Origin of the sequence: Ruegeria sp. Ofav3-42 (assembly GCF_022347725.1) — a bacterium.
GTDB lineage: Bacteria > Pseudomonadota > Alphaproteobacteria > Rhodobacterales > Rhodobacteraceae > Ruegeria.
In genome coordinates this window covers 223,228-267,174 of record NZ_JAKRGB010000006.1, presented here as the reverse complement: position 1 = coordinate 267,174, position 43,947 = coordinate 223,228, and the positions used below count along the sequence as shown (strand labels likewise).

Here is a 43,947-nt window from a genome sequence, read left to right as displayed (position 1 = left end):
TTCTCACGACACTGCTTATGCTCCCCCATGATCCCCAACGGATACTGAACAGGCATCTCCCACCCAGCAAAATCAACCAACTTACCGCCCAACTCAACGTGTAAATCGTAAAGAGGCGTGCGTTTCAGTGCGGTCATTTTCTCAACCTTTCAATCAGCGGGATTGGTCACGAACGACCATGACGGTGCAATGCGCGTTGCGCACGACGCGGGCGAGGTTCGGGCCAATCTCGTAGTTCGGGAAATCGCCTTTGGTCGACGCCATGACGATAAGATCAAAGCCGTCCTTATAGGCCAGCTTCAGGATTTCGCGATAAACGCTGCCTTCTTCGACATGCACCGGCACGTCAGAGGCGTTGGCATGATCCAGAATCGCCTGAACCGCATTGCGCACGTGGTCTTTAGCGCCAGCGCCATAGTTGGCGGGCAGGTTCGGCAGCTGGATGATCTCGGGGATGACGGCAACCGCATGCAGTTCAGCACCGTAGTATTTTGCCTGTTCCAATGCGGTCGGAAGGGCCAGTTTCCACGAGCGTTCGTCGGTGTGGTCAATTGGCAGCAGGATTTTCGTGGCCATCACGTCTCTCCTCGAGATATGGAATTCTGTTTCAAAGGCGGGGGGCCGGGCTGGCCCCCCGTTTTTTCGGGGCCGGATTACTCGGCAGGTGAGCCGCCCGGCTCTTCGGACTTGCCGCCCGAGGCGAAGAACTCTTTCGTCAGTTTGAAGACGATCGGGCTCAACAATGCCAGAGCGATCAGGTTCGGGATGGCCATCATGGCGTTCAGCGTATCCGCCAGCAGCCAGATGAAGCCCAGATCCGCGGTCGCACCGAAGTAGATCGCAACGATCCACAGAACGCGGTAGGGGAGCAGTGATTTGACACCCAGCAGGAACTCGACGCATTTCTCGCCATAGAACGACCAGCCCAGAATGGTGGTGAAGGCAAAGATCGACAGTGCGATTGCGATCAGGTGACCGCCGCCCGGCAGCGATGAGGCAAATGCCAGCGAGGTCAAAGCGGCACCCGATTCACCAGATGTCCATGCGCCAGAAGAGATGATCGCCAGACCGGTGATCGAGCAGACGATGATGGTGTCGATGAACGTGCCCAGCATCGCGATCAGGCCCTGGTTGACCGGACCTTTGGTCTCGGCTGCGGCATGTGCGATCGGAGCGGACCCCAGGCCGGCTTCGTTCGAGAAGACACCACGTGCCACACCAAAGCGGATGGCTGCCCAGACGGCTGCGCCCGCGAAACCACCTTCGGCGGCCGACGGCGTGAAGGCGTAGGTGAAGACCAGCGACAGTGCGTTGCCGATTTCGCCGATGTTGATAATCAGAACCAGAAGACCAGCGACAATGTACGCGATTGCCATGGCCGGAACCAGTTTACCGGCAACCGCACCGATGCGGGTGATGCCGCCCAGAATAACGGCAGCAGTCAGCACCATCAGGACAACACCGGTGACCGAGGTGTTCACGCCGAAGTTCGCTTCCAGAACCTGAGCAACACCGTTGGCCTGTACGCCGTTGCCGATGCCGAAGGCCGCGATTGCGCCGAACAGGGCAAAAGCAACGCCCAGCCAGGCCCATTTCGCGCCGAGGCCGTTCTTGATGTAATACATCGGGCCGCCGACATAGTTGCCCAGCTCGTCCTTTTCACGATATTTCACCGCGCAGACAGCTTCGGCATACTTGGTGGCCATGCCCACCAGGGCGGTCATCCACATCCAGAACAAGGCGCCCGGACCGCCCAGGAAGACAGCAGTGGCCACACCGGCGATGTTACCCGTACCGATGGTCGCCGACAGCGAGGTCATCAGCGCGTTGAACGGGCTGATTTGCCCTTCGCCCTGACCTTCACGGCCTTTGAACAGCAGGCTGAAGCCTGTGCCAATGCGCAGGATCGGCATGAATTTCAGGCCGACCTGCAGGAAGAAGCCGACGCCCAGAATGAGAACCAGCATCAGCGGCCCCCACACGACGCCATTTATGGCCCCTACGATTGAATTTAACGCTTCCATGGTATCCCTCCCATTTGCGTTAGGTTATGCCCCGGTCGCGAGAGCCCGCTGACGGGCCTGCTTGAGGGCGGCAAAGTCTTCGTCCGCGTGGAACGAGGAACGGGTCAGCGGCGTAGCCGACACGTGCAAAAAGCCCTTGGAACGTGCGATCTGCTCCAGTTGGGCGAACTCCTCCGGTGTCCAGAAACGATCAATCGGGTGATGTTTCGGGGTTGGCTGCAGGTACTGGCCCACGGTCAGGAAATCGACCTGTGCCGCGCGCAGGTCATCCATCACCTGACGCACATCGTTCAGGCTTTCGCCCAAACCAACCATCAGGCCGGATTTGGTGAAAATCTCGGGGCTGGCGCGTTTTGCGTCGTCCAGCAGCCGCAGTGATGTGTAATACCGCGCGCCGGGCCGCACGCTTGGATAGAGATGCGGAACGGTTTCCAGATTGTGATTGAACACATCCGGAGCGGCATCGAAAACCACATCCGCAGCATTACCTTTGCCCAGAAAATCAGGGGTCAGAACCTCGACCGTGGTGCCGGGGTTCTGGTGCCGCACGGCGCGGATTGTCTGGGCGATATGTTCCGCCCCGCCATCGGCCAGATCATCGCGGTCGACCGAGGTGATGACCACATGGCGCAGGCCCAGCTTTTTAACCGCTGCAGCAACGCGGCCAGGTTCGAAAACGTCCAGCTCGTCCGGACGGCCCGTCGCTACGTTGCAGAAGGAACAGCCCCGTGTGCAGACCTCGCCCATGATCATCATGGTTGCGTGACGCTTGGACCAGCATTCACCGATGTTCGGACATGCAGCCTCTTCGCAGACCGTCGCCAGATTGTGGTCGCGCATCAGGCGGCGGGTCTCGTAATACTCAGGCCCTTCGACCTTTTTCTTTCTGATCCATTTCGGTTTGCGCGGGATGACACTGTCGGCCTTTTTGGCCTTTTCCGGGTGTCGTGGTCGAAGCTGGATCGTCATCTGGCTGTCCTCACTTAGGCGTGGATTGCGCGGCCCATGGCATCGAGGCAGGCTTCTTTGACCGCCTCGCCCATCGCCGGGTGCGCATGACAGGTTGCGGCGACCTCGGCGACGGTTGCGCCTTTGGTCATGGCCAGAACCAGCTCGGCGATCAGGTCGCCGCCATGGGCACCACAAATATGTGCCCCTAAAATTTGGCCGTCGGTTCCCGCCAGCACTTTGACTGCGCCGTCGGTTTCACCGGTCGAACGGGCGCGCGAGTTGGCCATAAATGCAAATTTGCCAACAGTATACTCGGTTCCGGCCTCTTTCAGAGTCTCTTCTGTCAGACCGACCGAGGCGACCTCAGGGTCGGTATAAACAACACCCGGTACGGTGTTGTAATCGACGTGCCCCGTTTGGTCTGCCAGCATTTCGACACAGGCGACGCCGTCTTCTTCGGCCTTGTGCGCCAGCATCGGGCCGGGCACGCAATCGCCAATCGCATAAACGCCGGGAACGGACGTACAGAAGGTCTCGTCTACCTGAATAAATCCGCGCGGGTCCAGGGCTATCCCCAGATCTTCCAGCCCCAGCCCGCGCGTTACGGGCCGACGGCCGACGGCGATCAGGACCTTGTCGGCCTCAAGCACCTCTTCCTTGTCTTTGCCGACCCGATCCAATGTCAGAGTCAATCCGGCGTCAGTTTTGACCACCGATTTCAACGCGCGTCCCAGCTGGAACTTCAGCCCGCGCTTGGACAGGGCGCGCTGTGCGAGTTTCGCGATTTCGCCATCGATCCCGGGCAGAACACGGTCCAGATACTCAACAACTGTGACCTTTGCGCCCAAACGGGACCAAACCTGCCCAAGCTCCAGCCCGATCACCCCGGCACCAACGACAACCAGATGCTCGGGAACCGTGTCCAGCGCGATCGCGCCGGTCGAACTGAGGATGTCCTGTTCGTCGATTTCGATCCCGTTCAGCGGGGTCGGCTCAGAGCCGGTTGCTATAAGGATGTTCTTTGCCTCATGAACATCGTCACCGACCTTGACCTGACCGGCTGCAGGGATGCTGGCCCAGCCTTCGATCAGATCGACACCGTTCTTCTTGAAGAGGAAGGCAATCCCTTTGGTCAGATCGCCAACGATCTTGTCCTTGCGTCCCATCATTGCGCTGACATCGATGCTGGCCCCCTCGACGGCAATGCCATGGGAGGAGAGATGTGCAAGCTCGGCATATTTGGCCGAGGAGGTCAGCAACGCTTTGGAGGGAATGCACCCCACATTCAGGCAGGTTCCGCCGAGCGAACCGCGTCCCTCGACGCAGGCCACTTTCATGCCCAGCTGGGCTGCGCGGATTGCAGCGACGTATCCGCCGGGGCCACCCCCGATGACGATGAGGTCATAGATGCTCATGGGTATTCTTTCAGTAGATCGGATGGCTGGCGCAAAGCGCACGGACTTTTTCACGGGTTTCAGCTTCGACAGTCGCGTCGCCTTCAGGCGCCTGGGCCAGAGCGTCCAACACATCACCGATCAGGTGACCGATCTGCTTGAATTCTTCCGGTCCAAACCCACGGCTACAGCCTGCTGCGGTTCCCAGTCGGACACCGCTGGTCACGGTTGGTTTTTCCGGGTCGCCCGGCACGCTGTTCTTGTTGCAGGTGAACCCGGCGCGTTCCAGCGCGGCTTCGGCGTCTTTGCCGGTCACGCCCAGCGGGCGCAGATCGACCAGCATCAGGTGGTTTTCGGTGCCACCCGAGACGATGTCGCAACCGCGCGCCATCATCACGTTTGCCAGAGCGGATGCGCTGTCCACAACCCGCTGCATGTATTCCTTGAACTCGGGCTTTAGCGCCTCACCGAACGCGACAGCCTTACCCGCGATCACATGCATCAGCGGGCCGCCCTGAAGACCGGGGAACACGGCGGAATTGATCTTTTTAGCCAGCGCCTCGTCATTGGTCAGGATGATCCCACCACGCGGACCGCGCAGAGTCTTGTGGGTCGTCGAGGTGACCACGTGCGCGTGGCCGACGGGCGAGGGGTGCAGGCCAGTTGCGACCAGACCGGCGATATGGGCCATGTCGGCCAGCAGCCATGCGCCAACCTCATCAGCAATGGCGCGGAAGCGCGCAAAGTCGATCTTTTGCGAATAGGCCGACGCGCCTGCGATGATCAATTGCGGCTTTTCGGCTTTTGCCAGCGCTTCAACCTGATCGTAGTCGATCAGGCCCGCATCGGTCAGTCCGTATTGGACCGGGCGGAACCACTTACCGGATTGGGCGGGTTTTGCACCATGGGTCAGGTGTCCGCCAGCATCCAGCGACATGCCCAAGATCGTGTCACCGGGGCTGAGCAGCGCCAGCTTGACCGCTCCGTTGGCCTGTGCGCCGGAATGCGGCTGAACGTTTGCGTATTCGCAACCGAACAGCTTTTTCAGCCGGTCGATGGCCTCAGATTCAACCTCATCCACGTATTCGCAGCCGCCATAGTAACGGCGACCGGGGTAACCTTCGGCGTATTTGTTGGTCAGGACAGAACCCTGCGCGTCAATCACTGCCTGCGAGACAATGTTTTCGGACGCGATCAATTCGATCTGTTCAGCCTGACGTTTGCCTTCCCGCGCAATTGACGCAGCGACAACCGGATCAGCTTCGATAAGCGACGTTTTGAACATGATTTCCTCCTCCAGCACCGAATCCTCAGCGCGAAACTTTGTTTCCTATAGTGGAAATTGTACAGTTAAGGCAACATATTTCTCACATTTGTGAAGTTGTGTGGGCTAGGGGAAATCTGTAACCTTTGATAAAACAGGGAGATTTTTATGGGAGACGAAACCCGAGGAGATGTTTCCGCACCGGAAGAACTGGATGAGGGCGCGGCGTTGGGCCGATCCATCCGCGATGCGCGCCGTGCAAAAGGCTGGACTTTAGAGGAGGCCGGGCGTGCTGCAGGAATCGGGCGGTCCACCCTTTCCAAGATCGAGAACAACCAGACACGGCCAAGCTTCGACATCGTTCGCCGCCTGACGCAGGCGCTGGATATGAGCACGCCCCAACTGTTCCTGCAGTCCGGTCAGTCGGGGATTTCAGGCCGACGGGACTTTACCCCCAAAGGCGAGGGCGAAATCAAAAACACGCCGACCTATATGCATGAATTGCTGTGTTCGGAACTGACCAGCAAGCGGATGCTGCCCTATATCGCGACGATCAAAGCCCGCGACTTGTCGGAATTCGAGACATGGATCCGGCACAGCGGCGAAGAGTTTATGTATGTCATCAGCGGTGAACTGATTTTCGTGTCAGAGCATTACCGGCCCTTGCCGATGAAGGCCGGTGACTCGCTCTATTATGACAGCGGCATGGGGCACGGCTGTATCTCGACCAGCGAAGAAGACGCTAAAGTACTGTGGGTGTCGCTCGAGTAATTTCACAGCACGGAAGACATACAAAAGCGGCCTGACCGGCCGCTTTTTTATCAGACGAGGCGGTACCTTGTTCAGGTGTGCCCCAGAACCTTACGGGCAACCCGGAAACACTCCAGCGCCTGAGGAACGCCGCAGTAGATACCGATCACGTGGATGATGGCGCGGATTTCTTCGGGTGTGACACCGTTGTTGATCGCGCCTTTGCAGTGAATTTCCCATTCATGCATTTTCCCCAACGCACCGATCATGGACAGGTTCATCATCGATCGTGTTTTGGCATCGATCACGTCATCGCCCCAGCCAAACCCCCAGCACCATGCGGTCATCGCCTCTTGAAATGGGCGGGTAAAGTCATCTGCCGCCGCCAGGTTCTTTTCCACATATTCCGCGCCCAGCGTGTTTTTGCGCTGCTCAAGACCTTTCAGGAACAGGTCTTCGTCAAAAATGTCTGCCATGTCTTCTCTCCGGTGTATCAGCCCGTCAGGCGATGTTTGTACAGGTGGTCGTAGTGGGGTTTCATCCGGCGGTACACCTGTTTGACCCGATCCGGCGCGTCCGAGATCGAGATATGTTTGCGGGGCTGCGGAGCCAACCCCGTCGAATTGGCCAGGTTGCCGTGGAAGGACCCGCCATCCCACCACGAATGCGCCGACGGATCGCCGCCGGGTTCCCATGTCAGCGCTTCTTCCAGAAACGGGATGCCGACCGCTTCGCAAAAGCGTTCGGTCATGACGTGCGGGTTTTCCAGCAGGTCATCGCTGTCGATAACGGGCGGGGGCGTGCCGTTCAGGGCAGTCAGCAGATCGAACAGGGCGCGCTGTTCGGGAAAGCCGACCTCGCCTTCGGCAAAGTCGGGCCATTGCTTGTACATCGAGGTGACTGTTTTCGCCGGATCGCGGATCAGGAAGGCGTGGTTGAAATTCGACAGAAATTCGGCGTCCCACATGTGATTGATGTAATGCGGGAAGTCCTTGATGAAGACAGGCCCCTTCTGCGCGCGGGTCTGAATGTCGGCCCAGACAGTGTCCAGCGTCAGGCCCGGCGTCGTCACGGCCCCCGGTTTGAACCTGTGCCACAGCGGGTCTTCCCCCTGATACCAAGCCTCGCCAAAGGGTTCGTGCAGACAATCCAGATCTCCGCGCTGTCGCATCATCCATTCAAAAGCAGTGGACGTAGAGCGGGGCACCGCCCAAAGCGCGAGGATTTTGTTCATGTCGATGATCCTTTGAAGTGAAGTTTATAGCCGCCCCAGAAGTTGCCCGCGGGGTGATTCCGGCGCGAGGTTGAGGGATTTGAAGATACGCCAGTACAGCGCGATGTCGTGGCCGATCACCGGTTTGCCGAGCGCAGCCTCCAGCGTATCCGCCAGATGCATAGGGCGCTGTGGCAGGCCATTCGGTCCGGTGCGGAAATTGCACATACCGTTGATCAGGATCGCATCGGCCTGTGGGGCCTGTTCGGCCACGTATTCGAAGCTTTTCATCGCGAGATCACCGTCAAACACCCAGCGGTATGAATTGACCTCTTCCTGATTGTCGAACCATCCCTGATCGTGGAAATTTCCGGCGTAGAGCACGTCAAATCCGGCTTCTTTCAGAAATCCGACCGTGCCTTGCCACCATTCGGGCCAGTGATAGGCGGCGTTCAGCGCAACCTTTTCGACATTCATCTCGCGCAGCGCTTCGACCATAGCGTATCCGGCCATGTGGAACTGCGTGCCGTACTTGTCCGACAGATCCGCGCAATGCTGCCGGACCCCCTCGACGCCCAGCCCACAGGCGTGGACCCAATTCGAACCGACCTGACCGCAGACGTCGACGCCGTTGCGGGACATGCAATGGACGAAATCCTCGAGCATGCCAAAGTTCTGTTTTCGCTGGTCCAACCCGTGCACGTAATTGGGCACATGCAGCATCCAACCATGTACGCCGACCGTTTTGGGGCACATGCGCAGAAAGTCCGACGGCGCTGCGTCAAAATCAAAGGGCGGGCTGGTAAATCCGACCTGATAGGGGAACAGTTTGTGCTCGGGGCGCCAGTCTTCTGGCATCAGCATAGGGGTTACTCCTTGTCTGTATCGGCAGGGTCTGGCTGACAGGATTGATGTCTGGCAATGTCATCCAAAAACTGCAGCCATACACCGCGCTGCCGATGGCCATATGGCCGTAAGGAACACGGATTTAGCAGCGCCGCGCCCGCACTGGCTTGATAAACTCACCATAGCCCAGAGCCGGTCGGCTTCCATTTTCGGTTCCGTGAATCAGCCCCTTTTGGACCACTCCACAGAACATTTTCTATGATTTCTCCAGACAAGTAATACTGCTGTCCTGCGATAAGGTTGTTGTCGGTCGAACAGGACCCCTTTGACTTGGCTGCCGTGACGGTTTGCCCCCGAGTGGAGCCGCTGATGGGTTCTATCACTTCGACTTCAATGCCGACATGAAAGCACCGATGCTCTTTGGGAAAGCAAACCAAGTCATCGGTCACTTTGACGATCTCTATGAGTGCAACAAACTCAGAGTGTTTTGTTTCCTCGGTGAGTTCGTGCAGGAATGTTCGTTCGCCTTTTGAAGCCACACAGGCAGCAGAGTGGTTTGCAGATGCAAACATGGCTGTCAGAGCAGCGAGCCAAATCCTTGTTTCAGCCATCCACACCCTCCCGCATCCATTGCTGTAAACGGGCGATCGAATGTTCGGACATCACGCCGCAGCCGGGGTCCAGCACCAGAGGGCCGGGTCGGTAACCGCGGGATTTTAGACCGCGGTGCACGGATTCGACGAGGTGTATGTCTTCCTCGACCGTGGTTTCACGGTCCTGCACGGCAAGTTGCCGGATCACAGCGCTTTCCGAGCCGCCCTCAGTATACCAGCCGCGCCAGACGTTGCAGTGATCGGCATCAACCGCGCGCCAGTGATAGGTGTTCAGCACATTGCCCGGGTAGCACTGAAACGAGAACATCGGCCACAGGAACCAGGATTGGTAATCGCCCGCATGCGGTACCGACAGGTCAATGGGATAGGTCATCTTGTCGAGGCTCTGGCACTCGGTCATATGCCGCAGAACGTAGCCACCGCCTGCGTCCGGCTGAATGTCATAGGTCTCGGGCTTGACCACGCCTTCGGCAAAGGTCGGGTGATTGGTCGGGCAGTGGTAGCATTCGGAGTAGTTCTCGATGCTGACCTTCCAGTTGCAATTCTCAGGAATCTCAACCCATTCCAGCGGTTCCAGATCGTCGATATGCGGCACAAAGGCGCGGATTTCCTCGCGCACGCCGGGGTACCATTCATCCATGGGTGCGGCGTCATCGTCGAGATTGACGAAGATGAAACCATTAAACACCTCGGTCCGGACCGAAGTCAGGCAGATCGCGCTGCGGTCAAATCCGGGGACGGATTTGATGTTCGGCCCGGCGCGTAGTTGGCCGGACAGTTCGTAGGTCCAGGCGTGATAGGGGCACACGACAACCCGGGTGTTACCCGCGCCGGTCACCATCTCATGCGCGCGGTGCTGGCAGACATTGTAGAAGGTGCGAATTTCCCCGTCCCGGCCGCGAATGCAGAACAGGCTCTGGCCGGCGATTTCGAAGGCGAAGTAATCCCCGGGTTCCCGGACCTGCGCGACATGGCCTGCGAATTGCCACGTTCGGGCCAGAAGGCCCTGCATCTCCCGCGCGAATATCGCAGGGTCGGTGTAATAGCGCGCGTCCAGAGAGTGGGTCAGGGGTGCGTTCATTCGGGCTCCTCCGCGTAGAGGCCAAGTTGGTGTCTGCGTTGGTGAAACCGCTCCACTCGCTCGACGATCTCATCGCTGGAAACCGCGATCACGAAGGACAGCAGCGTTTCCAACAAAGCGATGGTCGAAACGGATGACGGGAAGAATTGCGGCGTGTCGGCGGCGACGACAAAACCGTGATGGGCGTTCAGGATCACCGGGCTGGCCGGGCTGTCGGAAATCCCGACAACGGTCAGGCCCTGCTGCCGCGCCAGCTTGATTGCGTCGATCACCTCAGTCCGGTACGGGTGGCAGGTGATGGCGATCAGCACGTCCTGTTCATCGGCCCAGGCCAGATCATCCACAGGGGTCGAGCCGGGGCGGGGGATTGCGTGGAACTGCTTCATTCCGGTTGACGCAAGATAGGTGAAGTTGCGTGCGTTGGAATTGTTGACACCTACGCCCAGCGTGAAAATCTGACGGCAATTCCAGATGTCCTCGGCTGCGGACTTAAGGCTTGCAGCATCGATCCCGGCAAAGGTCTCTTCGATATTGCGGATCGCCGCGCCGATCATATCCGCATAAAGCCCGCCCAGGTCCCCGGACTTGCCAATGTCCTGCAACCAGCGGGCGCGGTCGGGAAACGACACGCTGCCGCGCCGAATCGCGTCGCGGAAGGGCGCGCGGAAATCCTCATAACCCTCGAACCCCACCTGTCGGGCCATCCGTACGAAAGTGTTGGGCTTTACCTTCGCGGCCTCAGCGATTTCGCGCACTGTTGAAACCCCAACATCCGTTGGGTTTTCCAGTACATAGCGCGCCGCTTTTTGCGCCTCGGGGGTGAGGGCATCCCATTCCTCGGTGAGGCGGTCGAGAACGATTGATGATACATCTGTGTCATTCATGATTGACGATGGTACATTTGTGGAATTAGCCTGTCGAGCAGAAACGCGACTCGGGAAGAGGAAAAATCATGTCCGGGAAGGAACTGCCGTCACATGCCCGCGTGGTCATCGTGGGCGGAGGTGTCATGGGGGTCGGTCTGGCCTATCACTTGGCGCATGAAGGGTGGGGCGACGATACTGTCCTGCTGGAAAAGGCTGAACTGACCAGCGGCAGCACATGGCACGCGGCGGGGCAGATCACCCATTCGACGTCCAGCTTTGGGCTAGGCAAATGCGTGGATTACAACATCGGCCTGTATTCCGGTGGGTTGGAGGCCGAGACAGGGCAGGCGGTGACTTGGCACGGCTGCGGGTCGTTCCGGTTGGCCTATGATGAGGATGAGATGGACTGGCTGCGCCACACGCTGTCGGTGGGGCGGTCTCTGGGCTTCAACATTGAACTGGTCGGGCCAGAGCGCATTGCCGAACTGCACCCATTCTACAACCTTGATGGCGTTCTGGGCGCGCTGCATACCCCCGATGACGGGCACGTGGACCCCAGCAACGTAACCATGGCCATGGCCGCCGGTGCGCGTCAACTGGGTGCAAGGATCATCCGTCATTGCCGGGCGACCAACATCACGCAGGCCGAAAACGGCGAGTGGGTGGTCGAGACCGAAAAAGGCACCATTCGCTGCGAGCATGTGGTGAATGCGGGCGGCACCTATGCGCGGCAGATGGGCGAGTGGTCGGGGCTGCAACTACCCATGACCTCGATGACGCATCACTATTTTGTCACCGATCCTGTGCCGGAGTTTCAGGATCTGGACAAGGAACTGCCGGTGATCCGCGACGATCCCAAGGTTTCTGGCTACATCCGCATGGAGCAGAAGCGCGGGCTGATCGGGATTTACGAGAAGGAAAACCCGAACTCGGTCTGGCACGATTATTGCCCATGGGAATACGAGAACTGGTTGTTTGACGCGGATTACGACCGGGTGATGCCGTGGCTTGAGGAAAGCCTGAACCGGATGCCGATCTTTTCCGATCTCGGCATTTCCCGTGTCGTGCATGGCGCCATCTCGCATCCACCGGACGGCAACCCTCTGATTGGGCCTGCGCCGGGTGTTCGCAACTACTGGTGCTGCTGTGGGACGCAGATCGGCATCGGTTGGGGGCCGGGCCTGACTCGCGAACTGGCGCGCTGGATGGTGCATGGGGCCGCCGATATCTCGATGCGCGAGTATGATCCGCGCCGCTTCGGCAGCTATGCCACGAAAGACTGGCAGGTGACCAAGGCCGAAGAAGATTACTGCCTGCGTCACGAAATCCCGTTCCCGCATTTCAATCGTCTGGCGGGACGCCCGATCAAACCGTCCCCTCTATACGATCTGCTGAAATCCAAGGGCGCTGTGCACGAAGAAGTCTATGGGTTTGAACGTCCCCGCTGGTTCGCGCGGGATGGCGTAGAGCAACGAGATTACTATTCCTTCCGCCGTACGCCCGCTGACGACATGGTCGCGGCCGAGGTCAAAGCAGTGCGTGAAAGCGTCGGGATCATGGATGTCACGGCCTTCACCAAGGTCGAGGTCTCTGGGCCGGGCGCCCACGCCCTGCTGGACCGACTGACCGCAAACCGGATGCCACAGAAAGTCGGCTCGATCACTTTGACCCATATGCTGAACCGCCGTGGTCGGATCGAGTTGGAGACAACGATCGTCCGCATGGCCGAAGACCGCTTCTATCTGGTTTGTGCAGCCTTCTTCGAACAGCGCTTGCTGGATCATTTGGCGCAACAACGCGCGGATGAGGATGTGCAGATCACAGCTCTGTCCGCCGATTGGTCGGCTCTGTCGCTGAATGGCCCAAGGTCGCGCGACGTGCTGGGGCAGTGCACTGATGCTGACCTGACCAATGCCGGGTTCCGCTGGTTGTCCGCCCAGGAAATCACAATTGCCGGGCATAATGTCTGGGCCTTCCGCATGTCCTATGCCGGTGAATTGGGATGGGAATTGCACATGCCCAACGCCGCTTGCCTTGACGTCTACAAAGCGCTTTGGGCCGCTGGTGAGCCGCACGGCATCACCGACTATGGCAGCTTCGCTATGAACGTTATGCGGATGGAGAAGGGGTTCAAAGGCGCAGGCGAGTTGACCAACGAGGTTACCTTGGCCGAGGCCGATGTGCTGCGCTTTGCCCGCACCGACAAGGAGTATCTGGGCAAGGACAAGACCCTGAACGCTGATCTGCCGTGGGTCTGCGCTTACCTCGAAATCGAGCCGGATGGTGAGATTGACGGGCACGGCGGCGAAGCTGTCATGTTGAACGGCAAGGTCGTGGGCTCGACCGCCTCGGTGGCCTATGGCCATACCGTCGGCAAGATCCTCGCCTTTGCTTACATCAAACCCGAGGCGGCCACTGCCGGAACCGATTTGCTAGTCGTGATCCACGGCAAGCCCCGCGCAGCCCGTGTTCTGGGCGAACCAGCCTATGATCCCGAAAGCCTGCTGCCGCGTACCGACGCCATTCTGGAGACTGCATTATGAACTTGCCCGACAAAATGAAAGCGATGGTCACGATGGGCCATGGCGGTTTGGAGCAGATGGTGCTGCACGAAGACTGGCCGCGCCCCGAACCCGCTGCCGGAGAGGTGCTGATCAAGGTCGCGGCGTGCGGTCTGAACAACACCGATGTGAACACGCGGTCGGGCTGGTATTCCAAAACGGTCACCGACGCGACCACCGGCGGAGCGTTCGAAGAGGTTGGCGAAGAGGACCCCACATGGGGGGGCAATCCCATCACCTTCCCTCGCATTCAGGGCGCTGACATCTGCGGTCACATCGTGGCCGTTGGCGAAGGCGTCGACCCCAGGCTGATTGGCGAACGAGTTATCACCGATGGATGGCTGCGGGACCCGGCCGACCCGGGCAACATGGATAAGACTGGGTATTTCGGTTCGGAACGGGACGGCGGGTTTGCCGAATACGCCACGACTCTGGCGGTTAATGCGGTGCCGATCCAGTCCGACCTGTCGGATGCTGAACTGGCGACCTTCTCCTGCTCCTATTCGACGGCCGAGGGCATGCTGGCCCGCGCCAATGTAACCGACACTGACACCGTTCTGGTGCCCGGAGCCTCGGGAGGAGTTGGCGGTGCCTTAGTGCAGCTGGCCAAACGCCGGGGCGCTCGAGTGATCGCGTTGGCGTCGGAGGCGAAGCACGCAGATGTGGCAGAACTTGGTCCGGACATGATCCTGCCGCGTGCGCCACAAAACCTGCGCGCCGCGCTGGGCAATGAGAAGATCACGGTCGTTGCTGATGTTGTGGGCGGTCCCTATTGGCCAAACCTGATCGACATTCTGGAACGCGGTGGCCGGTATACGTGCTCGGGTGCGATTGCCGGACCGATGGTCGAGTTCGACTTGCGCACGTTCTATTTGCGCGACCTGACTTTCACCGGCTCGACCGTGATTGATCCGCAGGTCATGCGGAACCTCGTGAAATACATCGAGGCCGGAGAGATCAAACCTGCGCTGGCAGCTACTTATCCTTTGGAAGAACTGCGCGAGGCTCAGGCCGCGTTCATCGCCAAGCAACACACCGGCAACATCGTGGTGACCCCATGACGATGGATGACGTTCTCGAGGCTGCCCGGCAGCTGCACCAATCACATCCAGAGCTATCAGCTTTTGGTGACTGGCCTGATGATCTTATGGCAACGGGACTGGAGCCACACCGAATTCCGGCAGTGGAACTGATCCAGCAAACCGAATTCCCGACCGAAGGTGCGACGCGATCCCTGACCGACGCGATCAAGGCAACCGCGCATCTGGCTCAATGGAAGCATACCTATACCGAGGAAGAGGTCGGAGCCGACTTCCTCAATCGCTATGGCTACTACGAGCTTTTTGGACCAACCGGGCATTTCCACTCGACCCAATTGCGCGGCTATGTCGCCTATTGGGGGGCGGGTTTGCATTATGATTGGCACAGCCATCAAGCTGAGGAGCTTTACCTGATCGTAGGCGGCGGAGCGACGTTTCGGGTGGACGGGAACGAAGCCTATGTTGGCCCGAACCAGACGCGCCATCACGAAAGCTGGCAAAGCCATGCGATGACCACAACCCAAGAGTCGATCCTGACCTTCGTTCTCTGGCGCGGTGAGGGAATGGGCGATTTGCCAAAAATGGATGCCGCATGAAAATCACCCGTATTCGCGTCTATCAGGCAGGCCTTCCTTATGTTGGCGGGGCCTACGTCTGGGGTGCGGGCAACGCGATTGAAACGGCCATTGCCTCAGTTGTCGTCATCGATACGGATGCCGGTCTGCAGGGCTGCGGAGAATTCACGCCCTGTGGTGAGAACTACATGATTGCGCACTCCGAGGGCGTGGCGGCGCTGGCCCGGTTGGTTGCGCCTTCGTTGTTGGGCGAAGACCCACGACAGGTGGGGCGGATCGAACAGCTTATGGACCATCTGGTGCAGGGGCACGGATACGCCAAGGCTCCGTTCGATGCGGCGTGTTGGGACATTCTGGGGAAGGATTGTGATCAGCCCGTCTGGATGCTGCTGGGTGGAAAGCTGACGGACGGAGCGCCGATGTATCGGGTCGCGCCTCAGAAAGCGGTGGATGAGACGGTCGCAGAAATGGACCGATACCGCGCGCAAGGGTATCGGCAGTTTCAGGTCAAAGTCGGAGGCGACTGGGCCACGGACATTGACCGCATTCGCACAACGGTACCTCTGCTCAATCCGGGCGAGAAGGCAATGGCCGATGCAAATCAGGGCTGGCGCGTCGACAACGCGATCCGGGTGGCGCGGGCAACGCGGGATCTGGATTACATTCTGGAACAGCCGTGCCAGACCTATGAGGAATGCCAGCAGGTGCGCCGTGTCGCCGAGCAACCGATGAAGCTGGATGAATGCCTGACCGGCATGCATATGGCGCAGCGCATCGTCGCGGATCGCGGGGCCGAGATCTGCTGTCTCAAGATTTCGAACCTTGGCGGGCTCAGCAAGGCGCGGCGGGTGCGGGATTATCTGGTTGAAAACCGCATTCCGGTGGTCAGCGAAGACACATGGGGCGGGGAAATCGCCACCTCGGCTGTCGCCCATTTTGCGGCCTCGACACCGCCCGAATACCTGCAAAACACTACCGACCTGATGAACTACAACACGCGATCTACCGGAATCGGCAGACCAATGTCGCGGAATGGCAAGCTCTATGCCTCGGATGCACCAGGAATGGGCGTAGTGCCCGATTTCGAAAGCCTCGGTGCGCCGATTGAGGAGTTCAGCCTGTGAGACCGCAAGCCGTTGCAACCCAGATGATCGATGACGCCCGCGTTCGCGTGACGCGATTTGACTTTGCGCCTGATGCCGAAACGGGATGGCACCGTCACGCAATGGATTACGTCATCACGGCCATCACCGATTGCCATATGCGGCTGGAATTGCCCGACGGCTCTGTCAACGACGTGACGGTTCCTGCGGGAACCGCCTATCGCCGTGACGAGGGCGTCGAACACAATGTCATCAATGCCGGGGACATGCCAATGTCCTTTGTTGAAGTGGAACTGAAATGAAAATTACCCGAATCTCGGTCTATCATGTCGATCTGCCTCTTGAGCATCCGTATTGGCTGTCAGGTGGCCGGCTGAAGTTCGAAGTACTAGACGCAACATTGGTCAAGGTCGAAACGGATAGCGGCCTGACCGGCTGGGGCGAAGGTACGCCTTGGGGGCATACCTATGTGCCCGCGCATGGCCCGGGCATTCGCGCGGGGATCGAGACGATGGCGCCGTTCATTCTGGGCCTTGATCCGCGTCGGGTGTTGGAGGTCGAACGGGCGATGGATACCGCTCTGCCCGGCCATCTTTATGCCAAAAGCCCCATCGACATGGCCTGCTGGGACATTGCCGGGCAGGCCGCTGGTCTGCCGATTGCCGATCTGATGGGCGGTGGGTCACGAACACCGCGCCCGATTGCCTCTTCGGTCGGGGCCAAGACGGTGGATGAAACCCGCGAGGTCATGGAGCGCTATCGCAGCCGGGGCTATGTCGCCCATTCGGTGAAGATCGGTGGTGATGTGGAGCGCGACATTGCTCGTGTGCGCGATGTGGAAAGCATCCGGCGACCGGGTGAGATCGTCCTCTATGACGTCAACCGTGGCTGGACTCGGCAACAGGCTTTGCGGGTGATGAGCGCCTGCGAGGACTTGAACGTCACATTCGAACAACCCGGCGAGTCTCTGGACGATATCGCGGCCATTTCCGGCCGCCATGCCTCGCCTGTATCGGTCGATGAGAGCCTGGTGACCCTGCAGGACGCCGCGCGGATTGCCCGCGACGGGCTGGCCGAAGTGTTCGGGATCAAGCTGAACCGCGTCGGCGGTCTGACCAAGGCCGCCCGGATGCGGGATATCGCGCTGGCGCACGGTATCGACATGTTCGTGATGGCCACAGGCGGATCGGTTCTGGCCGATACCGAGGCACTGCATCTGGCGGCCACCATCCCGGATGAGAATTGCCACGCCGTCTGGGCCTGCCAGGATATGATCACCGTCGATATCGCTGGCGGTCGTGGTCCGCGCAACATCGACGGCCACTTGCATCTGCCGGAAACGCCGGGCCTTGGCGTACACCCGGACGAGGATGCGCTGGGCGATCCGGTTGGGATCTACCAATGAGGATCAACAAGATAACGCTCTGGTCCGTGGATCTGACCAGTCACGAAACTTATCACATGGCCGAAGGCAAAACCTGTGCCACAGTCAAAAGCCACATCCTGTGCCTTGATACCGATACCGGTCTGAAGGGCTGGGGTGAGGTCTGCCCGATTCCCCATTACCTGCCCGCCTACGCCGATGGCGTTCCGGCAGCCGTGGCCGAGATGGGGCCGGAAATCCTTGGCATGTCGCCCTTCGGCGTCGACGCACCGATGCGCAAGTTGGACGGGTTTTTGCTTGGGCACCGCTATGCCAAGTCCATGGTGGATATCGCCCTTTGGGACCTGTTCGGGCAGGCCTCGGGCCAACCGGTGTATGCGTTGCTGGGGGGGCGGACGCGCAAGGACATGCCGCTTTATCATTCGATCACCTGTATCGCGCCGGATGACATGGCGCGGATCGCCAAGACGGCGTATCAGACCGGCGTTCGTCAGTTTCAGGTCAAGCTGGGGGTCGAAGGCGATTGGCAGGTTGATGCGGAACGGCTGATCAAAGTGCGCGAGGCCGTGGGGCCGGGTCCTCTGGTTTACGGGGATTGGAATTGCGGTGCCTCGCGGCTGCAGGCGACGCGGACGGGCAGGGCGGTGGCACATCTGGATGTGATGCTGGAACAGCCCTGCAAAACGCTTGAGGACTGTGCCGCCGTACGGCAGGCCACCGGCTTGCCAATGAAGATCGACGAAAACGCGCATGATCTGGCCTCGCTGCTGCGGGCGCATGAACTGGGCTGCATGGATGCTGTCGCCTTGAAACTCTCGAAATTCGGTGGGCTGTCAGCCATGCGCCGCGCGCGGGATCTGACTGTGCATCTGGGGGCAGAGATATGTGCCGAATGCACCTGGGGGTCGGACATAGTTACAGCCGCATCGCTGCACTTTGCGGCCTCGACCCCGCATGGGTCGCTGATGAACACCTGCGACTTGTCCTCTTATGTGTCCCCGCGCGTCTGCCCGGATGCACCAAACCGTGACAACGGCCGGATTGCTCCGCCCGAAGGTCCGGGGTTAGGTGTTGTGCCAGACCCCGAAGTCCTTGGCCCGCCAATATTGGAGATCGTTTGACATGCTGAAAATCAACACCCAATCCGAATGGATTGCCCGCGCAAACGAAGTTCTGCCCGCCGGAGGGTTCGGCAATTTCGACCCGGGCATCATCATCGCCCGCGGCGAAGGCAGCAGAGTCTGGGATGAGGATGGCAATGAATTTATCGACTACCTGATCGGGTCCGGCCCGATGCTGCTCGGTCATGGCCACCCCGAGGTGATGGAAGCCGTGCTGGAACAACTGCCCAAAGGTATGACCTTCTTTGCCAACAACGCCAAGGGCATCGAACTGGCCGAGGCCATTGTCGACGCGGTGCCGTGCTGCGAACAGGTGCGGTTTGTCGCCTCGGGCGGTGAGGCGGACATGTACGCAATCCGATTGGCGCGGGCCTACACGGGGCGCAACAAGATTCTGAAATTCGAAGGCGGCTATCACGGGATGAGCGCCGAGGCACAGATGAGCCTTGCCCCAAGCCGTAACGTCAATTTCCCTCAGGCGGTTCCGGACAGCGCCGGCATCCCCGAAGGCGTGGCCGAGCAGATGCTGATCGCTCCGTTCAACGATCTGGAAGCCGTTGCCAATCTGCTGGACGAACACGACGACATTGCCGCGATCATGGTCGAGCCGTTGCAGCGTATCATCCCTCCGGCACCCGGATACCTTCAGGGGTTGCGGGATCTTTGCGACAAACACAATATCCTGCTCATTTTCGATGAAATCGTCACAGGATTCCGCCTCGCCTATGGTGGTGCGCAAGAGAAGTATGGCGTGACGCCGGACATCTGCACGTTAGGCAAAATTACAGGCGGCGGGTTTCCTTTGGCCGCGACGGGCGCAAGTGCCGAGATCATGAAGCATTTCGACAAGGCACAGGTTGGCGAGGAAGGCTGGCTGATGCAGCTGGGCACTTTGTCCGGCAATCCTGTGGCCTCGGTCGCCGGATTGAAGACAATGGAGATCCTGCAACGCGATGGTGTTTATGATCGCCTGCGCGGCATCGGATCGCAGTTGCAGCAGATGCAGGTGGACGCGCTGACCAAGGCAGGTATTCCACATCATATTTGCGGCGATGAGACCCTGTTCGACGTCTATTTCACGGACAGAGACTGTCGTGATTATCGCAGCGCCAAACATGACGATCCTCAGCGCAATGCTGTCTACAATAGTGCACTTCGCGCGAACGGGATCTTCAAGGCGCCGGGTAAACTCTATCCCTCGCTGGCCGTCACAGAATCCGATCTGGAACAAACGCGCATGGCCGTTGAAAAAGCGGTTCTGGCGATCAGCGAAGGATAAGATTGTCCGGGTGCAAAACTAGGCGGGCCGCCGTCAAAACTGACAGCGGCCCTAACTGATTGGATTTCAGGGCAGGTCTCGCCCCCTCGAATACCACTTACAAAAAAGAACGGACTAAAAAACCTTCGACATTTTCGAGACCTCCCGACTTCACAATCGGTATGACTACTTTATCGTTCAATCATGGCGCGACTTCAGTGAAGTAGTTCACTTTGAGTAAATTTTTTTCAATTTCTCCAGTCGAAGAAACCCGGACCGGCCTTTTGCAGCAGGGATTCTGCCATCGCGCGTCCCATTTCGGCACCATCAGCAACGGTGCCAGTGACGTCTTCGGAAATCGCCTCGGACCCGTCGGGGCGCAACACTTCGCCGCGCAGGCGCATTTGACCGCCCGATATCTCGGCCAACCCGGCGATCGGCGTTTCACAGGATCCGTCCAATGCTGCCAGCAAAGCTCGTTCGGCAGCCAACCGTTGACCCGTCTCAGCGTGGTGAATCGCCGCAAGCAGCCCGGCGGCGCGGGAATCGTCGCTGCGGCGCTCGATTCCGATTGTGCCCTGGGCAATGGCGGGCAGCATATCCTCGGGGGCGATGGCCGTTGCAGGGACGTCATCCATGTTCAGGCGCCGGATGCCAGCCATGGCCAGGAATGTGCAATCGGCCACACCGTCTGCCAGTTTCTTCAGGCGCGTTTGCACGTTGCCGCGGAACTCAACCACCTTCAGGTCAGGCCGCCGGTTCAGCAATTGCGCCCGGCGGCGCAGCGATGACGTTCCAACCACAGCGCCTTGCGCAAGGTCATGGATCGACTTCAGGCTGGGTGAGATGAAGGCATCGCGCACATCCTCGCGCGGCAGGAAGGTATCCAGAACCAGGCCTTCGGGCTGTTCGACCGGCATGTCCTTGGTGGAATGCACCGCGATGTCGATATCGCCGCGCAGCATCGCCTCTTCGATTTCCTTCGTGAACAGACCCTTGTTGCCGATCTCTTTCAGCGGTCGGTCCGCGTCGATCATGGCGCGGTTATCGCCGGTGGTCTTGATTACCACAATCTCGAACGCCTCTTCGGGCAGATCAAAGGCTTTGCCCAGCCGTTCACGGGTTTCATAAGCTTGCGCCAGCGCCAGCGGTGAACCACGAGTGCCGATCTTGAGCGGTGATGCGGGGGTGGGCAGGGTCAGTGTCATGTGCACAGCTTTAGTCGCGTCACATTGCCCTGACAATGGGGGCAGACCTTGACAAATTGCCGCCGAAGGCAGACCCGTTTGCCGCAAACCAGACGATTGGGGACAAAGATGGCCGAGACAAAGAAACTGCTGCGGGCGCTGGCGGGTGAAGTACAGGACGTGCCGCCGATCTGGATGATGCGTCAGGCCGGGCGGTATCTGCCGGAGTATCGGGCGACACGGGCGCAGGCCGGCGATTTCCTGTCGTTGTGCTACAACCCCGAGCTGGCCGCCGAGGTCACGTTGCAGCCGATCCGCCGTTATGGCTTTGACGCGGCAATCCTGTTCGCTGATATCCTGCTGGTGCCACAGGCGCTGGGCGCTGAACTGTGGTTTGTCACGGGGGAAGGCCCGCGCTTGTCCACGATCACGCAGCAGTCCGAATTTGACGCGCTGAAGCCGGTTGCGGATATTCACGAGACCCTGTCGCCCGTTTACGAAACCGTTCGAATCCTGTCGCGCGAATTGCCGTCTGAGACGACGCTGATCGGCTTCGCGGGTGCGCCTTGGACTGTGGCGACCTACATGATTGCCGGGCGCGGTACACCGGATCAGGGTCCGGCCCATGCGCTGCGCGAAGAGAACACAGCCCTGTTCGAAGCACTGCTGGACCGGATCACGCTGGCCACGATTGAATATCTCTCGGCTCAGATCGAGGCGGGTGCCGAAGTTGTCAAAATCTTTGACAGCTGGGCCGGGTCGCTGAAGGGCGAGGCGTTTCAGAAATACGCGGTCGAGCCTTGCCGTGTGATCACGCAAGCCATCAAGCAGCGCCATCCGGGCATCCCGGTGATCGGGTTCCCGCGCGAGGCGGGCGATGGCTATATCGGTTTTGCCAAGGACACCGGTGTGGACTGTGTCGCGCTGGACAACTCGGTATCGCCGGAATGGGCCGCCGAGCATGTTCAGGTGGATGGCTGTGTTCAGGGTAATCTGGCCTCGTCACATATGGTGACCGGCGGGCAGGCTCTGGTGGACGAGACACGCCGGATCGTTGAGGCGTTCTCGAAAGGGCCGCATATTTTCAATCTGGGTCACGGGATTACCCCGGATGCAGATCCGGAGAACGTCCAACTGATGATCGACACGGTGCGCGGGCGCTAAAGGGGAAGGGGGCCAGCCCCCTTCTTGGCCTGTGGCCAATTCATCCCCCGAGGTATTTTCAGCCAGGTGAAGAGGTGGGCGGTAGCTTTGCGTTGAGCTCGTTCAAAATGTCCTGCGTGTGCTCGCCGCGTTGGGGGCTGGGTTTCGGCTGCCATGCTTCGGTGGAAAAGCGGGGCGCGGCGGCGGCCTGAAATGTTCCGTCACTGTCAACCCATGTTTGGCGCGCAGCGTTCATTTGATGCGCCTGTGCCTCTTGCGGGCTCAGAACGGGCGCGACGCAAGCATCTGAGCCTTCGAACAAGGCGGCCCAGTGGTCGCGGGGTTTGGTTGCGAAAACCTCAGTCAGGCGGTGCGTAAGTTCGGGCCAGAGCGCCGGGACGTACTGTTTTTGGAAGTCGGGATCGTCTGACAGCCCTAATTTCTGCAGGAACTCGGCGTAGAATTTGGGCTCCAGACACTGAACTGTCACGAACCCTCCGTCTTCGCATTTGTAAGTCCGACTCCAGTGGGGACCATCCAATAGACTTTGTCCGCGCGCCTCAGACAGATTTCCGGTTTGGCGCATACTCATCAACAGATTCATCATATGGGCCGAGCCGTCATAGATAGCGGCATCGACGATCGTGCCTTGTCCGGTTCGCTGTGCGTTCAAAAGACCGGCCAGAATTCCCGCAACCAGATACATCGCCCCACCGCCTATATCCCCGACCAGTGTCGCCGGGGTCTGCGGCGGGTGGTCGGGGCCGGACGCATACCAGAGCGCCCCGGACAGCGAGATGTAGTTCAAATCATGTCCGGCTGTTTCAGAAAGCGGGCCATCCTGTCCCCATCCGGTCATGCGGCCATAGACAAGCCGCGGGTTGGTATCCTTGAGGGTATCCGGGCCAAGTCCCAGCTTTTCCATCACGCCGGGGCGAAACCCCTCGATTAGCGCATCAGCCGAGTTGATCAGGCGTTTGGCGATCTCCAGATCGGTCGCGTCTTTGAGGTTCAGGTCAATCGAACGCTTGCCGCGATCCAGAATTGACTGTTCCGGCATGCCCGGCACAGCGGGCTGACCCTTGCGGTGGATCGTAATGACATCCGCCCCAAGATCCGCCAATAGCATGGCTGCGAAAGGGCCGGGCCCCAATCCCTCGATTTCAATGATCCGAATTCCGTTGAGCATCGCGGTCCTCCTGCCGGCGCAGGGTCTCGGGGTTGTGGGCGAATGGCAAGGTCGGATTATGCCGCCTTGCCAGAATGACGCACGGTCATTAGCGTTCGACGCCGGATGGAGAGTGAGGCCCGGATGCGGTTGTGGATCCTTTTTGGCAGCGCCGTTGCGCTGGCTGTTTTGGCAGGTGTTTTGGCGCGACTGCACCCTCCGGACAGTTTGCTATTGGCGGCAGGACCGGCCGGTGGTGCTTATGAAACCGTGGCGCAGGACTATGCCGGGATTCTGGCGCGGGACGACATTCAGTTGGACATCCTCGAAACCGCCGGTTCGGTCGAGAATGCCGAACTGGTGAACGCGGGCGATGTCGACGCTGCTTTTCTGCAAGGTGGCATACGGGTAGACCCCGAGAAGGCTGAAGCCGTAGGTGCTGTGTTTTTCGAACCCATCATATTTTTGGTCAACGAAGGCGCTGCCATCCCTCGTAATCCGGCGCTTTGGTCAGGGTTGCGGATTAACAGCGGCGCGCCGGGATCCGGCACGGCAGCGGCGTTTCGGGATTTCGAAAGGGCCGTGGGTTTGACGGAGGCGGACAACGCGCATTTCTCGATCCCCTACGCAGACGCGGCGGAAGCTTTGTTGGCGGGAGAGTTGGATATCGCGGTCTATGTCGCCCCGATCAAAGCCCCCTACTTGAAGGCTGCTTATGATGAGCCGGGGTTGCGCGTGATGGCTCTGGACCATGTACAAGCAATCTCGCGCCGTCTGGAATATGCAACGGTCGTAACGGTTCCGGCCGGAGGTATGTCTCTGGATCCGGTCTTGCCGCCCCGACCGGTTGAGCTGATCGCCATCGAAGCCCGCTTGGTGGTGCGTCCGGATTTGCATCCTGCGCTGATCAATCGCCTGACGATGGTGGCGCTTGAACTGCACGGCGCGCGGGGCATCCTTTCTGATCCGGGGGCGTTTCCCAACATCGAAGGGGCGGGTATGACCATCAGCAACACCGCCCGTCAACTGATCCTCGATGGTCCGTCAACTTGGCACAATTGGCTACCCTACTGGATCGCGGCGCAGATAAACCGGGTTCTTTTGTTGCTGTTGCCGTTCTTCTTCATCGTCGTGCCTCTGATCCGGCTTGTGCCCTTGGCCTATGCCTACGCGATGCGCTGGCGGGTCTGGCAGCATTACCCCGAGATACGGGAAATCGAGCAGGAACTGGCCAACTACCCCGACAAAAATGAACTGCGCGAGATGCAATCGCACCTGAGCGCTTTGGATGAACGCCTGGCTTCTTTGCGGCTACCGGCGGCTTACAGGCAAGGGCAATACGATGCCCGGTTGCACGTTGAGCTGGTCCAAAAACGCATTGCCGAGATGCAGCAAAACGGCCAAGACTGAAACGGTGTTTCCCCACAAAAAAGCGCAGGCCAATGTGCGAAATTGACCTGTTATGTGTCGGTGTGCCGGGGTAATGTGCCTGCCAGAACAGGGAAAGTGCATGACAACCATTCTGTCCATCAGGGATTTGCGTAAATCCTACGCCGACGGATTCGAGGCGCTCAAAGGCGTGTCCTTGGATATCGAACAGGGCGAAATTCTGGCGTTGCTAGGTCCGAACGGGGCCGGCAAGACGACGTTGATATCGACGATTTGCGGTATAACCACGCCCACGTCAGGCTCAGTTACGGTTGGTGGATATGACATCCAGAACGATTTCCGCGCCGCACGCAAGATGATCGGGCTTGTGCCTCAGGAAATCGCGCTGGAGCCGTTTGAGAAGGTCTGGAACACGGTCCGGTTTTCGCGTGGGTTGTTCGGGTATGGCAGTGACAATGCGCGGATCGAAGAGATCCTGCGCAAACTGTCCCTGTGGGACAAGCGCAAGAACGCGATCAAGGAATTGTCCGGTGGCATGAAGCGTCGGGTGCTGATCGCCAAGGCGCTGGCGCATGAGCCGCGCGTGCTGTTTCTGGATGAGCCTACTGCCGGTGTGGACGTCGAACTGCGCAAGGATATGTGGGAGATCGTGGCCGAGCTGAAACAGGCCGGTGTCACCATCATCCTGACAACGCATTACATCGAAGAGGCCGAGGCCATCGCCGACCGGGTCGGTGTCATCGACAAAGGCGAACTGCTATTGGTGCAGGACAAGGACACGCTGATGGCCCAGATGGGCAAGAAGCAGATCGAGGTCATGCTGACCGAACCGATCTCAATCATTCCCGATTGTCTGGCCGCGCATAACCTGACACTGAACGGCAACGGCGATGCGCTGGTCTATACCTATGACACGCACGCGGATCGCACCGGTATCACCACATTGCTGAACGATGTGGCGCAGGCCGGGCTGGTGTTGCGCGACGTGCAAACCCGCCAGTCGAGCCTGGAAGAGATTTTCGTGAACCTTGTGTCCGGAGAGCCCGCATGAACTGGTCCGCCATAGCCGCCATTTACCGGTTCGAAATGGCCCGGTTCTTCCGTACGCTCGCCCAGAGCTTTCTGTCACCAGTTCTTTCGACGTCACTGTACTTCGTGGTCTTCGGCACCGCCATCGGCAGCCGCATTCAAGAGGTCGAAGGCGTATCTTACGGGGCATTCATCGTGCCGGGGCTGATCATGTTGTCCGTGGTGATGCTGGCAATCTCCAACGCTTCGTTCGGGATTTATTTCCCCAAATTTCTGGGCACGATCTACGAGTTACTGTCCGCCCCGGTGAACTTTATCGAGATCGTGATCGGCTATGTCGGCGCCGCCGCAACAAAGTCGTTGTTTGTCGGGCTAGTGATTTTGGTCACGGCCACGTTTTTCGTGGATATACGCATCGAGCACCCCTTTGCGATGGCGGCCTTCCTGATCCTGTCCTGCCTCAGCTTCTCGTTGCTGGGCTTTATCATCGGCATCTGGGCCAGCAATTTTGAACAGATGTCCCTTGTGCCTCAGCTGGTGGTGACGCCGCTGATCTTTCTGGGCGGAACATTCTACTCAATTTCGATGCTGCCGCCGCTCTGGCAAACGATCACCCTGTTCAACCCGGTCGTTTACCTGATTTCCGGGTTCCGTTGGTCGTTTTTTGGGCTAGCGGATGTTCCGATTGGCTTTAGCCTGCTGGCGATTTTGGCCTTTACCGGAATCTGTCTGGCGGTGATCGGCTGGATTTTCAAAACCGGCTGGCGCATCCGCAGCTAAGGTCTGGGCCGGGCAGAGGCGTTGCATTTTTGCCCGCGAAGTGTGGGAATTTAGTTCACGTCGCGTATTAGGGCGGAACAGTCCCTTGTTTAGGACTGAGCCGCACTCTACATCGGCACCCATGAAACTCAGCCTGCCGTTTGTCAAAAAACAGCCCGTCGTGGCCGTGGTCCGTTTGTCGGGCGCCATCGGAATGGCGGGGCGCGGGTCGTTGAACGACACCGCGCTGGCCCCTGTTCTGGAAAAGGCGTTTCGCAAAGGTAAGCCTGCGGCCGTGGCGCTTGAGATCAATTCGCCCGGCGGTTCGCCGGTCCAAAGCTCTCTGATCGGAGCCCGCATCCGGCGGCTGTCGGAAGAGCTTGAGGTTCCCGTCATTGCCTTTGTCGAGGATGTTGCGGCATCCGGCGGTTATTGGTTGGCCGCCGCTGCCGACGAAATCTGGGCCGATGACAGCTCGGTTCTTGGTTCGATCGGGGTCATTTCCGCCGGATTTGGTGCGCACATATTCCTGGCGCGGCAAGGCATCGAACGGCGCGTCCATACGGCGGGCAAATCGAAATCGATGCTTGATCCGTTCGCTCCGGAAAAAGAAGAGGACGTCGCGCGGCTGCAGGGCCTTTTGGGCGATATCCACGAGAATTTCATTACCCATGTCAAAGCCCGCCGCGGCGATAAGCTGGACCAAAGCGCGGACCTGTTCACGGGCGAGGTTTGGCTGGCTAGACGTGCGCAGGAACTGGGGCTGATTGAAGGCGTCGCGCATCTGAAACCGAAGTTGCAAGAGCGGTTTGGCGACAAGGTGAAATTCCGCCGCTACGGCTTGCGTAAACCGATCTGGTCTCGGTTCGGGGCGTCTCTGGCCCAGGACGCCATCGGCGGGATTGAGGAGCGCGCTGCCTTCGCGCGTTTCGGTTTGTGACGTGATTATCAAGATTGTCACCCTGTTTCTGATTGCCATGGGTGTCCTGGCAATGTTCGGCAAGCTGCGCTTTCCGGGGCAGAAAAGGTTGCAATCTGCCAGATGTCCGCGGTGTGGGCGGTTCAGGATCGGTAAAGGCCCCTGTGCCTGCGAAAAAGGAGGCCGTACATGACGGCATGGCTGTTATCCGGCCTTGGATTGCTGATCCTGCTGCTGGCGGGTGATGCACTGGTACGCGGCGCCGTGAACCTGAGCCTGCGCCTGGGGGTTCCGGCCCTGATCGTCAGTCTCACGATTGTGGCTTTCGGCACCTCAGCCCCCGAGCTTTTGATTGCGATCAGCGCGATCAAAGAAAATGCGCCCGGGATTGCTTTGGGTAACGTGGTTGGCTCGAACACGGCCAATATCCTGCTGGTTCTGGGCTTGCCGGCGTTGCTGGCCACGCTGCACACAAGCGAATGTGACAGCCGTAAGAACTATGTTTTCATGCTGCTGGCCACGGTGTTGTTCATCGGGCTGGCATTTTGCGGCGTGTTTAATCTGACCAGCGGAGCCATCTTGCTGGCGGCATTGTCCTTGGTCCTTTGGAACGCATTTCGCGAGGCGCGTACCCATCGCAAAGCATGTGGCCAAGCCTGCGCGGACGATGAGGAACTTGAAGAGCTGGAAGGCCTGGAAGAGGCCGATCCAAACATGCCGTATTGGAAGTTGTCGATCTATCTGGTTCTTGGCCTGATTGGCCTGCCCATGGGTGCGCATCTTCTGGTCGACAACGCGACGATCATTGCACGCACCTACGGTGTCAGCGAAACAGTGATCGGCCTGACGCTGGTCGCGGTCGGAACATCCTTACCGGAACTGGCCACGACCGTGATGGCGGCACTGCGCCGGCAGGCCGATGTTGCCTTGGGGAATGTGATCGGCTCGAACATGTTCAACCTGCTGGCAATTGTCGGTATCGCCACGTGGTTCGGTCGTATCCCAGTCGACCCGGAATTCCTGCAATTCGATCTTTGGGTCATGCTGGGCGCATCGCTGTTGCTGATCCCTTTCGTGTTTATGAAAAAGGATATCACGCGTGTCTGGGGCTTTGTGTTGACGCTGTTGTACGCCGTCTACATCGTCTCCCTGCTGGCGTGATCTGACATAGGAGGCAATCCATGAGCCAAGCCTTGGTGACCGGTGCCGGAATTCGTCTTGGTCGGGCAATGGCCCTGTATCTGGCCGGGCGGGGGTATGACGTCGCCGTGCACTATGCGACATCCGAGCAACCCGCTTTGGACACTGTGGCCGAGGTTCAGGCTCTTGGGCGGAAGGCGGTCGCATTGCAGGCCGATTTGTTGGACGAGACGCAGGTCGAAGCTTTGCTTCCCCGCGCGGCAGACGCGCTGGGAGGGCCGATCACCTGTCTGGTGAATAACGCGTCGATCTTTGAATACGACAATATCCACTCGGCCACGCGGCAAAGCTGGGACAGGCATCTCGACAGCAATTTGCGCGCGCCCTTTGTGCTAACGCAGGCCATGGCCGCGCAGGGGCTTGAGCCTGATACCGACGATGCGGGTGAGCCCATTGCCGTTGGCCTTATCGTGAACATGGTCGATATGCGGGTCCGCAAGCTGTCGCCTGAATTCATGACCTATACAATCGCAAAGATGGGGCTGTGGGCTTTGACCCGCACATCGGCGCAGGCACTGACCCCTGCGATACGAGTCAATGCAATCGGGCCGGGTCCGACGATGCAAGGCCACCGGCAGAGCGAGGACCACTTCAAGGCACAGCGGGCCAACACGGTATTGGAACGTGGGGCGAATCCGTCGGATATCACTGCCGCCTTGGGTTATTTTCTGGACGCACATGCCGTGACAGGTCAGCTTTTGTGCGTGGATGGTGGCCAGCATCTGGGTTGGAAAACGCCTGACGTTGTGGGCCTTGAATAGGTAAAATCGCTGCAAGTTTTGCACCGTTCTCATTTCCGTTACTTGCGTGTTACAAAATTGTCTTTTTTTTCATACACTTGTCTTGTGAATGAAATTATTTTCAATAAAAACAATAGGTTGCATATCTGCCCATTTTTTGTGCAAATCAACGTTTTCTTAATGAATTAAGGGGAATTCGCCAAGTTGAGAAACTTATCTTCACAGTTATCCACAGAAACCGTGGATTTGTTTTCTCTTGATTTGAAGCCCGCAAGATTGCAGCCACGGCCAGAGAATCATATTTCTGACATATGAAGACCGACAGCGAATCCAAACCCGATTCTCAACCGACCGGCTACGCCTGTATTCAGCGCTATTTGAAGACGCTGGACAGTTCGCCCGGGGTGTACCGGATGTTGGATGCGGACAGCCGGGTGCTGTATGTGGGCAAGGCACGGAACCTTAAAGCGCGAGTGTCGAACTACGCGCGTCCGGGGCATTCAGGCCGGATCGAACGAATGATCGCCGCAACCTCGTCGATGATGTTCCTGACAACAAGGACCGAGACCGAAGCGCTGCTGCTGGAACAGAACCTGATCAAGCAGCTCAAGCCAAAATACAATGTGCTGCTGCGCGACGACAAAAGTTTTCCGAACATTCTTGTCGCCAAGGGTCACGCCTTTCCGCAGATCAAAAAGCATCGCGGGGCAAAAAAGGAAAAGGGGGCCTATTTTGGTCCCTTCGCCAGCGCCGGCGCAGTGAACCGGACACTGAACCAGCTGCAAAAAGCGTTCCTGCTGCGCAACTGCTCGGATTCCATGTTCGACAGTCGCACGCGGCCGTGCCTGCTGTATCAAATCAAACGGTGTTCGGGGCCTTGCGTCGGGCTGATTTCGGAAGCGGACTACCGCGAGAGCGTCAAGGATGCGGAACGGTTCCTGTCGGGTCGCTCGACAAAAGTGCAGGAAGAACTGGCCGAACAGATGATGGCCGCTTCTGAGGCAATGGAGTTCGAGCGCGCCGCTGGTCTGCGCGACCGTATCCGGGCGCTGACGCAGGTGCAGACGTCTCAGGGCATTAACCCGCGCGGTGTGGCCGAGGCAGACGTGATCGGCCTCTACATGGACAGTGGGCAGGCCTGTGTTCAGGTGTTTTTCATCCGGGCGAACCAGAACTGGGGCAACAAGGATTTCTATCCGCGTGTGGGGCCGGATGTTTCCCCGGCCGAGGTGATGGAGGCGTTCATTGGCCAGTTCTACGACAACAAGGAACCGCCGCGGCAGTTGATCCTGTCGGACGCCATCGAAAACGCCGACCTGATGCAAGAGGCGCTGAGCGAAAAGGCGGGGCGCAAGGTCGAAATCCTTGTGCCTCAGCGCGGTGAGAAACAGGAACTGATCGCAGGCGCCTTGCGTAATGCGCGGGAATCCCTGGCGCGGCGGATGTCGGAAAGCGCAACGCAGGCCAAACTGCTGCGCGGCGTGGCCGAGGCGTTTGATCTGGACAGCCCTCCAAATCGGATCGAGGTTTACGACAACTCCCATATTCAGGGAACGAATGCTGTCGGCGGCATGATCGTGGCAGGCCCAGAAGGGTTCATGAAAAATGCCTATCGCAAGTTCAACATCCGGGGCGATGACCTGACCCCCGGAGATGACTTTGGCATGATGAAGGAGGTGCTGACCCGCCGGTTCACCCGTTTGCAAAAAGAGGACCCCGACCGCGACAAAGGCCACTGGCCCGACCTTCTGTTGATCGACGGCGGCGCGGGGCAAGTCAGTGCCGTGCATGAGATCATGGTCGAATATGGGGTCGAAGACATACCTATGGTTGGCGTTGCCAAGGGCGTCGATCGCGATCACGGCAAGGAAGAGTTTCACCGCACCGGCCAACCCCCTTTTGCCCTCAAGCGTAACGATCCGGTGTTGTACTTCATTCAGCGGCTGAGGGATGAGGCGCACCGGTTTGCCATTGGCACGCACCGTGCGAAACGGGCAAAGGCCGTCGGCGCGACGCCGCTGGACGAAATCCCCGGCGTGGGTGCGGCGCGCAAACGCGCGTTGCTGACGCATTTCGGCAGCGCCAAGGCTGTTAGCCGCGCCAATCTGGCGGATCTAAAAGCGGTTGAGGGGATCTCAGCCGGTCTTGCGCAGAAGGTCTACGATTTCTTCCACGACAAGGGCTAGGTCTGGCGACCACGCCACAGGATGTACAGCCCCGAGGCTACGATCAGCGCACTACCGATCCACATGGTCTGGTCCAGATCTTCGCCGAAGAAGATCACACCCAGGGCGACGCCGAACAGCAGGCGGGAATAGCGGAACGGCGTGACGGCCGCGACTTCACCGGTCCGCATGGCCTTCATCAATGACGCGTATGCGATTGCGCCAAGGCACACGGCTCCGGCCACATGGAGGCTTGTATGCAAGGACACAGGCGCGATCGGGGCCTGTTCCCAAAAGCTGTAAGCGAACCCGGCAATGACCACGCAGACGAAGCCGTAAAAACCAAGCACTTCAGTTCCAAGGCTGGCCGGGGCTGCCCTGCTGGCCAGATCGCGACCGGCGAACCCTAACATCCCAAGCACCGCCAGCAAGGAAAGGACCGTGAAACTGTCTCCGGTTGGTTGGATGATAATCACAACGCCGACCAGGCCGACAAAAATTGCGCTCCATCTCCGCCATCCGACTGTCTCGCCAAACAAAAGTGCGGCGCAGGCGACGACCACAAGCGGGGTGGCCTGCAATATGACGGTTGCTGAGGAGAGGGGGGTTAACGTGATGGCCAGCACGTAGAATAGCCGTCCGAGAATTTCAAACACAGCGCGGATCTTCATCGCTGGCGACAGCACGTCGGGCTGCAAAAGACGTGTACCGCGCGCCACGGCAACACAGGCAAAGATCACCGCTCCGCCAGCTCCGAACAGAACCAGGATTTGCCAGATGGGCAAGGCGACCGCGGCAGCCTTCAGCAACGCGTCTTCCAACGCAAAACATGCCATGGCACCAATCATCCAGGCGCTGCCGATCAGGTTTGACCGCGAGTCGGTTTGTATTTGGGTAGTCATTCTGGTCGCGCACCCTTGGCCTGATTTGCCTCGCAATCTGACGACAATCTGGCCCAAGGCCAATAACAAATGCCGCCCGTTGCTGCGGCGCTTTGACCAAGCCTCTGTGATCGGAGCAGTTTTTTTCCGCGCTGCCTTTTCTGTCCCGGACCGGCAATGTAGGGTCCGCTGCATGAAGTGGAACCTGCCAAATATCCTGACCGTCCTGCGCTTGCTGGCTGCACCCGGTCTGGCCGTAATGTTTCTGTATTTCACCAGGCCCTATGCGGATTGGTTTGCGCTGATCCTGTTCCTGTCGGCCGCAATAACCGACTGGTTCGACGGATACCTGGCGCGCGCGTGGAAACAGGAAACCAAGATGGGTGCCATGCTGGACCCGATTGCTGATAAGGCGATGGTCGTGATCGCGCTGATGATCCTTGTGGGTTATTCGACCGAACACTGGACGCCGTGGCTGGTGTTGCCCGCGACGGTCATTCTGTTCCGCGAGGTTTTCGTCTCGGGCCTACGCGAATATCTGGGCGATACGGCCGGGACGCTGAAGGTAACCAAACTGGCTAAGTGGAAAACGACGGCGCAAATGGTGGCGATTGCCATTCTGTTTTCACAGGGAATATTCGAGCACTATTTCGTGATGGCCACGTTCGGTATGGATGCCGCTACTATGGATTTGGTTTTGACGGGACAGCTGGAAGACCTGAATCACATGCGCTGGCACCTTGAGGGTATGTTCTGGGCTGGACGGATCGGTCTGTGGTTGCTGTGGATTGCGGCGGCGCTGACATTGATCACCGGCTATGACTACTTACGTAAAGCCATGCCCCATCTGAAGGAGAGTTAAGGGATGGACGTGCTGTATTTTGCATGGGTGCGCGAACGGATCGGCCTGCCGAAAGAGCGGATCGAGACAGAGGCCGCAACCGTGTCCGATCTGGTGGCTGAGCTGAGCGCACGCGAAGACCGTTATGCCGCGGCCTTCGCTGACCTGTCTGCGCTGCGTGTCGCATTGGATCAGGAACTGTCGGATTTCGACGCATCGCTGACAGGCGTGCGCGAAGTGGCCTTTTTCCCGCCGATGACCGGCGGCTGAGACCATGCGCATCGCGGTTCAGGAAGAAGAGTTTGATCTGGGCGCTGAGGCGAATGCCTTTGCGGCGGGCGATGACGCCAACGGTGCCATCGTGACCTTCACTGGCGTGGTACGTGATCTTGCGTCCGGCGATCTGGATGTGATGGAGATCGAACACTATCCCGGTATGACTGAACGCGCCCTGACCAAAATCGCGGAGGAGGCGCAGCAGCGCTGGTCACTGGGCGACGTACTGGTGATCCACCGGCACGGGCGTCTTGCTCCGGGCGACCGGATCATGATGGTGGCCACGGCCGCACGGCATCGCAAGGACGCTTTCGAGGCAGCCGAATATCTGATGGATTATCTGAAATCCCGCGCCCCGTTCTGGAAAAAGGAAATCACGTCTTCCGGCGCGGAATGGGTTGATGCCAAGGATGAAGACGAAGATGCACTGACCCGGTGGTAAGTGCGTTGCCCGGCACCGGGTCAACAGGTGCCGGGGCTGTTCAAAGCAGGTTAAGCGCTCTGCTCGGCGTTGCACTGCCGCGCTGCTTCGATGGCCTTTTTGGTGCCATCAAGGCTAACGGTGAACGCAAACTCTTTTTCCGGAAACACGGTCATTTCGTATTTGTTCATGACGTCGTCCACAAACTGAGCGTTGTTCGCGAGGATGTAACCTCCGGTATACCCTTCGGCGAGGTGCTTGGTCTTCTTATGGGCTTCAGCTTCGTAAACATTGCCATCGAGCGAAAGGAAGATCTTTTCCTTCTTACCCTTCAGGCCAATGTCGTTCTTCGTGAATACGCCGAGGTAACCCATCTCGTGGTCCTTGGTCAGGCCCATCTGAACGACGTTCTGGTTTTCGTCCATACGCTCGATCAGGCAGGACCCGCGGGTGTCATCCACAAAGATGGTCCAGCCGGATTCTTCGCCCCAGTTGGTGAAGGTGTCATTCTCTGAGGGGATCACGTCACTTGACGCCCAAGCGGTGGCAGCGGCGAAGATGCTTAGAGTTGCAGCAGCAGTTAATGATGACTTGAAATTCATAGTACACTCCAATTTTCAGGATAGTGGACAGTGATGTGCGCAGGCAAAACGCACCAATTCATAGTATTGAATTTGTTTCTGAAATTGAAGGCGATCGCCCTTGATCGGCCGAATTGTGCCGACGACTTAGTCCGTCCAAGCTGACCTATGACCGCCCAAGGCGGTTGGGATCAATCTGCGTTGTTAATGCGGCCGCGCAGTTCTTCGGCCTCTTGCCGTGCGGCGCGCAGGCCATCCATTGCTGCAGCCAGTTCCGCCTCGGTCTGGGTCAGTTGGTTGGTCAGCTCTGCCTCGCGCTGCTGCAGATAAGTGATCGCCTGATCGCGGGTTTCCTCAGCCTCGTGCAGCTCCTGGCTCATGCGGTCCAGATCGGCCACGTCGCTCTGGCGAACGCGGGACAGACGATGTGCCAGCCAGTTGGCAAACCATCCCATGCAGAAAGCGGCAAACAGGATGATGGCGGTGGCGATGATAAATTCGATTCTGTTCAACTTACTGGTCCCCTGCGTCCGCGTCCGATGTTTCGGCGTCTGGCTCTGCGTCTAGTGACGTCTCTGATTCTTCTTCCATCGCTTCCAGAGTTGTCTGGGAATTTGCGACGGGTTCGGGCCGGATCAGGCGGAATTCGATGCGTCGATTTTCCTCGCGGCCTTCTTCGGTCCCGTTGTCGGCAATTGGCTGGGTTTCACCATAGCCGACGGCCGTGTAGCTGGCGGTTGGCACGCGCCGTCCGCGCAGTTCGTTCAGGATGGACTGGGCCCGCGACTGGCTGAGCTGCTGGTTCATCTCTTCACGGCCCTGACTGTCGGTATGGCCTTGAATTTCCAACCGGATAGGGCCGCATTCCCGCAGAATATCGGCGATCTGATTTACCGTGTCACGCGATTCAGAGGCGACGGTGGCCGAGCCGGGCTCGAAGGCGATCTTGCTGCCGGCCTGTACCTCGGCGATCCGCTCCTCACAAACCTCGGGGTCGGGCAGCTCGTCTTCTGGCTCAGGCGGTTCCTGATAAGTGATTGACAGGGTATAGTCCTGTGCCTCACCCAGTTTTTCCGAAAGGAAGCCCGCAACATAGGCTCGGGTCTTTGGGTCGTGGCTGACACCGGTCAGAACCACCTCGTCCGGAGTTACGGTCAGGGCACCATTGTGCAACTGGGACAAAGCTTCCAGCCCGCTCAGGACGCGGATGGGCCAATCGGCGGGCAGGTCCGGGGCGATACGGGTGGCGGTATGTACATGTTCGAACCCAAAGGCGGCGCGGGCGTAACTGTCGACCATATCGCGTGTGGTGTCGTCGCCCAGACGGCCACGCATTTGGACCAGGCCTTCCGGGCTGCGCGTGGCCGAGAATTCCGGCGGGCCTGACTGTTCTGCTGTCTCAGGTTCCGGCAGAACCGCGTGCAGAACAAAGACTTCGGGTAGTGCGGTTTCCAATTCCCCAACCACTCTGTCGAACACCATGGTATCGGTGCCCTGCGCCGCGACCAGAGTTATGTCCGCATCCGAAATGGTGACTGTTCCCTGGCCGATTTCTGACAGCGCCCGAATGCTCAACGCGGCGGCGTCGGGCCAGCGGGGCGACGGCTCACCCAGACCAATGGTGCAGGAATAGGGGCCGGTCAGACCCGCGTTTTGTGCGGCAGCAATGATCTTGTCGCGGGCTTTTTCGTCTTGGGCCGAACAAGCATCGAATTGTCCGCCAGTTTCGTCGATCAGATAGCGCAGGGTAAACGGAGTAATGACGGGGCGCGGCGCCGAGATTGACAGACCAATGCGCAGGCTGGGCGGCGCGGTGCGGGTCAGCTCCTGCTCCAACCGCTCCTTTTCCTGCTGGCTGTCTGCAATCGCCGTGATCTTCACAAGGCCGGGACTGGCGGAAATCTTGGCTCGAGGGAGGCGGGCCAGCGCCTCAACCGCATAGGATATCGCTTCATCCCACCCTTTGGGCTTGGGATAATCGGCAGTCTCCATCAAGTCGGACACTGGCCCGCCATCCAAATCGCGCAACCGATCCGTCAACACCTCGCGGTTTTCGCTGACCGGAATCAGGCCGATGACCGAAATTCCGCTGTCATTGCGCAGGATTTCAGCTGAAAAGCGCGGGGCTGCCAGCTGCGTTGTCGGGGCAACCTCCATTTCGTCGATAACGCGAGAGGTATCTACTTCGGTGCCCGCCGCCGTCAGCGCATTAAAACGCATGGCCTCATCTTTGGCGGTGCCGGTCAAAACTACGCGCAGACCATCCGACTGCACCTCGGCCCAGTCATGGCCTTTCAGATCCAGTGCACGACGGACGGCGAATTCGGATGCTTCTTCGACCTTTGTCACAGCAAAGCTGGCCGCGAGCAGGGAGAGCCCGGCCGACACGAGAAACACTAGGGCAACGACGAAGAAATATGGCAGACGCATGTGCGGTCAATCGACTCCTCGGGTGAGTGTGCAGGACTCTTACAGAGCGAAAAGCAGAGGTGCAATCAGAGCAACAGGGCGACGCAAAGGAAGATCAGCGGAATGAGGCCGGTATCGCGGTTGGCGCGGAACAATTGCAGCAGTTTGGCATTGTCTTCGATATCCAGCCCGCGCAACTGCCATGCCATATGCCAACCCATCGCCCATGGACCGCCAAGCGCCACGACCAGTGCGATGACCGAAGCCTGCGTTGTTGCGGCGTCAATGACGGCAAGCCCCATCAGCGCGACGGTTGCCACAAGAAAATACTTCAACCATTGCGCGGTGTTGGTGCCAAACAGGCGGGCCGTCGATTTGATCCCGATAAGTTCGTCATCTTCGGTGTCCTGGTGGGCGTAGATCGTGTCATAGAACAGCGTCCACGCGATACCCGCCAAATACAGAAGGATTGCAGGAGCACCCACAGTCCCCGTGTGTGCAGCCCAGGCCAGCAGGATGCCCCAGTTGAAGGCAAGTCCCAAAAACACCTGAGGCCACCAGGTGAATCGCTTGGCAAATGGATAGATCGTGACCGGCAAGAGTGATAGCACGCCCATCGCAATAGCGGCCTGATTGAAGGTCAGCAGAATCATCAGCGCCAGCAGGCATTGCAGCCCCATCCAGATCACGGCCTGACGTACGCTGACCTGTCCGGAGGGGATCGGTCGAGAGCGGGTGCGCTCGACCTGACCGTCGAATTCCCGGTCAGTGATATCGTTCCAGGTACAGCCGGCACCGCGCATTAGGAAGGCACCGAATCCGCAGCCGATTGCGATCCACAGATCCCCCCATCTTGGGTTTCCGTCACTGAGGATAGCCAGCGCCAGTCCCCACCAGCATGGGATCAGCAGCAGCCACGTGCCAATTGGCCGATCCGCGCGGCTGAGGCGCAGGTAGGGGCGGGCGAACGCGGGGGCATGGGTGTCGACCCAGTTGCCGCTGACAGCGTCGGCAACCTGACCGTCTGGTGTTGGGGCATTGCCTTGCATATGTAAGGTCTCATGAGTGCAAAGATCAGACTGTATGTAGAGCACCCTCTGGGTCAGGGGCAATCCGTTCATTTGACGCGTGAGCAGGCGCATTACCTGTTCGGCGTCATGCGCCTGGGGGTTGGCGGGCAGATTGCCCTGTTCAACGGACTGGACGGGGAATGGCTGGCCGAGGTTGCCGAGGCCGGCAAACGCGGCGGTATTCTAACCTGTGTGGATCAGACCAAACCGCTGCATCTGCCGCCCGACCTGTGGTTCCTGTTCGCGCCAATCAAGAAGGCGCGTACTGACTTCATCGTTGAAAAAGCAGCAGAAATGGGTGCGGCGCGGATCATGCCCGTGCAGACGGAATTCACCAATTCCGAACGCATTCGCCAGGATCGCCTGCAAGCTCATGCGGTTGAGGCGGCCGAACAATGCGGCGGAACCTATGTGCCCGAGGTCGCAGACTTGCAGCGGTTGGACCGCGTGCTGGACGACTGGCCCGAAGGCCGCCAGCTTATGTTCTGCAATGAGGCCGAGGTTGGATCCGCCTTACGGCTGGCGGCCAATGAAAAAGGTCAGCCTTGGGCCATTCTGATCGGACCCGAGGGCGGTTTCTCCGACCGTGAACGCGCACGACTGGTCGCGTTGCCCTTTGCCCATGTGGTCAGCCTTGGCCCGCGCATCCTGCGAGCGGATACGGCTGCCGTTGCGGCGCTGACCATGTGGCAGCAGGCACTGGGGGATTGGGCGTGAATTGGCAAGAAGCGCGGGATGCGGACGCACCCAAAATCGACGAGTTCCTGTTCGGGCATATCCAGACGTCCATGTTCCCACTGGCGAACCTGCGAGATTTCGGTTTGCGCGGTGCAGATCGGCGGGCGGTCAATATGTGGACGCTGGGCGATGGCCCGCGCGCCGTTTTTGGAATCACGAATGAAGGGATGGTGCTGCCGCAATGTCCCGAATGCTCGGACGAGGAACTGAGCGATGCGATTCGTCTAATCCGGGGGCGCCAGCTGTTTGGCTTGGCGGCAGAGGCCACGCAGGCGCGCCGGATCATGCGACTAGCAGGGTGGGAGGGCCGGCCCGCAACACTGAATAGCGATGAGCCGGGCTTCACGTTGGATTTAGCCCAGATCATTATGCCCGACGCGACAGCGGCTCAGTTGATACCACTCGGCGATCTGGATCGGGATGTGGCCGAAGGTTGGCGGCAAAGTTACCTGATCGAGGCCATGGATTTCGATGCCGAGCGCGCGCAGGGGCAAGCGAAGAAAGACATCGCCGCTTATCTGGAGCGCGACTCGCACCGAGCCGTATTGGTGAATGGTCAGCCGGTTGCGATGACCGGATTCAATGCGCGTTTGCCCGAAGTAGTCCAGATTGGAGGCGTCTACACTCCCCCCGATCTGCGCGGTCGCAGCTATGCGCGGCTGGCCGTTGCGCTACATCTACGCGAGGCGCAAAGCAATGGCGCGACGCGCGCTATTCTGTTCGCAGCTAGCGAAGCCGCTGCGCGTGCCTATATAGCAATTGGGTTCCGGCCAGCAGGCCATTATTCCCTGATTCTGTTCAAAAACCCCGAGGATACGGCATGAGTTTCATCCGACCCGAAGCCAAACTGGCCCTGTGGCGCTGGCGCGAAGTTTTGATCGCAGGAATCATCCTGTTGGTCGGCCTCAGCTGGATCAGTGGCCCCGGTGGATTGCTTGGATGGTTGGGTTGGGTTCTGATCGCCGTGTCGGCCGCTTTGGCCGTCGTCGGCGTTCAACGTGCCCGGTTCCGCACCGGCGCGGGGGGTCCCGGACTTGTAACGATCGACGAAGGTCAGATCACCTATCTCGGCCCGCTGGATGGTGGAATCGTTGCCACGCGAGAGATTGAACGCCTTGCGCTGGACCCGACATCATCCCCAGCGCATTGGGTTTTGGATCAACCGGGCCAGCCGACGCTTCACATTCCTGTGAATGCTGAAGGGGCCGAAGCGCTGTTCGATGTGTTCTCAGCCCTTCCGGGGTTGAAAACCGAACAAATGTTGTCGGAACTGAACGGTGGCGCGACACATCCGGTTGTTATCTGGGAACGCACACCAATGCGCCCGGCCCATATCCGGTTGCATTGACACTGGCGCGGTTTAAGACCACGACTGACGCAAAGACAGACACATCAGGATCGGAGCACGGTTCATGTCCATCCCTCAGTCCGGCGGCGGACCAATCGAACGCCACGAGCAACTGGCTGAATATCTGGAATCGGGCTGCAAGCCCAAGCAGGATTGGCGCATCGGAACCGAGCATGAAAAGTTCGGCTATTGCAAAGACACGTTGAAACCGCTGCCCTTTGAGGGCGAGCGTTCGATTCTTGCGGTGCTTCAAGGCCTGCGTGATCTGCATGGCTGGGCCCCGGTGGAAGAGGCCGGCAAGCTGATCGGCCTGGAAAAGGATGGGGCCAATGTCTCGCTGGAACCTGGCGGGCAGTTGGAGCTGTCGGGCGCGCCGCTAGAGACCATTCACGAAACCTGTGACGAGGTGAACGCGCATCTGCGCGACGTGAAGGACATCGCCGACAAGATCGGCGTTGGGTTCATCGGTCTAGGGGCCGCTCCGATCTGGACGCATGACGAGATGCCACTGATGCCCAAGGGGCGTTACCGGCTGATGAACGACTATATGGAAAAGGTCGGCACGATGGGCCGGTCGATGATGCGCCGGACGTGTACCGTGCAGGTCAATATCGACTTCGGGTCCGAGGCCGACATGGTGCAGAAACTGCGCGTTGCACTGGCATTGCAGCCCGTGGCGACCGCTCTGTTTGCCAATTCTCCGTTCTTCGAAGGTAAACCTAACGGCCAGAAAAGCTGGCGCAGCTATATCTGGCGGCATCTGGATGATGCGCGCACCGGGATGCTGCCCTTTGTGTTCGAGGACGGGTTCGGGTTCGAGCGCTGGGTCGAATACGCTTTGGATGTGCCGATGTATTTCGTCTATCGCGACGGCAAATACATCGACGCGCTGGGCCAGTCCTTCCGTGATTTTTTGGAAGGCAAGCTGCCCGCTCTTCCGGGCGAAACGCCGACGCTGTCTGATTGGGCAGATCACCTGACCACAGCCTTCCCCGAGGCGCGGATCAAGAAGTTCATGGAAATGCGCGGTGCCGATGGTGGCCCATGGCGGCGCCTGTGTGCTTTGCCCGCGTTCTGGGTTGGTCTTACCTACGATCAGGGCGCGCTGGATGCAGCCTGGGATCTGGTCAAAGGCTGGGATGATGAAACGCGCGAAGCGCTGCGGGTCGAAGCCGCCAAGGACGGGCTGCAGGCCAAGGTCGGCGACATCAACATGCACGATCTGGCGCGCAAGGTGGTCTCGATCGCCGAGGGCGGCTTGAAGTCCCGCGCCTTCCCCGGCGCAGGTGGGCTGGTGCCGGATGAAACTCACTTCCTGAACGCGCTAAAAGACAGCATCGAAACCGGCAAGGTTCCGGCGGATGAGCTGCTGGACCACTACCACGGTGACTGGAATGGCGACCTGACCCGGATTTACCCCGAGTTCAGCTATTAAGACCGCGCTGAGGCGTGTTGCCATTAGGAGAGCATTTGCCAATTGTTTCGAAGTGCCCTTGTCATCCGACGGGGGTACTCGGGTATTCTCTGCGAACTACTCCTGAGCGTGATGACAAATGGCCCGTATCAGCGAACTGCACTATTCCAATGCCTACGCCGCGCAAAGTGGCGTGTCGGAGTTTCTCGAGGTCGCGCTGAGATCCGATGAGGATCCGGCGAACTTCACTGTGTCCTTTTATCAGGCAAACGGTCAGGTCGGGATCGAGATCCCGCTGGACCACCCATGGGTCGATGTATCGTTTGACTCGGACAACAACGAGCAGATCTTTATCATTTCGGCAGACTTTTTCCCGATCCTGCTGACGGACCCGAATGGCGGAGGTTCGAACAATTATGAAGCCTATGCGCTGACAAATACTGCCACGAATGAGGTCATCGACTTTTACGATATTGGGGGCGGAACCCAGAATATCGTTGCCCAAAACGGGCTGGCGGCGGGGGCCGTTTCGGAAAACCTGCCGGTTCTGGTCGGGCCGAACCAGACAACGACAACCCTGCAGTTCAACCAGCCGAACCCCGACACGCTGGTTCATGCGCCGCTCTCACCCCGTGACACCGGCGCGCCGTGTTTCGCGGCCGGGACGTTGGTGGACACGCCGGATGGACCGCGCAGGGTTGAGACGCTTAAGCCGGGCGATCTGGTTCTGACCCAGGATGATGGTGCCTGTCCCATCCGTTGGATTGGCGGGCGAACCGTCGCGGGCCGGGGCCGTTTTGCACCCGTTCGCATACATGCAGGGGCGCTAGGGGCTGAGAAGGATATCTTCGTCTCGCCGCAGCACCGTCTGCTGATGACCGGTTGGCAGGCACAGCTGCTGTTCGGAGAAGATGAGGTGATTGTCGCCGCCAAATCACTGGTCAATGGAACGACGATTACGTCGGTGTCTTGTGACATCGTCCGCTACGTTCACCTGTTCTTTGACCGGCACCAGCTTGTGTCGACGTCCGGCTTGATCTCGGAGAGCTTTTTCCCGGGCGCACAGGCTCTTTCGAGCCTTGAACGTGACGCCGCGAATGAACTGTTTGCGCTGTTCCCTGAGCTTCAAAAGCAGCCGCAGACCTATGGCGAAACCATTCGTCCGGTCAGGTGCGGCCCGCAAGCGGCAATGCTGCAAGCGATCTGATCCGCCCCTCTTGCTTTCGCGGACTGCTGTGATAGCAGAGCCTCAACAGCATTCAGGGAACCGTCATGGACGATCTTAAGGCAAAATATCTGGGTCAGATCGCCGATGCAGGCGACGAAAACGCGCTCGAAGCGATCCGTGTCGCGGCTGTCGGCAAAAAGGGCGAGGTCGCGCTGAAGATGCGCGAGCTGGGCAAGATGACGCCCGAGGAACGCCAGGTCGCAGGCCCCGCGCTGAATGCCCTGAAGGATGAGATCAACTCGGCGCTTTCCGCCAAAAAGGCTGCCCTGGCCGATGCCGCGCTGGATGAGCGTCTGCGCACCGAATGGCTGGACGTCACCTTGCCGACTCGTGCGCGCCGTCAGGGCTCGATCCACCCGGTCAGTCAGGCGACCGAGGAGCTGACCGCGATTTTTGCCGAACTGGGGTTCTCGGTGGCCGAAGGGCCGCGGATTGAGACCGACTGGCACAATTTCGACGCCCTGAACATCCCCGGCCACCACCCCGCGCGGGCCGAGATGGACACGTTCTATATGCACCGCGCCGAGGGCGACAATCGCCCGCCGCATGTTCTGCGCACCCATACCTCGCCAGTGCAAATCCGCTCGATGGAGCTGCAGGGCGCGCCGATCCGCGTGATCTGTCCGGGCGGTGTCTATCGCGCCGACTATGACCAGACCCACACGCCGATGTTTCATCAGGTCGAGGGGCTGGCCATCGACAAGGACATCTCGATGGCGAACCTGAAATGGGTTCTGGAAGAGTTCGTGAAGGCGTTCTTCGAGGTCGACGACGTCGAACTGCGTTTCCGCGCCTCGCACTTCCCCTTCACCGAGCCGTCGGCCGAGGTCGATATCCGCTGTTCCTGGGATAACGGCCAACTGAAGATCGGTGAAGGTGACGACTGGATGGAGATTCTGGGTTCCGGCATGGTCCATCCCAAGGTGATCGCCGCCGGCGGGATTGATCCCGAGGTCTATCAGGGCTTTGCCTTTGGTATCGGCATCGACCGTCTGG

The 43,947-nt window shown here is 59.2% G+C and carries 44 protein-coding genes and 1 pseudogene (1 of these 45 only partly in view); 26 read left to right on the top strand and 19 right to left on the bottom strand.

The genetic code is table 11. The features are described from left to right. The 6 genes and pseudogenes from gcvT to glyA form a co-directional block, all read right to left on the bottom strand. A pseudogene (gene gcvT, locus MHN28_RS11680) lies at window positions 1-137 on the bottom strand (glycine cleavage system aminomethyltransferase GcvT); the annotation flags it as partial. Between the two features lie 16 nt (window positions 138-153). Then, window positions 154-576, bottom strand: a complete 423-nt coding sequence (locus MHN28_RS11675) for a universal stress protein (protein ID WP_239339257.1) — start codon at window positions 574-576, stop codon at window positions 154-156. Between the two features lie 77 nt (window positions 577-653). Next, window positions 654-2,024 (bottom strand): sodium:alanine symporter family protein, encoded by a 1,371-nt coding sequence (locus MHN28_RS11670; protein ID WP_239339255.1) that lies wholly within the window; start codon window positions 2,022-2,024, stop codon window positions 654-656. 24 nt (window positions 2,025-2,048) lie between these two features. Further along, window positions 2,049-2,993, bottom strand: coding sequence for a lipoyl synthase (gene lipA / locus MHN28_RS11665; protein WP_239339253.1), 945 nt, complete (start codon window positions 2,991-2,993; stop codon window positions 2,049-2,051). A 14-nt stretch (window positions 2,994-3,007) separates the two neighbouring features. Then, entirely contained in the window at window positions 3,008-4,390 is a 1,383-nt protein-coding gene (lpdA, locus tag MHN28_RS11660; protein WP_239339251.1) for a dihydrolipoyl dehydrogenase, read from the bottom strand. 10 nt (window positions 4,391-4,400) lie between these two features. Further along, window positions 4,401-5,654 carry a serine hydroxymethyltransferase gene (glyA, locus tag MHN28_RS11655; RefSeq protein ID WP_239339248.1) on the bottom strand — a complete coding sequence of 418 codons (1,254 nt, stop codon included), beginning with the start codon at window positions 5,652-5,654 and terminating at the stop codon, window positions 4,401-4,403. A gap of 147 nt (window positions 5,655-5,801) precedes the next feature. Here glyA and MHN28_RS11650 point away from each other — a divergent pair, with 147 nt between their 5' ends. Next, window positions 5,802-6,404, top strand: coding sequence for a helix-turn-helix domain-containing protein (locus tag MHN28_RS11650; RefSeq protein ID WP_239339246.1), 603 nt, complete (start codon window positions 5,802-5,804; stop codon window positions 6,402-6,404). A 71-nt stretch (window positions 6,405-6,475) separates the two neighbouring features. On the opposite strand, the gene MHN28_RS11645 is transcribed toward MHN28_RS11650, so the two are convergent. From MHN28_RS11645 to MHN28_RS11620, 6 genes are all read right to left on the bottom strand, one after another. After that, entirely contained in the window at window positions 6,476-6,859 is a 384-nt protein-coding gene (locus tag MHN28_RS11645) for a carboxymuconolactone decarboxylase family protein (protein ID WP_239339244.1), read from the bottom strand. Window positions 6,860-6,876: 17 nt separating this feature from the next. Further along, a complete protein-coding gene (locus MHN28_RS11640; RefSeq protein WP_239339242.1) occupies window positions 6,877-7,617 on the bottom strand; it encodes a sulfotransferase family protein in 741 nt (246 codons plus the stop codon). A 24-nt stretch (window positions 7,618-7,641) separates the two neighbouring features. Then, the gene (locus tag MHN28_RS11635) at window positions 7,642-8,460 is read right to left on the bottom strand and encodes a hypothetical protein (RefSeq protein ID WP_239339240.1); all 819 of its coding nucleotides are present in this window, start codon (window positions 8,458-8,460) and stop codon (window positions 7,642-7,644) included. Between the two features lie 158 nt (window positions 8,461-8,618). Further along, window positions 8,619-9,053 carry a hypothetical protein gene (locus MHN28_RS11630; protein ID WP_239339238.1) on the bottom strand — a complete coding sequence of 145 codons (435 nt, stop codon included), beginning with the start codon at window positions 9,051-9,053 and terminating at the stop codon, window positions 8,619-8,621. Continuing rightward, on the bottom strand, window positions 9,046-10,137 hold the full coding sequence (locus tag MHN28_RS11625) for an aromatic ring-hydroxylating dioxygenase subunit alpha (RefSeq protein WP_239339236.1): 1,092 nt from the start codon (window positions 10,135-10,137) through the stop codon (window positions 9,046-9,048). Before MHN28_RS11625 ends, MHN28_RS11630 begins: the two co-directional genes overlap by 8 nt. Beyond that, entirely contained in the window at window positions 10,134-11,021 is an 888-nt protein-coding gene (locus MHN28_RS11620) for a MurR/RpiR family transcriptional regulator (protein ID WP_239339234.1), read from the bottom strand. Before MHN28_RS11620 ends, MHN28_RS11625 begins: the two co-directional genes overlap by 4 nt. A gap of 68 nt (window positions 11,022-11,089) precedes the next feature. Here MHN28_RS11620 and MHN28_RS11615 point away from each other — a divergent pair, with 68 nt between their 5' ends. From MHN28_RS11615 to MHN28_RS11580, 8 genes are read left to right on the top strand one after another with little or no spacing between them, the layout of a single operon-like run. After that, window positions 11,090-13,546 carry an FAD-dependent oxidoreductase gene (locus MHN28_RS11615; RefSeq protein WP_239339232.1) on the top strand — a complete coding sequence of 819 codons (2,457 nt, stop codon included), beginning with the start codon at window positions 11,090-11,092 and terminating at the stop codon, window positions 13,544-13,546. Next, window positions 13,543-14,625, top strand: coding sequence for an alcohol dehydrogenase family protein (locus tag MHN28_RS11610; protein ID WP_239339230.1), 1,083 nt, complete (start codon window positions 13,543-13,545; stop codon window positions 14,623-14,625). The genes MHN28_RS11615 and MHN28_RS11610 overlap by 4 nt, the downstream gene beginning before the upstream one ends. Continuing rightward, the gene (locus tag MHN28_RS11605) at window positions 14,622-15,200 is read left to right on the top strand and encodes a dimethylsulfonioproprionate lyase family protein (RefSeq protein WP_239339228.1); all 579 of its coding nucleotides are present in this window, start codon (window positions 14,622-14,624) and stop codon (window positions 15,198-15,200) included. The genes MHN28_RS11610 and MHN28_RS11605 overlap by 4 nt, the downstream gene beginning before the upstream one ends. Beyond that, window positions 15,197-16,303, top strand: a complete 1,107-nt coding sequence (locus MHN28_RS11600) for a mandelate racemase/muconate lactonizing enzyme family protein (protein WP_239339226.1) — start codon at window positions 15,197-15,199, stop codon at window positions 16,301-16,303. The genes MHN28_RS11605 and MHN28_RS11600 overlap by 4 nt, the downstream gene beginning before the upstream one ends. Window positions 16,304-16,326: 23 nt before the next feature. Next, window positions 16,327-16,584 (top strand): cupin domain-containing protein, encoded by a 258-nt coding sequence (locus tag MHN28_RS11595; RefSeq protein ID WP_239339275.1) that lies wholly within the window; start codon window positions 16,327-16,329, stop codon window positions 16,582-16,584. Next, on the top strand, window positions 16,581-17,687 hold the full coding sequence (locus MHN28_RS11590; RefSeq protein ID WP_239339224.1) for a mandelate racemase/muconate lactonizing enzyme family protein: 1,107 nt from the start codon (window positions 16,581-16,583) through the stop codon (window positions 17,685-17,687). The genes MHN28_RS11595 and MHN28_RS11590 overlap by 4 nt, the downstream gene beginning before the upstream one ends. Then, window positions 17,684-18,787 (top strand): mandelate racemase/muconate lactonizing enzyme family protein, encoded by a 1,104-nt coding sequence (locus MHN28_RS11585; RefSeq protein ID WP_239339222.1) that lies wholly within the window; start codon window positions 17,684-17,686, stop codon window positions 18,785-18,787. Before MHN28_RS11590 ends, MHN28_RS11585 begins: the two co-directional genes overlap by 4 nt. A 1-nt stretch (window position 18,788) precedes the next feature. Continuing rightward, complete coding sequence (locus tag MHN28_RS11580; RefSeq protein WP_239339220.1) at window positions 18,789-20,066, top strand: aspartate aminotransferase family protein; 1,278 nt, start codon at window positions 18,789-18,791, stop codon at window positions 20,064-20,066. Between the two features lie 227 nt (window positions 20,067-20,293). On the opposite strand, the gene hemC is transcribed toward MHN28_RS11580, so the two are convergent. Next, window positions 20,294-21,253 carry a hydroxymethylbilane synthase gene (gene hemC, locus MHN28_RS11575; RefSeq protein WP_239339218.1) on the bottom strand — a complete coding sequence of 320 codons (960 nt, stop codon included), beginning with the start codon at window positions 21,251-21,253 and terminating at the stop codon, window positions 20,294-20,296. Window positions 21,254-21,361: 108 nt separating this feature from the next. Between hemC and hemE the strand changes: the two genes are divergently transcribed. Next, the gene (hemE, locus tag MHN28_RS11570; protein WP_239339216.1) at window positions 21,362-22,396 is read left to right on the top strand and encodes a uroporphyrinogen decarboxylase; all 1,035 of its coding nucleotides are present in this window, start codon (window positions 21,362-21,364) and stop codon (window positions 22,394-22,396) included. A 58-nt stretch (window positions 22,397-22,454) separates the two neighbouring features. Here hemE and MHN28_RS11565 read toward each other — a convergent pair whose 3' ends face one another. Next, window positions 22,455-23,564: a CaiB/BaiF CoA-transferase family protein gene (locus MHN28_RS11565; RefSeq protein WP_239339213.1), complete on the bottom strand. Its 1,110-nt coding sequence runs from the start codon at window positions 23,562-23,564 to the stop codon at window positions 22,455-22,457. A 123-nt stretch (window positions 23,565-23,687) separates the two neighbouring features. Between MHN28_RS11565 and MHN28_RS11560 the strand changes: the two genes are divergently transcribed. The 7 genes from MHN28_RS11560 (at window position 23,688) to uvrC (ending at window position 31,765) form a co-directional block, all read left to right on the top strand. Next, a complete protein-coding gene (locus MHN28_RS11560; RefSeq protein ID WP_239339210.1) occupies window positions 23,688-24,953 on the top strand; it encodes a TAXI family TRAP transporter solute-binding subunit in 1,266 nt (421 codons plus the stop codon). 100 nt (window positions 24,954-25,053) lie between these two features. After that, complete coding sequence (locus MHN28_RS11555) at window positions 25,054-25,983, top strand: ABC transporter ATP-binding protein (protein WP_239339207.1); 930 nt, start codon at window positions 25,054-25,056, stop codon at window positions 25,981-25,983. Beyond that, on the top strand, window positions 25,980-26,741 hold the full coding sequence (locus tag MHN28_RS11550) for an ABC transporter permease (protein ID WP_239339204.1): 762 nt from the start codon (window positions 25,980-25,982) through the stop codon (window positions 26,739-26,741). The genes MHN28_RS11555 and MHN28_RS11550 overlap by 4 nt, the downstream gene beginning before the upstream one ends. A 121-nt stretch (window positions 26,742-26,862) precedes the next feature. Further along, entirely contained in the window at window positions 26,863-27,660 is a 798-nt protein-coding gene (locus MHN28_RS11545; protein WP_239339201.1) for a S49 family peptidase, read from the top strand. Window positions 27,661-27,828: 168 nt separating this feature from the next. Beyond that, complete coding sequence (locus tag MHN28_RS11540) at window positions 27,829-28,800, top strand: calcium/sodium antiporter (protein WP_239339199.1); 972 nt, start codon at window positions 27,829-27,831, stop codon at window positions 28,798-28,800. A 20-nt stretch (window positions 28,801-28,820) separates the two neighbouring features. Continuing rightward, a complete protein-coding gene (locus tag MHN28_RS11535; protein ID WP_239339197.1) occupies window positions 28,821-29,600 on the top strand; it encodes an SDR family oxidoreductase in 780 nt (259 codons plus the stop codon). Window positions 29,601-29,890: 290 nt separating this feature from the next. After that, complete coding sequence (gene uvrC, locus MHN28_RS11530) at window positions 29,891-31,765, top strand: excinuclease ABC subunit UvrC (RefSeq protein WP_239339195.1); 1,875 nt, start codon at window positions 29,891-29,893, stop codon at window positions 31,763-31,765. On the opposite strand, the gene MHN28_RS11525 is transcribed toward uvrC, so the two are convergent. Further along, window positions 31,762-32,646 carry a DMT family transporter gene (locus tag MHN28_RS11525; RefSeq protein ID WP_239339193.1) on the bottom strand — a complete coding sequence of 295 codons (885 nt, stop codon included), beginning with the start codon at window positions 32,644-32,646 and terminating at the stop codon, window positions 31,762-31,764. The genes uvrC and MHN28_RS11525 overlap by 4 nt on opposite strands. 172 nt (window positions 32,647-32,818) lie before the next feature. Here MHN28_RS11525 and pgsA point away from each other — a divergent pair, with 172 nt between their 5' ends. From pgsA to MHN28_RS11510, 3 genes are read left to right on the top strand one after another with little or no spacing between them, the layout of a single operon-like run. Next, window positions 32,819-33,487 (top strand): CDP-diacylglycerol--glycerol-3-phosphate 3-phosphatidyltransferase, encoded by a 669-nt coding sequence (gene pgsA, locus MHN28_RS11520; protein WP_239339191.1) that lies wholly within the window; start codon window positions 32,819-32,821, stop codon window positions 33,485-33,487. Between the two features lie 3 nt (window positions 33,488-33,490). After that, entirely contained in the window at window positions 33,491-33,736 is a 246-nt protein-coding gene (gene moaD / locus MHN28_RS11515; protein WP_109312976.1) for a molybdopterin converting factor subunit 1, read from the top strand. A 4-nt stretch (window positions 33,737-33,740) separates the two neighbouring features. Beyond that, window positions 33,741-34,184 (top strand): molybdenum cofactor biosynthesis protein MoaE, encoded by a 444-nt coding sequence (locus tag MHN28_RS11510; RefSeq protein ID WP_239339189.1) that lies wholly within the window; start codon window positions 33,741-33,743, stop codon window positions 34,182-34,184. A gap of 50 nt (window positions 34,185-34,234) precedes the next feature. Here MHN28_RS11510 and MHN28_RS11505 read toward each other — a convergent pair whose 3' ends face one another. From MHN28_RS11505 to ubiA, 4 genes are all read right to left on the bottom strand, one after another. Next, window positions 34,235-34,765, bottom strand: a complete 531-nt coding sequence (locus MHN28_RS11505) for a hypothetical protein (protein WP_239339187.1) — start codon at window positions 34,763-34,765, stop codon at window positions 34,235-34,237. Window positions 34,766-34,935: 170 nt separating this feature from the next. Further along, entirely contained in the window at window positions 34,936-35,256 is a 321-nt protein-coding gene (locus MHN28_RS11500; RefSeq protein ID WP_170446384.1) for a hypothetical protein, read from the bottom strand. Between the two features lies 1 nt (window position 35,257). Next, window positions 35,258-37,174 carry an OmpA family protein gene (locus MHN28_RS11495; protein WP_239339185.1) on the bottom strand — a complete coding sequence of 639 codons (1,917 nt, stop codon included), beginning with the start codon at window positions 37,172-37,174 and terminating at the stop codon, window positions 35,258-35,260. Window positions 37,175-37,239: 65 nt separating this feature from the next. Next, on the bottom strand, window positions 37,240-38,202 hold the full coding sequence (ubiA, locus tag MHN28_RS11490) for a 4-hydroxybenzoate octaprenyltransferase (protein WP_239339182.1): 963 nt from the start codon (window positions 38,200-38,202) through the stop codon (window positions 37,240-37,242). 12 nt (window positions 38,203-38,214) lie between these two features. On the opposite strand from ubiA, the gene MHN28_RS11485 reads away from it, so the two are divergent. The 6 genes from MHN28_RS11485 to pheS form a co-directional block, all read left to right on the top strand. Next, on the top strand, window positions 38,215-38,940 hold the full coding sequence (locus tag MHN28_RS11485) for a 16S rRNA (uracil(1498)-N(3))-methyltransferase (RefSeq protein ID WP_239339180.1): 726 nt from the start codon (window positions 38,215-38,217) through the stop codon (window positions 38,938-38,940). Beyond that, the gene (locus tag MHN28_RS11480) at window positions 38,937-39,785 is read left to right on the top strand and encodes a GNAT family N-acetyltransferase (protein WP_239339178.1); all 849 of its coding nucleotides are present in this window, start codon (window positions 38,937-38,939) and stop codon (window positions 39,783-39,785) included. The genes MHN28_RS11485 and MHN28_RS11480 overlap by 4 nt, the downstream gene beginning before the upstream one ends. Beyond that, the gene (locus MHN28_RS11475) at window positions 39,782-40,309 is read left to right on the top strand and encodes a hypothetical protein (protein ID WP_239339176.1); all 528 of its coding nucleotides are present in this window, start codon (window positions 39,782-39,784) and stop codon (window positions 40,307-40,309) included. The genes MHN28_RS11480 and MHN28_RS11475 overlap by 4 nt, the downstream gene beginning before the upstream one ends. A 64-nt stretch (window positions 40,310-40,373) precedes the next feature. Then, complete coding sequence (locus MHN28_RS11470; protein ID WP_239339174.1) at window positions 40,374-41,744, top strand: glutamate--cysteine ligase; 1,371 nt, start codon at window positions 40,374-40,376, stop codon at window positions 41,742-41,744. Window positions 41,745-41,862: 118 nt separating this feature from the next. Continuing rightward, window positions 41,863-42,930, top strand: coding sequence for a Hint domain-containing protein (locus MHN28_RS11465; protein ID WP_239339172.1), 1,068 nt, complete (start codon window positions 41,863-41,865; stop codon window positions 42,928-42,930). Window positions 42,931-42,995: 65 nt separating this feature from the next. Next, window positions 42,996-43,947 carry the 5' portion of a phenylalanine--tRNA ligase subunit alpha gene (gene pheS / locus MHN28_RS11460; RefSeq protein WP_239339170.1) on the top strand. 122 nt of this gene lie beyond the right edge of the window, so 952 of the gene's 1,074 nt are visible here — the first part of the coding sequence; it begins with the start codon at window positions 42,996-42,998; the stop codon falls past the right edge of the window.

Excerpts from the sequence above, each read along its gene's own strand:
- MHN28_RS11675 (WP_239339257.1), bottom strand. The coding sequence starts at position 576 with ATGGCCACGAAAATCCTGCTGCCAATTGACCACACCGACGAACGCTCG.
- MHN28_RS11670 (WP_239339255.1), bottom strand. The coding sequence starts at position 2,024 with ATGGAAGCGTTAAATTCAATCGTAGGGGCCATAAATGGCGTCGTGTGG.
- lipA (WP_239339253.1), bottom strand. The coding sequence starts at position 2,993 with ATGACGATCCAGCTTCGACCACGACACCCGGAAAAGGCCAAAAAGGCC.
- lpdA (WP_239339251.1), bottom strand. The coding sequence starts at position 4,390 with ATGAGCATCTATGACCTCATCGTCATCGGGGGTGGCCCCGGCGGATAC.
- glyA (WP_239339248.1), bottom strand. The coding sequence starts at position 5,654 with ATGTTCAAAACGTCGCTTATCGAAGCTGATCCGGTTGTCGCTGCGTCA.
- MHN28_RS11650 (WP_239339246.1), top strand. The coding sequence starts at position 5,802 with ATGGGAGACGAAACCCGAGGAGATGTTTCCGCACCGGAAGAACTGGAT.
- MHN28_RS11645 (WP_239339244.1), bottom strand. The coding sequence starts at position 6,859 with ATGGCAGACATTTTTGACGAAGACCTGTTCCTGAAAGGTCTTGAGCAG.
- MHN28_RS11640 (WP_239339242.1), bottom strand. The coding sequence starts at position 7,617 with ATGAACAAAATCCTCGCGCTTTGGGCGGTGCCCCGCTCTACGTCCACT.
- MHN28_RS11635 (WP_239339240.1), bottom strand. The coding sequence starts at position 8,460 with ATGCTGATGCCAGAAGACTGGCGCCCCGAGCACAAACTGTTCCCCTAT.
- MHN28_RS11630 (WP_239339238.1), bottom strand. The coding sequence starts at position 9,053 with ATGGCTGAAACAAGGATTTGGCTCGCTGCTCTGACAGCCATGTTTGCA.
- MHN28_RS11625 (WP_239339236.1), bottom strand. The coding sequence starts at position 10,137 with ATGAACGCACCCCTGACCCACTCTCTGGACGCGCGCTATTACACCGAC.
- MHN28_RS11620 (WP_239339234.1), bottom strand. The coding sequence starts at position 11,021 with ATGAATGACACAGATGTATCATCAATCGTTCTCGACCGCCTCACCGAG.
- MHN28_RS11615 (WP_239339232.1), top strand. The coding sequence starts at position 11,090 with ATGTCCGGGAAGGAACTGCCGTCACATGCCCGCGTGGTCATCGTGGGC.
- MHN28_RS11610 (WP_239339230.1), top strand. The coding sequence starts at position 13,543 with ATGAACTTGCCCGACAAAATGAAAGCGATGGTCACGATGGGCCATGGC.
- MHN28_RS11605 (WP_239339228.1), top strand. The coding sequence starts at position 14,622 with ATGACGATGGATGACGTTCTCGAGGCTGCCCGGCAGCTGCACCAATCA.
- MHN28_RS11600 (WP_239339226.1), top strand. The coding sequence starts at position 15,197 with ATGAAAATCACCCGTATTCGCGTCTATCAGGCAGGCCTTCCTTATGTT.
- MHN28_RS11595 (WP_239339275.1), top strand. The coding sequence starts at position 16,327 with ATGATCGATGACGCCCGCGTTCGCGTGACGCGATTTGACTTTGCGCCT.
- MHN28_RS11590 (WP_239339224.1), top strand. The coding sequence starts at position 16,581 with ATGAAAATTACCCGAATCTCGGTCTATCATGTCGATCTGCCTCTTGAG.
- MHN28_RS11585 (WP_239339222.1), top strand. The coding sequence starts at position 17,684 with ATGAGGATCAACAAGATAACGCTCTGGTCCGTGGATCTGACCAGTCAC.
- MHN28_RS11580 (WP_239339220.1), top strand. The coding sequence starts at position 18,789 with ATGCTGAAAATCAACACCCAATCCGAATGGATTGCCCGCGCAAACGAA.
- hemC (WP_239339218.1), bottom strand. The coding sequence starts at position 21,253 with ATGACACTGACCCTGCCCACCCCCGCATCACCGCTCAAGATCGGCACT.
- hemE (WP_239339216.1), top strand. The coding sequence starts at position 21,362 with ATGGCCGAGACAAAGAAACTGCTGCGGGCGCTGGCGGGTGAAGTACAG.
- MHN28_RS11565 (WP_239339213.1), bottom strand. The coding sequence starts at position 23,564 with ATGCTCAACGGAATTCGGATCATTGAAATCGAGGGATTGGGGCCCGGC.
- MHN28_RS11560 (WP_239339210.1), top strand. The coding sequence starts at position 23,688 with ATGCGGTTGTGGATCCTTTTTGGCAGCGCCGTTGCGCTGGCTGTTTTG.
- MHN28_RS11555 (WP_239339207.1), top strand. The coding sequence starts at position 25,054 with ATGACAACCATTCTGTCCATCAGGGATTTGCGTAAATCCTACGCCGAC.
- MHN28_RS11550 (WP_239339204.1), top strand. The coding sequence starts at position 25,980 with ATGAACTGGTCCGCCATAGCCGCCATTTACCGGTTCGAAATGGCCCGG.
- MHN28_RS11545 (WP_239339201.1), top strand. The coding sequence starts at position 26,863 with ATGAAACTCAGCCTGCCGTTTGTCAAAAAACAGCCCGTCGTGGCCGTG.
- MHN28_RS11540 (WP_239339199.1), top strand. The coding sequence starts at position 27,829 with ATGACGGCATGGCTGTTATCCGGCCTTGGATTGCTGATCCTGCTGCTG.
- MHN28_RS11535 (WP_239339197.1), top strand. The coding sequence starts at position 28,821 with ATGAGCCAAGCCTTGGTGACCGGTGCCGGAATTCGTCTTGGTCGGGCA.
- uvrC (WP_239339195.1), top strand. The coding sequence starts at position 29,891 with ATGAAGACCGACAGCGAATCCAAACCCGATTCTCAACCGACCGGCTAC.
- MHN28_RS11525 (WP_239339193.1), bottom strand. The coding sequence starts at position 32,646 with ATGACTACCCAAATACAAACCGACTCGCGGTCAAACCTGATCGGCAGC.
- pgsA (WP_239339191.1), top strand. The coding sequence starts at position 32,819 with ATGAAGTGGAACCTGCCAAATATCCTGACCGTCCTGCGCTTGCTGGCT.
- moaD (WP_109312976.1), top strand. The coding sequence starts at position 33,491 with ATGGACGTGCTGTATTTTGCATGGGTGCGCGAACGGATCGGCCTGCCG.
- MHN28_RS11510 (WP_239339189.1), top strand. The coding sequence starts at position 33,741 with ATGCGCATCGCGGTTCAGGAAGAAGAGTTTGATCTGGGCGCTGAGGCG.
- MHN28_RS11505 (WP_239339187.1), bottom strand. The coding sequence starts at position 34,765 with ATGAATTTCAAGTCATCATTAACTGCTGCTGCAACTCTAAGCATCTTC.
- MHN28_RS11495 (WP_239339185.1), bottom strand. The coding sequence starts at position 37,174 with ATGCGTCTGCCATATTTCTTCGTCGTTGCCCTAGTGTTTCTCGTGTCG.
- ubiA (WP_239339182.1), bottom strand. The coding sequence starts at position 38,202 with ATGCAAGGCAATGCCCCAACACCAGACGGTCAGGTTGCCGACGCTGTC.
- MHN28_RS11485 (WP_239339180.1), top strand. The coding sequence starts at position 38,215 with ATGAGTGCAAAGATCAGACTGTATGTAGAGCACCCTCTGGGTCAGGGG.
- MHN28_RS11475 (WP_239339176.1), top strand. The coding sequence starts at position 39,782 with ATGAGTTTCATCCGACCCGAAGCCAAACTGGCCCTGTGGCGCTGGCGC.
- MHN28_RS11470 (WP_239339174.1), top strand. The coding sequence starts at position 40,374 with ATGTCCATCCCTCAGTCCGGCGGCGGACCAATCGAACGCCACGAGCAA.
- MHN28_RS11465 (WP_239339172.1), top strand. The coding sequence starts at position 41,863 with ATGGCCCGTATCAGCGAACTGCACTATTCCAATGCCTACGCCGCGCAA.